The organism is Thermus sp. 2.9 (assembly GCF_000794385.1).
Classification (GTDB): Bacteria; Deinococcota; Deinococci; order Deinococcales; family Thermaceae; genus Thermus; species Thermus thalpophilus.
In genome coordinates this window covers 271461-326207 of the sequence record NZ_JTJB01000003.1, presented here as the reverse complement: position 1 = coordinate 326207, position 54747 = coordinate 271461, and the positions used below count along the sequence as shown (strand labels likewise).

Annotated in this window: 51 protein-coding genes and 4 pseudogenes (2 of these 55 running past the window's edge); 24 read left to right on the top strand and 31 right to left on the bottom strand. The window is 67.3% G+C overall.

The window, feature by feature from the left end:
• The 3 genes in view from QT17_RS14820 to QT17_RS03225 are tightly spaced (each overlapping or abutting the next) and all read left to right on the top strand, a layout consistent with a single transcriptional unit that may run on beyond the window.
• On the top strand, positions 1 to 621 hold the 3' portion of the coding sequence (locus QT17_RS14820) for a DUF58 domain-containing protein (RefSeq protein WP_039456155.1). Its footprint begins 249 nt before the window's first position; only the last 621 of its 870 coding nucleotides appear in the window; the start codon falls outside the window, past its left edge; its stop codon occupies positions 619 to 621.
• Positions 588 to 1508, top strand: a complete 921-nt coding sequence (locus tag QT17_RS14690; RefSeq protein ID WP_039456152.1) for a VWA domain-containing protein — start codon at positions 588 to 590, stop codon at positions 1506 to 1508. The genes QT17_RS14820 and QT17_RS14690 overlap by 34 nt, the downstream gene beginning before the upstream one ends.
• Positions 1505 to 2437 carry a VWA domain-containing protein gene (locus tag QT17_RS03225; protein ID WP_039456276.1) on the top strand — a complete coding sequence of 311 codons (933 nt, stop codon included), beginning with the start codon at positions 1505 to 1507 and terminating at the stop codon, positions 2435 to 2437. The genes QT17_RS14690 and QT17_RS03225 overlap by 4 nt, the downstream gene beginning before the upstream one ends.
• Here the strand turns inward: QT17_RS03225 and QT17_RS03220 are convergent.
• Complete coding sequence (locus tag QT17_RS03220; protein ID WP_039456151.1) at positions 2434 to 2679, bottom strand: hypothetical protein; 246 nt, start codon at positions 2677 to 2679, stop codon at positions 2434 to 2436. The two genes, QT17_RS03225 and QT17_RS03220, sit on opposite strands and share 4 nt — an antisense overlap.
• Before the next feature lie 112 nt (positions 2680 to 2791).
• Between QT17_RS03220 and QT17_RS13210 the strand changes: the two genes are divergently transcribed.
• The 3 genes from QT17_RS13210 to QT17_RS03205 all read left to right on the top strand — a co-directional run bounded on the left by QT17_RS13210 (position 2792) and on the right by QT17_RS03205 (position 5258).
• Complete coding sequence (locus QT17_RS13210; RefSeq protein WP_235283697.1) at positions 2792 to 3079, top strand: hypothetical protein; 288 nt, start codon at positions 2792 to 2794, stop codon at positions 3077 to 3079.
• 63 nt (positions 3080 to 3142) lie between these two features.
• Positions 3143 to 3997, top strand: a complete 855-nt coding sequence (locus QT17_RS03210; protein ID WP_039456146.1) for an ABC transporter permease — start codon at positions 3143 to 3145, stop codon at positions 3995 to 3997.
• Between the two features lies 1 nt (position 3998).
• Positions 3999 to 5258 carry a murein hydrolase activator EnvC gene (locus QT17_RS03205; protein ID WP_039456143.1) on the top strand — a complete coding sequence of 420 codons (1260 nt, stop codon included), beginning with the start codon at positions 3999 to 4001 and terminating at the stop codon, positions 5256 to 5258.
• On the opposite strand, the gene hpf is transcribed toward QT17_RS03205, so the two are convergent.
• Positions 5255 to 5815 carry a ribosome hibernation-promoting factor, HPF/YfiA family gene (gene hpf / locus QT17_RS03200; RefSeq protein ID WP_039456141.1) on the bottom strand — a complete coding sequence of 187 codons (561 nt, stop codon included), beginning with the start codon at positions 5813 to 5815 and terminating at the stop codon, positions 5255 to 5257. The genes QT17_RS03205 and hpf overlap by 4 nt on opposite strands.
• A complete protein-coding gene (gene ftsE / locus QT17_RS03195; protein ID WP_039456138.1) occupies positions 5812 to 6540 on the bottom strand; it encodes a cell division ATP-binding protein FtsE in 729 nt (242 codons plus the stop codon). Before ftsE ends, hpf begins: the two co-directional genes overlap by 4 nt.
• Positions 6541 to 6617: 77 nt before the next feature.
• Here ftsE and QT17_RS03190 point away from each other — a divergent pair, with 77 nt between their 5' ends.
• The gene (locus QT17_RS03190; protein WP_039456273.1) at positions 6618 to 7937 is read left to right on the top strand and encodes a S41 family peptidase; all 1320 of its coding nucleotides are present in this window, start codon (positions 6618 to 6620) and stop codon (positions 7935 to 7937) included.
• 22 nt (positions 7938 to 7959) lie between these two features.
• Here QT17_RS03190 and QT17_RS03185 read toward each other — a convergent pair whose 3' ends face one another.
• From QT17_RS03185 to QT17_RS03165, 5 genes and pseudogenes are all read right to left on the bottom strand, one after another.
• Entirely contained in the window at positions 7960 to 8304 is a 345-nt protein-coding gene (locus QT17_RS03185) for a hypothetical protein (RefSeq protein WP_014510527.1), read from the bottom strand.
• A gap of 114 nt (positions 8305 to 8418) precedes the next feature.
• Positions 8419 to 10277: pseudogene (gene metG, locus QT17_RS03180) on the bottom strand (methionine--tRNA ligase).
• Between the two features lie 103 nt (positions 10278 to 10380).
• Positions 10381 to 11064: a ribose-5-phosphate isomerase RpiA gene (rpiA, locus tag QT17_RS03175; protein WP_039456132.1), complete on the bottom strand. Its 684-nt coding sequence runs from the start codon at positions 11062 to 11064 to the stop codon at positions 10381 to 10383.
• Complete coding sequence (gene bcp / locus QT17_RS03170; protein WP_081995758.1) at positions 11064 to 11537, bottom strand: thioredoxin-dependent thiol peroxidase; 474 nt, start codon at positions 11535 to 11537, stop codon at positions 11064 to 11066. Before bcp ends, rpiA begins: the two co-directional genes overlap by 1 nt.
• Positions 11537 to 12022, bottom strand: coding sequence for an adenosine-specific kinase (locus QT17_RS03165; RefSeq protein WP_039456127.1), 486 nt, complete (start codon positions 12020 to 12022; stop codon positions 11537 to 11539). Before QT17_RS03165 ends, bcp begins: the two co-directional genes overlap by 1 nt.
• Positions 12023 to 12077: 55 nt before the next feature.
• On the opposite strand from QT17_RS03165, the gene mqnC reads away from it, so the two are divergent.
• Positions 12078 to 13220: a cyclic dehypoxanthinyl futalosine synthase gene (mqnC, locus tag QT17_RS03160; RefSeq protein WP_152607320.1), complete on the top strand. Its 1143-nt coding sequence runs from the start codon at positions 12078 to 12080 to the stop codon at positions 13218 to 13220.
• Positions 13221 to 13232: 12 nt separating this feature from the next.
• Here the strand turns inward: mqnC and trpA are convergent, their stop codons facing one another.
• Both trpA and trpB read right to left on the bottom strand, forming a co-directional pair.
• Positions 13233 to 14012, bottom strand: coding sequence for a tryptophan synthase subunit alpha (gene trpA, locus QT17_RS03155; protein ID WP_039456126.1), 780 nt, complete (start codon positions 14010 to 14012; stop codon positions 13233 to 13235).
• Positions 14009 to 15226, bottom strand: a complete 1218-nt coding sequence (gene trpB / locus QT17_RS03150; RefSeq protein ID WP_039456124.1) for a tryptophan synthase subunit beta — start codon at positions 15224 to 15226, stop codon at positions 14009 to 14011. The genes trpA and trpB overlap by 4 nt, the downstream gene beginning before the upstream one ends.
• 178 nt (positions 15227 to 15404) lie before the next feature.
• Between trpB and thyX the strand changes: the two genes are divergently transcribed.
• Positions 15405 to 16208, top strand: coding sequence for an FAD-dependent thymidylate synthase (thyX, locus tag QT17_RS03145; RefSeq protein ID WP_039456123.1), 804 nt, complete (start codon positions 15405 to 15407; stop codon positions 16206 to 16208).
• Here the strand turns inward: thyX and ligA are convergent.
• Entirely contained in the window at positions 16205 to 18229 is a 2025-nt protein-coding gene (ligA, locus tag QT17_RS03140) for an NAD-dependent DNA ligase LigA (protein WP_039456121.1), read from the bottom strand. The two genes, thyX and ligA, sit on opposite strands and share 4 nt — an antisense overlap.
• Positions 18230 to 18289: 60 nt before the next feature.
• Here ligA and QT17_RS03135 point away from each other — a divergent pair, with 60 nt between their 5' ends.
• Entirely contained in the window at positions 18290 to 19414 is a 1125-nt protein-coding gene (locus QT17_RS03135; protein WP_039456119.1) for a BMP family protein, read from the top strand.
• 55 nt (positions 19415 to 19469) lie between these two features.
• A complete protein-coding gene (locus QT17_RS03130; RefSeq protein WP_039456117.1) occupies positions 19470 to 20960 on the top strand; it encodes an ABC transporter ATP-binding protein in 1491 nt (496 codons plus the stop codon).
• Here QT17_RS03130 and QT17_RS03125 read toward each other — a convergent pair.
• The 5 genes from QT17_RS03125 to QT17_RS03105 are packed head-to-tail and all read right to left on the bottom strand — an operon-like array spanning position 20957 to position 25110.
• Positions 20957 to 21880, bottom strand: a complete 924-nt coding sequence (locus tag QT17_RS03125; RefSeq protein WP_039456116.1) for a hypothetical protein — start codon at positions 21878 to 21880, stop codon at positions 20957 to 20959. The two genes, QT17_RS03130 and QT17_RS03125, sit on opposite strands and share 4 nt — an antisense overlap.
• Positions 21880 to 22737, bottom strand: coding sequence for an LptA/OstA family protein (locus QT17_RS03120; protein ID WP_039456114.1), 858 nt, complete (start codon positions 22735 to 22737; stop codon positions 21880 to 21882). Before QT17_RS03120 ends, QT17_RS03125 begins: the two co-directional genes overlap by 1 nt.
• Positions 22734 to 23288 (bottom strand): hypothetical protein, encoded by a 555-nt coding sequence (locus tag QT17_RS03115; RefSeq protein WP_039456267.1) that lies wholly within the window; start codon positions 23286 to 23288, stop codon positions 22734 to 22736. The genes QT17_RS03120 and QT17_RS03115 overlap by 4 nt, the downstream gene beginning before the upstream one ends.
• A gap of 46 nt (positions 23289 to 23334) precedes the next feature.
• Positions 23335 to 24357, bottom strand: coding sequence for a peptidoglycan bridge formation glycyltransferase FemA/FemB family protein (locus QT17_RS03110; protein ID WP_039456112.1), 1023 nt, complete (start codon positions 24355 to 24357; stop codon positions 23335 to 23337).
• A gap of 3 nt (positions 24358 to 24360) precedes the next feature.
• Complete coding sequence (locus tag QT17_RS03105) at positions 24361 to 25110, bottom strand: response regulator (RefSeq protein WP_039456110.1); 750 nt, start codon at positions 25108 to 25110, stop codon at positions 24361 to 24363.
• Positions 25111 to 25160: 50 nt separating this feature from the next.
• On the opposite strand from QT17_RS03105, the gene pheA reads away from it, so the two are divergent.
• Positions 25161 to 25982, top strand: a complete 822-nt coding sequence (gene pheA, locus QT17_RS03100; protein ID WP_039456107.1) for a prephenate dehydratase — start codon at positions 25161 to 25163, stop codon at positions 25980 to 25982.
• On the opposite strand, the gene QT17_RS03095 is transcribed toward pheA, so the two are convergent.
• On the bottom strand, positions 25979 to 26611 hold the full coding sequence (locus QT17_RS03095; RefSeq protein WP_039456104.1) for a CBS and ACT domain-containing protein: 633 nt from the start codon (positions 26609 to 26611) through the stop codon (positions 25979 to 25981). The two genes, pheA and QT17_RS03095, sit on opposite strands and share 4 nt — an antisense overlap.
• An 88-nt stretch (positions 26612 to 26699) precedes the next feature.
• The gene (locus tag QT17_RS03090) at positions 26700 to 27134 is read right to left on the bottom strand and encodes a hypothetical protein (protein ID WP_039456101.1); all 435 of its coding nucleotides are present in this window, start codon (positions 27132 to 27134) and stop codon (positions 26700 to 26702) included.
• A 99-nt stretch (positions 27135 to 27233) separates the two neighbouring features.
• Here QT17_RS03090 and QT17_RS03085 point away from each other — a divergent pair, with 99 nt between their 5' ends.
• On the top strand, positions 27234 to 27725 hold the full coding sequence (locus QT17_RS03085; protein WP_039456098.1) for an OmpH family outer membrane protein: 492 nt from the start codon (positions 27234 to 27236) through the stop codon (positions 27723 to 27725).
• A gap of 26 nt (positions 27726 to 27751) precedes the next feature.
• On the opposite strand, the gene QT17_RS03080 is transcribed toward QT17_RS03085, so the two are convergent.
• From QT17_RS03080 to QT17_RS14810, 7 genes and pseudogenes are all read right to left on the bottom strand, one after another.
• The gene (locus QT17_RS03080; RefSeq protein WP_039456264.1) at positions 27752 to 28150 is read right to left on the bottom strand and encodes a DUF4258 domain-containing protein; all 399 of its coding nucleotides are present in this window, start codon (positions 28148 to 28150) and stop codon (positions 27752 to 27754) included.
• Between the two features lie 53 nt (positions 28151 to 28203).
• Positions 28204 to 28817, bottom strand: a pseudogene (locus QT17_RS03075) (ComF family protein).
• Positions 28798 to 29790 carry an S-methyl-5-thioribose-1-phosphate isomerase gene (gene mtnA, locus QT17_RS03070; RefSeq protein ID WP_039456095.1) on the bottom strand — a complete coding sequence of 331 codons (993 nt, stop codon included), beginning with the start codon at positions 29788 to 29790 and terminating at the stop codon, positions 28798 to 28800. The pseudogene QT17_RS03075 and the gene mtnA overlap by 20 nt, the downstream one beginning before the upstream one ends.
• Before the next feature lie 9 nt (positions 29791 to 29799).
• Positions 29800 to 30858 (bottom strand): PQQ-dependent sugar dehydrogenase, encoded by a 1059-nt coding sequence (locus QT17_RS03065; RefSeq protein WP_039456093.1) that lies wholly within the window; start codon positions 30856 to 30858, stop codon positions 29800 to 29802.
• 41 nt (positions 30859 to 30899) lie between these two features.
• Entirely contained in the window at positions 30900 to 31931 is a 1032-nt protein-coding gene (gene tdh, locus QT17_RS03060) for an L-threonine 3-dehydrogenase (RefSeq protein WP_039456090.1), read from the bottom strand.
• Positions 31932 to 31943: 12 nt separating this feature from the next.
• Positions 31944 to 34256: a translocation/assembly module TamB domain-containing protein gene (locus QT17_RS14815; protein ID WP_304412943.1), complete on the bottom strand. Its 2313-nt coding sequence runs from the start codon at positions 34254 to 34256 to the stop codon at positions 31944 to 31946.
• Between the two features lie 1141 nt (positions 34257 to 35397).
• Positions 35398 to 39957, bottom strand: coding sequence for a hypothetical protein (locus QT17_RS14810; protein WP_235283695.1), 4560 nt, complete (start codon positions 39955 to 39957; stop codon positions 35398 to 35400).
• A 60-nt stretch (positions 39958 to 40017) separates the two neighbouring features.
• Between QT17_RS14810 and QT17_RS03050 the strand changes: the two genes are divergently transcribed.
• Entirely contained in the window at positions 40018 to 40284 is a 267-nt protein-coding gene (locus QT17_RS03050) for an acylphosphatase (protein ID WP_039456087.1), read from the top strand.
• Here QT17_RS03050 and hflX read toward each other — a convergent pair.
• A complete protein-coding gene (hflX, locus tag QT17_RS03045; RefSeq protein ID WP_039456082.1) occupies positions 40272 to 41921 on the bottom strand; it encodes a GTPase HflX in 1650 nt (549 codons plus the stop codon). The two genes, QT17_RS03050 and hflX, sit on opposite strands and share 13 nt — an antisense overlap.
• Before the next feature lie 62 nt (positions 41922 to 41983).
• Here hflX and QT17_RS03040 point away from each other — a divergent pair, with 62 nt between their 5' ends.
• Complete coding sequence (locus tag QT17_RS03040) at positions 41984 to 42817, top strand: IS982 family transposase (RefSeq protein WP_039454941.1); 834 nt, start codon at positions 41984 to 41986, stop codon at positions 42815 to 42817.
• A 43-nt stretch (positions 42818 to 42860) separates the two neighbouring features.
• Positions 42861 to 43259, top strand: a pseudogene (locus QT17_RS03035) (YdcF family protein); the annotation flags it as partial.
• 120 nt (positions 43260 to 43379) lie between these two features.
• Here the strand turns inward: QT17_RS03035 and QT17_RS13205 are convergent.
• From QT17_RS13205 to QT17_RS03025, 3 genes and pseudogenes are all read right to left on the bottom strand, one after another.
• A pseudogene (locus QT17_RS13205) lies at positions 43380 to 43831 on the bottom strand (DivIVA domain-containing protein).
• Positions 43832 to 43837: 6 nt separating this feature from the next.
• The gene (locus QT17_RS03030) at positions 43838 to 44473 is read right to left on the bottom strand and encodes a YggS family pyridoxal phosphate-dependent enzyme (RefSeq protein WP_039456080.1); all 636 of its coding nucleotides are present in this window, start codon (positions 44471 to 44473) and stop codon (positions 43838 to 43840) included.
• On the bottom strand, positions 44473 to 45300 hold the full coding sequence (locus QT17_RS03025; RefSeq protein ID WP_152607318.1) for a purine-nucleoside phosphorylase: 828 nt from the start codon (positions 45298 to 45300) through the stop codon (positions 44473 to 44475). Before QT17_RS03025 ends, QT17_RS03030 begins: the two co-directional genes overlap by 1 nt.
• Positions 45301 to 45345: 45 nt before the next feature.
• On the opposite strand from QT17_RS03025, the gene QT17_RS03020 reads away from it, so the two are divergent.
• Positions 45346 to 47808 (top strand): outer membrane protein assembly factor, encoded by a 2463-nt coding sequence (locus QT17_RS03020; protein WP_039456254.1) that lies wholly within the window; start codon positions 45346 to 45348, stop codon positions 47806 to 47808.
• A 16-nt stretch (positions 47809 to 47824) separates the two neighbouring features.
• Positions 47825 to 48133 (top strand): DUF503 domain-containing protein, encoded by a 309-nt coding sequence (locus QT17_RS03015; RefSeq protein WP_039456077.1) that lies wholly within the window; start codon positions 47825 to 47827, stop codon positions 48131 to 48133.
• Here the strand turns inward: QT17_RS03015 and QT17_RS03010 are convergent.
• Positions 48130 to 49320 (bottom strand): thiolase family protein, encoded by a 1191-nt coding sequence (locus QT17_RS03010; RefSeq protein ID WP_039456075.1) that lies wholly within the window; start codon positions 49318 to 49320, stop codon positions 48130 to 48132. The genes QT17_RS03015 and QT17_RS03010 overlap by 4 nt on opposite strands.
• A 66-nt stretch (positions 49321 to 49386) precedes the next feature.
• On the opposite strand from QT17_RS03010, the gene QT17_RS03005 reads away from it, so the two are divergent.
• The 6 genes from QT17_RS03005 to QT17_RS02980 all read left to right on the top strand — a co-directional run bounded on the left by QT17_RS03005 (position 49387) and on the right by QT17_RS02980 (position 54288).
• Complete coding sequence (locus tag QT17_RS03005) at positions 49387 to 50955, top strand: hypothetical protein (protein WP_235283693.1); 1569 nt, start codon at positions 49387 to 49389, stop codon at positions 50953 to 50955.
• The gene (locus QT17_RS03000) at positions 50952 to 51371 is read left to right on the top strand and encodes a Tfp pilus assembly protein FimT/FimU (RefSeq protein WP_039456072.1); all 420 of its coding nucleotides are present in this window, start codon (positions 50952 to 50954) and stop codon (positions 51369 to 51371) included. The genes QT17_RS03005 and QT17_RS03000 overlap by 4 nt, the downstream gene beginning before the upstream one ends.
• Complete coding sequence (locus tag QT17_RS02995; protein WP_039456069.1) at positions 51368 to 51790, top strand: prepilin-type N-terminal cleavage/methylation domain-containing protein; 423 nt, start codon at positions 51368 to 51370, stop codon at positions 51788 to 51790. The genes QT17_RS03000 and QT17_RS02995 overlap by 4 nt, the downstream gene beginning before the upstream one ends.
• Positions 51787 to 52401, top strand: coding sequence for a type II secretion system protein (locus QT17_RS02990; RefSeq protein ID WP_039456249.1), 615 nt, complete (start codon positions 51787 to 51789; stop codon positions 52399 to 52401). Before QT17_RS02995 ends, QT17_RS02990 begins: the two co-directional genes overlap by 4 nt.
• A 233-nt stretch (positions 52402 to 52634) precedes the next feature.
• Entirely contained in the window at positions 52635 to 52982 is a 348-nt protein-coding gene (locus QT17_RS02985) for a prepilin-type N-terminal cleavage/methylation domain-containing protein (protein ID WP_039456066.1), read from the top strand.
• Between the two features lie 64 nt (positions 52983 to 53046).
• Positions 53047 to 54288 (top strand): hypothetical protein, encoded by a 1242-nt coding sequence (locus QT17_RS02980; RefSeq protein ID WP_039456062.1) that lies wholly within the window; start codon positions 53047 to 53049, stop codon positions 54286 to 54288.
• A 308-nt stretch (positions 54289 to 54596) separates the two neighbouring features.
• Here the strand turns inward: QT17_RS02980 and QT17_RS02975 are convergent, their stop codons facing one another.
• Positions 54597 to 54747: the 3' end of a YbjN domain-containing protein gene (locus tag QT17_RS02975; RefSeq protein WP_039456059.1), read on the bottom strand. It continues 299 nt past the right edge of the window; 151 of the gene's 450 nt are visible here — the last part of the coding sequence; its start codon lies off the right edge, out of view — the gene reads right to left on this strand; it ends in the stop codon at positions 54597 to 54599.

The following is a 54747-nucleotide window of genomic DNA, read 5'->3' as shown; positions in this document are numbered from 1 at the left end:
AGCCCCTCCATGCGCTTTGGCTCCAGGAGGCGGGAGAAGTACACCCTGGCCCTGGAGCTCGCCCTGAGCGTGGCCTACATCGCCCTAAGGCATGGGAACCGGGTGGGGGCGGTCCTCCCCTCTGGCCTCGTGCCCCCCAGGGGCGGGAGGGCCCAGGCCCTCCTCCTGGCCCGGGAGGCAAAGAGGCCCGGGCCTGCCAGGCCCCTGGCCGAGGGGCTGGACCTCCTGGGAAGGGTGGCGCGGCGGAGGAGCCTGGTCTTCGTCTTCAGCGACTTCCTAGACCCCTTCGCCGAGGCCCTGGCCCGCCTCGCCGCCCGGCGCGACCTGGTGGCGGTCCTGGTGGAGGACCCTTGGGAGCGGGCCCTACCCGAAGGCGGGGTCTGGCGCTTCCGCGACCCGGAAACGGGCCTGGAGGTGGAGGTGAACGCCTTTGACCCCAGGGTGCGGGAGGCCTACCGGAGACGGGCCGAGGCCCACCGGCTTGCCCGCATGCGGGAGATCGGGAAGGCGGGGGCGGAGCTCCTCCTGGCCTCCACGGAGATGGACCTCCTTCCCCTTCTCCTGGGCTTTGTGGAAAGGAGGCGAAAATGGCCTTCAAGAGCCCGGAAGCCCTCCTCCTAGGGGCCTTCCTCCTGGGGGTGGCCGCCCTCGTGGCCTACCTCTTAGGGGAGGCGGGAAGGAGGCGGCTCCTCCAGGCCCTGGACCCCGCCTTCGCCCCAAGGCCCAAGTCCCTTCCCCTCCCCTACCTCCTCGCCCCCCTTCTGCTCCTCCTGGCGGCGGGCCGGCCCGAGGCCCCCGTGCCCTGGCGGGAAAACCTCACCCAGGCCGTGGTGGTGCTGGACACCAGCCACTCCATGGCCGCGGACGACGAGGCCCCAAGCCGCCTGGAGAAGGCCAAGGCCTTGGTGCGAGCCTTCCTGAAGGGCCTGGACCCCTCGGTGAAGGTGGGGCTCGTGAGCTTCGGTCCCCAGGCGGTTTTGGTCCTGGCCCCCTCCACCGACCGCAAGGCGCTCTTGGAAGCCCTCGCTGGCCTGAAACCGGGGGGCGTGAGCCCCTTGGGCCAAGGGCTCCAACAGGCAAGGCGCATCCTCCGACCCGAGGGCCCTGAGCGGGACCTCCCGGAGGCAAGGCCCCCCGCCGCCATCCTCCTCCTCTCCGACGGGGCGGCCAACGCCGGGAAAGACCCCTTGGAGGCGGCGGCCGAGCTGGCCCAGGCCCGGCTTCCCGTCTTTGTCCGCCCCCTGGGCGACCCCCGGGGGGCGGTGAGCCGCATCGGGGAGGGGCTTTACTTCGTGCCCACGGACCCCGGCACCCTCCTCCGCCTGGCCCAGGCCACGGGGGGCGGGGTACTCCAGGAGGACTTCCGCCCCCTCTACCAGGCCCTTAAGCCCCACTACGTTTGGAAAGCGAGCCCCAAGGAGCTCACCCAGGCCCTGGTGGTAGGGGGGTTCTTGCTCCTTAGCCTCGGAGCCTATGCGGGCCTGGCCCGGGAAGGGAGGTGGCCGTGAGCCTCTTGGCCCCCGAGGCCCTAAGCCTCCTCCTTCTCCTCGCCTTCCTCCTTTTGGGCCTTTGGAAGGCGCGGCCCAAGGCCGCCCTCCCCCACCCCCTGGCGGCCCTGCTCCGAGAGGCGGCCAAGGAGGCCCGGGGGCCTTTGCCTTGGCTCCCCACGGCCCTGTTCGCCCTAGGGCTTTTCCTCCTGGCCCTGGCGGCAAGCCGCCCCCTCCTGCCCCTGCCGGGGCAGGCTAGCGAAAACGTGGTGGTCCTGGCGGTGGACGTGAGCCGGAGCATGATGGCCACGGACCTGAAGCCGAACCGCCTCGAGGCCGCCAAGGAAGCGGCCCGCACCTTCCTCAACGAAGCTCCCAAGGGGCTTCGCATCGGCCTCGTGGCCTTTAGCGGCTACGCCCAGACCATCCACCCCCCCACCACGGACCGAAAGCGCCTCCTGGAAAGCTTAAACAGCCTGGAGTTTGGCCGCTCCACCGCCATCGGGGAGGGGATCATGGAGGCCCTGGCCCAGATCCGCCAGGCAGGGGGAAAGGGAGAGATCCTCCTCCTCACCGACGGGCGGAACCGCACGGGCGTAGACCCCCTGGAGGCGGCGGGCGAGGCGGCCAAGATGGGGGTGAGGGTCCACGCCGTGGGCGTGGGCGTGCCCGGCTGGACCCCGGGGCCCGAGGACCCGGTCATGGGCTTCGGCTTCTTCCCCGGGGCCTACGAGGTGGACGAGGAGCTCCTTTGGGCCATCGCCGAGTTGACGGGCGGGGAGCACCACCTGATCCGCTCGGAACGGGAGCTTTCCGCCCTCTACCAAAGGCTCGCCCGAGGGGTGCGCCTGGAGGTGGAAAAGGCCGAGGCCACGGGCCTTTTCGCCCTCCTGGGCGGGGTCCTCGCCCTTTTGGCGGTGGGCTTACGGCGCTACCTCTCCCCCACCTAGGAGCCGCCGAAGGGGTTGGGCACGGGCTCCACCGGGAAAAGCTCCTGGGGCTCTCCACCGGGCACGGGAAGCATGCGGAAGAACTGCCCGTTCAGGAAGAGGTAGACCTGGGGCTCGCAAGTCCCCTCTTGCGGCGGGGCGGGAAGGGTAAGCTGCGTCGGCACCGCCTGGGGCCGGGCCAAAAAGGCCACCCCCGCACCCAGAAGCCCCCCCAGGGCCAAACCCCAAAGGAAGGGTTTCATAGCCCAAGCCTAGCAGCCTTAAAGCCAAAGGAAAAGGGGAAAGCTCCTTTTCCCTATAGCCTAGCCCACCTTCCCTCCTCGAGGCCTCCCCCACGCTAGGGACACGCGCACCTTGGGCCTTCTCCTTTTCTTGGGCTTCCTCCGGGTAAAGGCCCTGGCCCCGGGGCCCTGGCGCCCCTCCCGGAAGCCCAGGACAGCTATGGCCGCCCCGTGGACTTCAGGGGAAGCCACGCGGTCCTGGGGCATGATCCCCGACCCCCAAGGCCGGCTGGCCCGGGCCTACAGGGTGCGAAGCCTCCTGGGCTTCCACAGCCGGGCCAACATCCTTCTCAACCCCGAGGGTCCGGTGGAACGGATCTGGCAAAGGGTGGCGACGCGGACACCCTCTTGGCCCACCTGAGGCAGCGCCTGCGCTAAAGCTCGTCTCATCCGCGTGCCCCAAGCCCTGCGTAAGATGTAGGGCGTGTACGCCATCCGCCAGGGCCTAAAGCAGATCCTGCGCCACCCCACGGCCAGCCTCGCCACCTTTTTCACCGCCTTGGTTTCCTTCGCCCTCCTGTACTTCCTGGGCCTCCTCCTTTGGAACCTGGAACGGGTGGTCCAGACCCTGGAAAAGGAGCTGGAGGTGGCGGCCTTCCTGCGGCCAGGGGCCAACGTGGAAGCCGTCTTGGGCGAGATCCAATCCTGGCCCGAGGTGGCAGAGGCCCGGCTCGTCACCAAGGAGGAGGCCTTGGCAGAGCTGGTCCTGGACTATCCCTACCTGGCGGAGGCCAAGGACTTGGTGGAAAACCCCCTGCCCGACACCCTGCGCCTCAGGCTTAAGGACCCCGAGGCGGTGCGCCAGGTGGCGGCGCGCCTGCGGGGCCTTCCCGGGATAGAAGGGGTGGAGTACGGTGGGGAGCTCACGGAGCGCCTGGTGCAGGTGCTTGGGGGAAGCCGGCTGGCCATGGGGATCCTGGTGGGGCTTCTCCTCCTCAACACCTTCTTTAGCGTCATGGGCTCCATCCGTCTTTCCATGGAAAGCCGCAAGGAGGCCCTTTCCATCATGCTCCTGGTGGGGGCCACCCGGCGCTTCATCCAGGGGCCCTTCGTGGTGGAGGGGCTTTTCCTCACCCTGGGGGCGGGGGCCTTGGCCGTGGCCTTGGGAGGGCTGCTCTACCGGGCCTTGGCCCAGGCGGTACAGGGGCTTCTCCCCTTTTTGCCAGTGCTGGGGCCGGAAGACCTCCTGCGCACGGGGCTTCTGGTCCTGGCCCTGGCGGGGGTCTTGGGGGCCGGGGGGGCCTTCATGGCCAGCCGGGCTTACCTGAAGGAGGTCTAGGGTGCGGCTTTGGCTCCTTCTCCTCCTAAGCCTCTCCCTCCTGGGCTTGGCCCAGGACCTCAAGGCCCAGGAGGAGGCGGTGCGCCGCCTCGAGGCCCAGGCGGCCCGGGCCAGGAGCCTGGATCAGGAAACCGCGCGGCGCATCCAGGCCTTAAACCGGGAGCTCGCCCGCCTTTCCGCCCGGGTGCAGGGCCTTTTGGGGGAAAAGGCCCGGTTGGAAAAGGAGATCGCCCGCCTGGAAGGCGAGCGCGCCCAGCTCCGGCAAGAGATCGGAAAGCTCAAGGAGGCGGTGCGGGAAACCGAAGGGCGCATCGCCAAGCTGGAGCGGGACCTGGAAAGCCTCAAGGCCCGGCTCCAAGCCCTCATGCAAAGCCTCTACCGGGAACGGGCCGGGCGCTACCTGCCCCTCCTCAGGGCCCAGTCCTTCACCGATTTGGCGGTGCGGGCGCGCTGGGTGGGCTACCTCTCCGCCCAGGACACCGCCTTGGTGCGCGCCTTCCAGGGCACCCTGAAGGCCCTACGGGAAGAGCGGGAGCGGCTTCGCCTCCTCCTCGCCGACCTTTCCCAGAAGGAGGCTTCCTTGGCGGAAACCCAGGCGGCTCTGGAGCGGGAAAGGCAGGGGCTTTTGATCACCTTGGCCGCTTTGCAACGGGAGGAAGAGGGCAAGCGGGCCCTCCTGCGGGACACCCTCCAGGAACGGCAGCAGCTCCAGGCGGAGCTCGCCGCCCTCCAGGCCCGGGTCCTGGCGGAAAGGCAGCGCCTTTTGGAGCTCAGGCGGCAGGAGGAGGAGCGCAGGCGCCAGGAAGAGGCGCGAAGGGCGGAGGCCGCCCGCCGCCAGGCCGCCTTGCGCCCCCAGGTGGTGGTGCCGCCCCCACCCCTCCCCGCCCAGGTGGGGCGCCTGGCCTTTCCCGTGCCCGGGGGGCGGGTCCTGGTACCCTACGGCCAGGAGGGCCCTTTCCAGGTGATCCAAGGCCCCGCCCCCGGAAGCCCGGTGCAGGCCGCCGCCGAGGGGTACGTGGCGGGCATCCTGTACCTGCCCAACCTGGGCTACACGGTGATGCTGGTGCACACGGAAACCCTCTCCACCGTCTACACCAACCTGCAAGAACCCCTGGTGCAGGAGGGAGAGAAGGTGAGCCGGGGCCAGCTTCTCGGGTACACGGGCGGCGGGCTCCTCATCCGCCCCGAGGAGCTGGAGTTCCGCGTGGCGGTGCGGGTGGGGGAGGAGACCCGCTTCGTGGACCCCGCCGCCTACTACTAGGCGGGCGCAATGAGCCCGTAGTTGCCGTCCTTGCGGCGGTAGATGACGTTGATCTCCTCGGTGTCGGCGTTGCGGAAGACGAAGAAGTCGTGCCCCAAGGCCTCCATCTGGAAGGCGGCCTCCTCCGGGCTCATGGGCTTCATCTCAAAGCGCTTCACCCGCACGATCTTAGGGCCTTCCTCCTCCTCGGGCTTGCGCAGGGCCTCCAGGTCCCGCACCTCGGGGGGCGGGGGGCCTTGGTAGGAGTGGCGCTTGCCGATGAAGCGCCGCTCCTTAAAGCGCTTGAGCTGGGTTTCCAGGCGGTCCACCATCCGGTCAATGGCGGCGTAGAGGTCGGTGTCCTCCTCCTCCACCCGCACCAGCCCCCCGGGGAGGTCCACCTGCACCTCGGCCTTGGCCTTCCGCTCCACGTGGGGGCTCCCCGCCAGGGAGAGGACCACCTTGGCCATGAGCTCCCCGTTTTGGTAGCGGTCCAAGCGGGCAAGCTTCTTCTCCACGTAGTCCCGGATGGCCTCGGTGATCTCCAGGTTGCGGCCGATGAGCTTGTAGACGTTCATGCACCCTCCTTTCCGCCCCGGTCAGGGCTTTCCCTTACCCTTATGCTACCACCTTCCCCAGGACGCTCGTCCCGCACCACCTGCCCCGCCTTGAGGACCACCACCCGGGCGGGGTAGGCCTCCAGGAGCTCGCGGCTATGGGTGGCCACCAGCACCGTGGCCCCGCGGCTGTGGGCGGCCTTGAGGATCTCCAGGACCTGGAGGGCATTGTCCAGGTCCAGGTTGCCCGTGGGCTCGTCCGCCAGGATCACGGGAGGGTCCAGGAGGAGGGCCCGGGCGATGGCCACCCGCTGGGCCTCCCCCACGGAAAGCTCCTCGGGGAAAGCCCGCCTTTTGTGGGCGAGGCCCACCCGGCGAAGGGCGGTGGCCATGCGCTCCGGCCACTCCTTCCGGGGCACGCCTTGCACCTCCAGCACGAAGGCTAGGTTCTCCTCCACGGTGAGGTCCCTTAGGAGGCGGTGGTCCTGGAAGACCATGCCGATGCGGCGGCGGTGGAGGGCCACCTGGTCGCCCCGGAGGTTTTTTAGGTTCTGCCCGGCGAAGTAGACCGCCCCCTGGGTGGGAAGAAGCCGCCTTAGGATGAGGGAAAGGAGCGTGGACTTCCCCGCCCCCGAGTGCCCCACCACGTAGACGAACTCCCCCTTCTTCACCTCGAGGCTCACGTTGTAAAGCGCCTTGGTCCCCGTGCGGGGGTACTCCAGGCCCACCCGGTGGAAGGCGATCATGCCCCCACTATACGCAAGGCGGGCCACGGTTGCTTCTCATGGAAGGGCGCTATAGTGGAGGCTAGGTGAGGGAGAAGATGAAACGACGCGCGTGGTTCATCGCCGGGATCGGGGTGCTCCTTGCCCTGGTCTACGCCCAGCTTCCCAGGCCCCAGGCGGAAAGCCTCCTGCAAAACCCCAGCGGCCAGGCCCTCCTGGAGGTCTACCAAAGGATCCAGCAGGACTACCTGGAAACCCTGCCCAAGGAGAAGCTCAACGCCCTCCTGGAGGGGGCCATCGGCGGCATGGTGGCCGCCCTCAAGGACCCCTTCACCAGCTACTCCCCGCCCCAGCGGGCAAGCCTCCGCCAGGAGGACCTCAGGGGCGAGTTCTTCGGCATCGGGGCCACCCTAAGCCCCGCCAACCCCGACGGCACCGGGGCCAAGATTGAAGGGGTCATGAAGGGGCTTCCCGCCCAGCGGGCGGGGATGCGGGCGGGGGATGTGATCCTCGAGGTGGACGGGGAGGACGTGACCGGCCTGCCCTTGCAGGAGGTGGTGGCCCGCATCCGGGGCCGGGAGGGAACCAAGGTCACCATCAAGGTGCGCCGGGAAGGGGTACCGGCCCCCCTGGTCTTTGAGCTGGTGCGGGAGAAGGTGGAGATCATCTCCGTTTCCACCGCCCGCATTGGGGACGTGGGCTACATCGCCCTGGAAACCTTCGCCAACTTCAAGGTGGAGGACCAGCTCAAGAAGGCCATAGAAGACCTCAAGGCCCAAGGGGCCAAAAAGCTCATCTTTGACCTCCGGGATAACGGGGGCGGCCTCCTGGACCAGGGGTGCGCCGTGGCCAGCGCCTTCTTGAAGGAAGGCCCCATCGTCTACACCCGCACCAAGAACCTCACCCGGGTCTGGTGCGAGGCCTCGGGAAGGCCCCTCTGGGACGGCCCCATGGTGGTCCTGGTGAACGGCAACTCCGCCTCGGCCAGCGAGATCGTGGCCGGGGCCCTCCAGGACTACGGCCGGGCCAAGATCATCGGGGAGAAGACCTTTGGCAAGGGCGTGGGCCAGACCCCCTACACCCTGGCCAACGGCGGCGAGCTCACCCTGGTCACCTTTGAGTGGCTCACGCCCAAGCGCCGGGCCATCAACAAGGAGGGCCTGAAGCCCGACATAGAGGTCAAGGACACCCGCTTCCCCACCCCCTTCTCCTTCCAGGGGGCAGGGGCCCCGCCGGGGGCGGAGGTGAGCCTGACCCTAAACGGCAAGACCGTGAAGGTGAAGGCGGACGCCGAGGGGAAGTTCACCTACGCCGAGCCCCAGCGGCAGAGGCCCCTCCCCGAGGACCGGGGCCAGGCGGTGCTGGACCTGGAGAACGACGCCATCCTCAAGCGGGCCCTGGAGGAGCTGAACCGCTAGGCGCCACACGATCCTGGGGGGCCTAAACCCGAGGGCCCCCCAGGTTCTCTTCCAGGAAACGGAGAAGGGCGATGCAGTAGGTGGTGAAAAAGTTCTTCTCGGCAAGGTCTTTTCTTTTCAGGCGGCATTCCCGGTAGTCCCTCCACTTCCGCCAGACGTTCTCCAACGCCCCCCAAGGAACCTCTACCCGCTTCTCCCCGCTCTGAAGCGCCAACCCCTTCGCCTTGTCCACCTCAAGCACGACAAACTCCCGCCTCTTCAGGCGACCGGGGTTTTTCTCCATAGCCTTGGACCAGTTCGGCACCCGCACGCCAGGGCGAAGGAGGGCTATGAGTTCCCGCTTGACCTCCGCAAAGGTTTCCCCCATGCAACCATTATGGGGACTTCGGCAGAGGCCGCAACAGCCCTCTTAGGCCCAGGGAGCCCCTTGAGAACCCTTTGCCGGGGCCTCCATGCCGGCTTGCCCCGGCGTGGGGCGGTATTACTTCACCACCGCCCCGGGCGGCACCTCCCCCTCCACCGTCACCAGGGCCAAGGCTTCCCCCTCCTGGGCAGCGAGGATCATCCCCTGGCTCTCAATGCCCCGGAGCTTGGCGGGCTTGAGGTTCGCCACCAGCACCACCTTCTTGCCCACAAGCTCCTTCGGGCCGGTACCACTGGGCGATGCCGGACACCACCGTGCGCTCCTCCTTCCCCAGGGGAAAGCCGGAGGACCAGGAGCTTGTCGGCATTGGGGTGCTTCTCCGCCGCCACCACCTCCGCCACCCGGAGTTCCACCTTGGCGAAGTCTTCTATACCGATCTGTTCCATCTTCTCCTCGCTTTCCTTGGACGCCTTGGCCTCCTTGGGAAAGAGGACCGGGGCTTCCTCGGGGAGGGGAAGGGGCTCCGCCAAGCCCCACGTTTCCGCCTCCTCCAGGCGCGCCGCCTCCTTCAGGCCCAAGGCCCGCCTGAGCTCCGCCATCTTCTCGGGCATGGCGGGGGTGAGGAGGATGGAGGCGATGCGGAGGCCCTCCACCACCCGGTAGAGCACCGCCTGCGCCGCCTCCTTGTCCTCCTTGTAAAGCTCCCAGGGCCTCTTCTCGTTGATGTAGCGGTTCAGGGCCTTCACGTAGGCCATGACCTCCTCGAGGGCCAGGTGGAACTTGAGCTCCCGCACCAGGCCCCGAAGCCTCCCGGCGAGCTCCGTGCCTTGGGCAAGCTCCTCCCCCGCCACGGGCTTTGGGATGCGCCCCTCGGCGAAGCGGAAGAGCATGGCCCGGGTGCGTTGCACCAGGTTGCCCAGGTCGTCCGCCAGGTCCGCCTGGTACCGGGTCCTGAGGGCCGCCTCGCTCACCGGGGTGTCCTGGCCGTAGGGGATTTCCCGCAGGAGGTAGTAGCGCACCGCGTCCCGCCCGTACCGCTCCGCCAGGGAGAAGGGGTCCACCACGTTCCCCAGGGTCTTGCTCATCTTCCGCCCGTCGGGCCCCAGCAAAAACCCTCCCACGTTCAGGTGGCGGTACATGGGGATGCCCGCCGCCTTGAGCATGGTGGGCCAGAAGACGGCGTGGGGCTTCAGGATGTCCTTGCCGATGAGATGCCAGGCGTGGGGCCAAAAGGTCTTGAAGCGCTCCCCCTCGGGGTAGCCCAGGGCGGACACGTAGTTCAAGAGGGCGTCAAACCACACGTAGGTCACGTGGTCCTCGTCCCAAGGCAAAGGGATACCCCAGGGGACCCGGGCCTTGGGCCGGGAGATGGAAAGGTCCCCGATGGGCTCGGCCAGCATGGCCAGGACCTCGTTCCGGTAGCCCTCGGGGCGGATGAGGTCGGGGTGGTCCTCTAGGTAGCCAAGGAGCCACTCCCGGTACTTCTCCATACGGAAGAAGTAGTTCCCCTCCTTCCGCCGCTCCACGGGGCGGCCGTGGATGGGGCAAAGCCCCTCGGAAAGCTCCTTTTCCGTGTAAAAGCGCTCGCAGGAAACGCAGTAAAGCCCCTCGTACTCCCCGTAGTAGATGTCCCCGGCCTCGTAGACCTTCTGCAGGACGTACTGCACCACCTTCTTGTGGCGCTCCTCCGTGGTGCGGATGAAGTCGTCGTAGGCGATGCCGAGAAGCGCCCAGGCCCTTCGGAAGCGCTCGGAAACCCGGTCCACGAAGGCCTTGGGGTCCTCCCCCGCCCGCTCCGCCGCCCGGAAGACCGTCTCCCCGTGCTCGTCGGTGCCGGTGAGGAAAAAGGTCTGGTAGCCGTCCAGGCGGTGCCAGCGGGCCAGGAAGTCCGCCACCACCGTGGTATAGGCGTGGCCCAGATGGGGCTCGGCGTTCACGTAGTAGATGGGGGTGGTGATGTAAAAGACCTTTTCCATGCCTCCTCCTCCTCAAAAAAAACCGGGGCATGCGCCCCGGGCAGGAGGGGAAACCTCCCACCCTAGGGCCAGGGCATGCCCTTCATCGTAAGGGAGTTTACCCCTAGGGCAAAAGCTCTTCAATCCCCAAGGGCCCCGCCACCAGGGCCCGGGTGGCGAGGCCCAGGAAAAGCCCCGTCTCCACCACCCCGGGGATTTCCAGAAGGGCCCGGTGCAGGCCAAAAGGGTCCCCGATGGGGCCAAAGCGGACGTCAGCGATGAGGTGGCCGCCATCGGTGAAGTAGACCTCCTCCCCGTCCATGCGGAGCTCGGGCTCCCCCCCCAAAGCGGCGATGGCCCGGAGCGTGGCCCGAAAGCCGAAGGGGACAATCTCCACCGGCACTGGCCCCCGGCCCAGCACCGGCACCTTCTTGCTGTGGTCGGCGATGACGATGAACTCCTTGGCCGTGCGCTCCACGATCTTCTCCCGGAGGAGCGCCCCGCCCATGCCCTTGATGAGGAAAAGCCCCGGGGCGATCTCGTCCGCCCCGTCAATGGCCAGGTCCACCCCCTCCGGGGGGAGGTCTATGAGGGGGATCCCCTCCTTGCGGGCGAGCTCCTCCGTGGCCCTCGAGGTGGGCACCCCCACCACCCCCCTAAGCTCCCCTTCCCGCAGGCGGCGGGCGAGCTCCAACACGGCGTAGCGGGCGGTGGAGCCGGTGCCCAGGCCCACCACCATGCCGTCTTGCACGTAGGCCACGGCGGCGTGGGCGGCCTCCTTCTTGTAGCTCTCCAAGGGGCGCTCCATCACGCCCCCCTTAGGGCCTGAAGGGCCTCCGCCACCTCGAGGGCGTGCCCCTCGGGGGAAACCTTGCGCCACACCTTGGCGATCCTCCCCTCGGGGTCAATGAGGAAGGTCTGGCGCAAGACCCCTTCCACCTCCTTGCCGTAGAGGTTCCTCTTCCCCCAGGCCCCATAGAGGGCGATGGCCTTCCGCTCCGGGTCGGCGAGGAGGGGGAAGTTGAGGCCGTACTTCTCGGCGAAGCGCTTGTGGCTTTCCACACTGTCGGCGGAAACGCCCAGGACCACCGCGCCAAAAGCCTTCAGGCTTCCCATGTGGTCGCGGAAGCCGCAGGCCTCCTTGGTGCAGCCCGGGGTGTCGTCCTTGGGGTAGAAGTAGAGGACCACCCACTGGCCGCGGTAGTCGGAAAGGCGGTGGATGCGGCCCTCCTGGTCGGGGAGGGCGAAATCGGGCGCCAGGGTGCCTTCCATGCCGGGCATTATAGCTTGTAGCCAAAGCGGCGGAGGAGGTCCTTGCGCCAGGCCACCTCCGCCTCGTCCTCCACCCCCAGGAGCTTGAACCCGTCCATGACCCCCAGAATGGCCCGCTGCTCCCCTTCCTCCGCCACCACCACCTTGAGGGGGTTGGCGGTGGCGGCGAAGATCCGCACCACCTCGGGGCAGGCCTTCACCGCATGGAGGACGTTGATGGGGTAAAACCCCTCGCCCAGGACGATGAGAAAGGTGTGCCCCGCCGCCAGGTTGAGGAGGTTCTTCACCGCAAGCTCCACCAGTCCCTCGTCCGTGCCCGAGCGGCGGATGAGCCGCTTGCCGCTCGCCTCGGAGAAGGCGAGGCCGAACTTGATGCCGGGCACGGCGGTCACCAGAGCCTCGTGCAGGTCCTCCACCGTCTTGATGAAGTGGGCCTGGCCCAGGATGACGTTGAGGTTCTCCGGCTTCTCAATGGGAATGAGCTTTAGCTCCATGGGGCCATTTTACCGGTGGCGTTGACCCCACTAAAGCAGGGAAGGAAGGTGTAGCATGGGGGGCATGGACGTCCTGGAGAAGGCCGTGGCCGGGGAAAGACTTTCCGAAAAGGAGGTCCTCACCCTCTTTGACCTCCCCCTCCCCGAGCTCGCCGCCGCCGCCCACGAGGTCAGGCTCAAGAAGACGGACCCCCAGGTGGTCACCTTCCTCATAGACCGCAACATCAACTACACCAACGTCTGCACCGTGGCCTGCGCCTTCTGCGCCTTCTACCGCACCAAGCGGCAGAAGGACGCCTACACCCTGAGCTACGAGGAAATCGCGCGGAAGGTGGAAGAGCTCTACCAAGTGGGGGGGAAGCGCATCCTCATGCAAGGGGGGGTGAACCCCGAGCTTCCCCTGGACTGGTACCTGGACCTCCTCCGCTACCTCAAGGAGCGTTTCCCCGACCTGCGCATAGACGCCTTTAGCCCCGAGGAGATCCTGGGCCTGGAGCGCCTCACGGGCCTTAGGGCCGAGGAAATCCTGGAAAGGCTTAAAGCGGCGGGCCTGGACGGGATGCCGGGGGCGGGGGCGGAGATCCTGGTGGACGAGGTGCGGCAAAAGGCGGCCCCCGCCCGCATCAAGACGGCGGACTGGTACCGCATCGTGGACGCCGCCCAGGCCTTGGGGCTTTACACCCTGGCCAGCATGGTCATCGGCTTCGGGGAAGGCCCCAAGGAGCGCACCGCCCACCTCCTGGGCCTCCGCGCCCAGCAGGATAGGGCCCTGGAGCGCTACGAAAACGGCTTCGCCGCCTTCGCCCTTTGGACCCTCCAGGTGGAGCACACCCGCCTCAAGGGCAAGGCCCCGGGGGCCACGGCCCACGAGTACCTGAAGACCCTAAGCATCGCCCGGCTCGCCCTGGACAACTTCACCCACTTCCAGGCCTCCTGGCCCACCCTGGGGTTCAAGGTGGCCCAGGCCGCCCTCTACTACGGGGCGGACGATTTCGGGAGCACCATGCTGGAGGAAAACGTGGTCTCGGCCGCCGGGGGGCACGGCCGCACCCACGCCACGGTGCGCCAGATCGTGCGCCACATCGTGGACGCCGGCTTTAGGCCGGCGGAGCGGGACCCCCTTTACCGCATCCTCCGCTACCCGGACGCGGAAGCCCTCCTTCAGGAGCCCGAGCCCCTGGAGTTGCCCCTCGCCTAGCCGGGGCAAGCCTCAGACCGGCTCTTTCGGATAAAGCCCTTCCCGGATCTCGGCCAAAAGCGGGCTCAGGGGCTCCTCCCTTTCCAGGGCCCGGATCAGGGCGCTTCCCACCACCACCCCGTCCGCCACCGCCGCCTGGGCCGCGGTGGCCCTGCCGGAAACCCCGAAGCCCACGGCCACGGGCAAGGGGGTCTTGGCCCTGATGCGGCCCACCAGGTCCCGCACCTCCTCGGGCAGGCGCTCCCGCTCCCCCGTGACCCCGGTGACGGACACGGCGTAGACGAAGCCCGTGGCGTAGCGGACCACGGTTTCTATGCGGCGGTCCGTGGAGGTGGGGGCGAGGAGGAAGACCGTTTCCAGGCCGATCTCCTGGGCCAGGCGCACCAGGGCCGGGTCCTCGTCGGGGGGGAGGTCGGGGAGGATGAGCCCCGTGGCCCCCGCCCCCTTGAAGAGGCTAAAGAAGCGCTCTGGCCCCCAGGCCAAAACGGGGTTCAGGTAGGTCATGAGGAAAAGGGGCTTGTCCGTGAGGGCCCGCACCTCCTTCACCAGCTCCAAGACCCCTTGCACGCTCATCCCCTTCCTTAAGGCCACCTCGCTGGCCCGCTGGATCACGGGGCCGTCCCCCAGGGGATCGGAGTAGGGCAGGCCGATCTCCAGGAGGTCGGCGAAGGGAAGGACCTCCTTCACCGCCTCCAAAAAGCCCTCCCGGCTGGGGAAACCGGCGGTGAGGTAGGGGATGAGGGCGGCCCGCCCTTCCTCCTTGGCCTTGGCGAAGGCCTCCTTCGTGGTCATAGCTCCCCCCCAAGGAGGCGCATGGCCTCGGTCACGTCCTTGTCCCCGCGGCCCGAGAGGTTGATGACCACGATCTGGTCCTTCCCCATCTCCGGCACCACCTTGGCGGCGTGGGCGATGGCGTGGGCGGACTCCAGGGCGGGGATGATGCCCTCGAGGCGGGCGAGGAGCTTAAAGCCCTCCAAGGCCTCCTCGTCGGTGACGCTGGCGTACTCGGCGATGCCCGCATCGGCGTAGTAGCTGTGCTCCGGCCCCACCCCCGGGTAGTCCAAGCCGGCGGAGACGGAGTGGGCCGGGGTGATCTGCCCGTCGTGGTCGTAGAGGAGGTACATGTAGCTCCCGTGCAACACCCCCCGCTTCCCCGCCCCGATGCTGGCGGCGTGCCGCCCGGTGGAAAGCCCCTCCCCCGCCGCCTCCACCCCGATGAGCCTAGGCCTTTCCCCTTCGGGCAGGTAGGCGAAGGGGGCGAAAAGCCCGATGGCGTTGGACCCCCCGCCCACGGCGGCGATGAGGGCGTCGGGGTAGCGGCCAAAGAGCTCCAGGCTCTGCCGCTTCACCTCCTCGCCGATGACGCTCTGGAAGTCCCGGACCATCATGGGGTAAGGGTGGGGGCCCACCACCGAGCCCAGGATGTAGAAGGTGGTGCGCACGTGGGTGATCCAGTCGCGGATGGCCTCGTTGGTGGCGTCCTTGAGCGTGCGGCTCCCCGCGGCCACCGGGCGCACCTCGGCCCCCAAGAGCTTCATGCGGAAGACGTTCAGGGCCTGGCGCCTCACGTCCTCCTCCCCCATGTACACCACGCACTCCATGCCGAAGAGGGCGGCCACCGTGGCCACGGAAACCCCGTGCTGCCCCGCCCCCGTTTCCGCGATGACCCGCTTTTTGCCCATGCGCCGGGCGAGGAGGGCCTGGCCCAGGGTGTTGTTGATCTTGTGGGCCCCGGTGTGGAGGAGGTCCTCCCGCTTCAGGTAGACCTGGGCCCCGCCCCAGTAGGCCGAAAGCCTTTTGGCGTGGAAAAGGGGCGTGGGCCGGCCGGCGAAGGTCCTCAGGTAGTGCTCCAGCTCTTCCAGGAAGGCGGGGTCCTTCTTGGCCTCGAGGTAGGCGGCCTCCACCTCCTCCAAGGCGGGGATAAGGGTTTCGGGAACGTACCGCCCCCCGTAGGGGCCAAACCGCCCCCGTCCGTTGGGCAAGGGAAAATCCGGCAAGCGCAGCATCTTCACTCCCAAAAGGCGCCAAGCGCCCAAAGCCTATCTATCCTATCGCCCCAAGCCAAACGGGAAAAGGCCGGGCCCTCGGTAGCGCCCGTGCCTCCGCTTGAAGGCGAAGGGGGTTCGCGCTCGCATAGGCTAAGGGTAGACCGGGGAAGCCCAAGTGGCAAGTAGACTCTAGGGCATGGAGCCCACGCGCGCCATTTCGGTCTTGGACAAGGGCTTCGTGCGCCTGGTGGACGTCATGGGGGACGATGGGGCCATCGTCCAGGCGGCCCGGGTTTCCTACGGGGCGGGAACCAAGACGGTGCGGGAGGACGCCGCCCTCATTGACTACCTCATGCGCCACCGCCACACCAGCCCCTTTGAGATGGTGGAGTTCAAGTTCCACGTGAAGGCCCCCCTCTTCGTGGTGCGCCAGTGGTTCCGCCACCGCACCGCCAGCGTGAACGAGGTCTCGGGCCGCTACTCCGTCTTAAAGGACGAGTTCTACGAGCCCGCCGCCTTCCGCCGCCAGGCCAGGCGGAACAAGCAGGGCTCGGAAGGGGAGCTAGAGGACGAGGAAGCCCGCGCCCTCCTCCAGGAGGCGGAAGAAAAGGCCTACCAGGCCTACGAGAGGCTTTTGGAAAAGGGGGTGGCCCGGGAGATGGCGCGCATGGTCCTCCCCCTCAACCTCTACACCGAGTTCTACTGGAAGCAGGACCTGCACAACCTCTTCCACTTCCTCAAGCTTCGCTTGGCCCCCGAGGCCCAGTGGGAGATCCGGCAGTACGCCCAGGCCATCGCCGAGCTGGTGAAGGCCCACGTGCCCTTGGCCTGGAGGAGTTACGAGGAGCACGTCCTCCATGGGGCGAGCCTCTCCCGCACCGAGCTCGCCGCCCTTAGGGGGCTTATCACCCCGGAGCTTTACGAAAAGGCCCTGGCGAGCCTGGGGCTTTCCGGCTCGCGGCTAAAAGAGGCCCTGGAAAAGCTCTTCGGCCCCGGCTAGGCCAAAAGGGCCTCGGGCGCCTTCCCGGTCCTTTCGGCGATGAGGCGCCAAAGCTCCTCCTCCGTGAGGGTGGGCACGCCCAAGGAGCGGGCCTTTTCCAGCTTGCTCCCCGGGTTGTCCCCCACCACCACGAAGCTCGTCTTGCGGCTCACCGAGTCCGTGACCTTGGCCCCAAGGCGCCGGAGGATGGCCTTCACCTCCTCCCGCGGGCGGGAAAGCTCCCCGGTGATGACGAAGGTGAGGCCCTTTAGGGCCTCCCCGCCCCGCTCCTTGGCCTCCATCTCCACCCCCGCCTCCTTCAGGCGGCGCACCAGACGGCGGAAGGCGGGGTCTTGGAGGGTTTCCCAAATCCCCCGGGCGGTGAGCTCCCCCACCTCCTCCACCTCTAAGAGCTCTTCCAAGGTGGCCTCGAGGAGGCGGTCCATGGTGCCGAAGCGGGCGGCCAGGTTGCGGGCCAACACCTCCCCCACCCCGGGAAGGCCTAGGGCGTAAAGGAGGCGCTCCAGGCCCCGGTGCTTGCTTTCCTCAATCTGGCGGAGAAGGTTTTCTGCGCTTTTCTCCCCCATCCGCTCCAGGCCCACGAGGTCCTCCTTCCGCAAGCGGTAGAGGTCGGCCACGTCCTTCACCAGCCCGTTTTCCAAAAGCTTTTCAATGAGCTTCTCCCCCAGGCCCTGGATGTCCATGGCCTTGCGGGAGGCGTAGTGGCGGATGGCCTCAAAGCGCTTGGCGGGGCACAAGGGGTTGGGGCAGCGGTGGACCTTCCCCTCCTTCACCAGATGGTGGCCGCACTCCGGGCAGTTCTCCGGCCAGACGATGGGCCGCTCCGCCCCGGTGCGCCGCTCCTTTAGCACCCTCAAGACTTCGGGGATGACCCCCCCCGCCTTGTGGACCAAGACCCAGTCCCCGATGCGGATGTCCAGCTCTTCAATGTAGCTTTCGTTGTGCAGGGTGACCCGGGACACCTCGCTCCCCTCTATCAACACGGGCTCCAGGATCCCCACCGGGGTCACCCGCCCCGTGCGCCCCACCTGGAAGACCACGTCCAAAAGCCGGGTCTCCTTCTCCTCCGCCGGGAACTTGTAGGCGATGGCGAAGCGGGGGGCGCGGGCGGTGTAGCCCAGCTCGCGCCACAGGGCGAGCTCGTCCAGCTTCACCACCACCCCATCCGCCTCAAAAGGAAGCTTGCGCCTTTCCTGGAGCCAGGCCTGGTAGACCCGTTCCACCCCTTCCGCCCCCGTGGCGCGGGCAAAGCCGTGCTCCACGGGAAAACCCTTCTCCTTGAGCCACAGGAGGAGCTCGTACTGGGTCTTGAGCCCGCTTTCTTCCAAGCCAAGCCCCAGGGCGTAGAAGGTGGCGCGAAGGCCCCGCTTGGCGGTGATCCTGGGGTCTTTCTGCCGGAGGGAGCCGGCGGCGGCGTTCCTCGGGTTCTTGAAAACCTTCTCCCCCGCCTCCTCCAGCTCCTCGTTGAGGCGCAGGAAGGCCTCAATGGGCATGTAGACCTCCCCCCGGACCTCGAGGCGCTCCGGCACCCCCTTTAGCCGCCTCGGGATGGTGGGAATGGTGAGGAGGTTTTGCGTCACCTCCTCCCCCACCTCCCCGTCCCCCCGGGTGGCCCCAAAGACCAAAATTCCTTCCTCGTAGTAGAGGTTGACGGAAAGCCCGTCCACCTTGTGCTCCACCGTGTAGACGAACGGCCCCTCCCGCCCCAAGGCCCGCTCCACCCGCTCCTCAAAGGCCTTTAGCTCCTGGTGGGTGAAGGCGTTATCCAGGGAGTACATCCGCGTGGGGTGGCGAACCGGGCGAAAGGTGGCCTCCAGGGGCTTCGCCCCCACCTGCTCCGTGGGGGAGTCCGGGCTTTTGAGCTCGGGGAAGCGCTCCTCCAGCTCCTTAAGCTCCCTTAAGAGCCGGTCGTACTCGGCGTCGGAGATCTCGGGGTCGGCCAGGACGTAGTAGCGGTAGTTGTGGTAGCGGATGAGGTCCCTCAGCTCGTTGATCCGCCTCCTCGCTTCCTCCAGGGTCATGCCTTGAGTTTACCGCCGGCCGGTATAATAGCCCCTGGCGAATAGCCGTGGGAGGTAAGCATGAAACGTGTACTGGCGCTTATTGGGGTTCTGGCCCTGGGCCTAAGCCTGGCCCAGGTGCGGGTGGGCATCGCCTTTGACGCCGGCGGCAAGTTTGACCGCTCCTTCAACCAGTCCGCCTGGGAAGGGGCGCAAAAGGCGGCCAAGGACTTCGGGGTGAAGCTCTTTGACTTTGAGCCCGCCGACCCCTCCCAGGTGGGGCAGGGCATCCGCACCTTCGCCGAGGAGGGCTTTGACCTGGTGATCGGCGTGGGCTTCGCCAACGAGCCCGCCATCACCGCCACGGCCAAGGAGTTCCCCAACGTCAGGTTCGCCGTGATTGACGCCGTGCCGGGCGAGGGGAAGCTGGCCAACGCTGTGGGCCTGGTGTTCCGGGAGCACGAGGGTAGCTTCCTGGTGGGCTACATCGCCGGCAAGATGAGCCGCACCGGGGTGGTGGGCTTCATCGGCGGCATGGACATCCCCCTCATCCACAAGTTTGAGGCGGGCTTCCGCGCCGGGGCGGAGTACGCCTTCAAGGAGGACAAGATCCAGGGCAAGGTCCTGGTGGGCTACGTGGGCAACACCCCCGCCGCCTGGAACGACCCCGCCAAGGCCAAGGAGATCGCCGCTGCCCAGGTGCGCCAGGGCGCCGACATCATCTACGCCGCCGCCGGTGGCTCGGGCCTGGGGCTCATTGACTACGTGAAGCAGACCAAGTGCCTGAAGGAGGGCGGCAACATCCGCTTCGTGCGCAAGGCGGACCCCTACGCCAAGGTGCCCAAGTACGCCGACTACACCCGCGCTTGCGGCACCGACGGCACCAAGGCCACGCCCCTCTTCTTCATCGGCGTGGACGCCAACCAGAACTACCTGGGCGACACGGACAACAACCCCGCCACCCTCAACCACGGCCTCACCTCCATGATGAAGCGGGTGGACGTGGCCACCTACGAGGTGATCAAGAGCGTGGTGCAGAAGGCCTTCAAGGGCGGGGTGCGGGAGTTCGGCCTGAGCAACAACGGGGTGGGCTACGCCCTGGACCAGTACAACAAGGCCTTGATCCCGGCTGCCGTGGTGAGCAAGCTGGAGGTCCTCAAGCAGCAGATCATCAAGGGCCAGATCAAGGTGCCTGAGTCCCGCTAAGGGGCTTCGCCGGAGGGGCCGGAGGCGTTCCGGCCCCTCTTGTATACTTGCGGGCGTGGAGAAGGCCCTGGTCCTGAAGGACATCACCAAGCGCTTCCCCCTGGTCCTCGCCAACGACCACATCTCCTTGGACCTGAACTGGGGCGAGGTCTTGGCCCTGGTGGGGGAAAACGGTGCCGGGAAATCCACCCTCATGAAGATCGTCTACGGCCTACAGCCCCCGGACAAGGGGGAGATGTGGGTGGACGGCAAGCCCTACCGGCCCAAAAGCCCCCTGGACGCCATCGCCGCCGGCATCGGCATGGTGCACCAGCACTTCATGTTGGTGGAGCCCTTCACGGTGCTGGAGAACCTGGTCTTGGGCTTGGAGCCGGGAAGCCCCTTGTACCTGGACCTCGAGGCCGCCCGGAAGCGGGCCCAAGGCCTCATGGAGGAGCTCGGCTTCCAGGTTCCCCTGGACGAGCGCATTGAAAACCTCCCCGTGGGGCTCCAGCAGCGGGTGGAGATCCTGAAGGCCCTCTACCGCAAGGCCAGGATCCTCATTCTGGACGAGCCCACCGCCGTCCTCACCCCCCAGGAGGCGGAGGAGCTTTTCCGCTTCCTAAGGGCCTACGTGGCCCAGGGCAACGCCGCCATCTTCATCAGCCACAAGCTCAAGGAGGTGCTTGCCGTCTCCGACCGGGTCACGGTGATCCGGGATGGGAAGGTGGTGGGCACGGTGCGCACCCAAGAGACCTCCTTGGAGGAGCTCGCCCGGATGATGGTGGGCCGGGAGGTGGTCCTAAGGGTGCAAAAGGGCCCGGCCAGGCCCGGGGAGGTGGTTTTGAAACTGGAGGACTTCGCCGCCCCGCCCCGGCTTAAGGGCGTGAGCTTTGCGGTGCGCGCCGGGGAGATCGTGGGCATCGCCGGGGTAGAGGGGAACGGGCAAACGGAGCTGGTGGAGGCCCTCACCGGCCTGCGCCGCCACCAGGGGGTGGCCCGGTACCTGGGCAAACCCCTCCCCCCCTTGGCCCGGGCGGTGCGGGAGCTCGGGGTGAGCCACGTTCCCGAGGACCGGCACGCCCGGGGCCTCGTCCTGGACTTTTCCGTGCGGGAAAACGCCATCCTGGGCGACCAGCACAGGCCCCCCTTCCGCGGCTTCCTGGGCTTCTTGGACGGCGAGGCGGTGGAGCGCCACGCCCGGGCCCTGGTGGAGGCCTTTGACGTGCGGCCCCGGTCCACGGAGCTTTCCGCAAGGCGCTTCTCCGGGGGTAACCAGCAGAAGATCGTGGTGGGAAGGGAGCTCTTAAGGAAGCCCCGCCTCCTCATCGCCTCCCAGCCCACCCGGGGGGTGGACGTGGGGGCCATTGAGTTCATCCACCAGCGCCTCATTGAGGCCCGGGACCAGGGGATGGCCGTCCTTTTGGTCTCCGCCGACCTCAGCGAGGTCTTGAGCCTTTCCGACCGCATCCTCGTCATGTACGAGGGAAGGATCGTGGGGGAACTCAGCCCGGAGGAGGCCACGGAGGAGCGGCTCGGCCTCCTGATGGCGGGGATTTCCGCTTAGGGCTCCCTAAACTCCCCCGCCACCCGCCCGAGGAGAACCACCTCGCCCCTTTCCAGGGCGTAGCGCACCCGTTCTCCCCGCACGAAGCCCTTCTCGTCCCGGCTTTCCACGTTGCCGAAGAGGTAGGCGAAGCCCTCCTTCTCCCGCACCAGGGCCCTTTCCGCCTTGGTGGTGCGCTCGCCTTGGGTGAACTCCACCCCCAAAAGCCAAAGCGCCTCCTCGTCCAGAAGGTAGCGGAGGCTGTTCGCCTTGCCCAAAAGGGGTTTTTCCCCTTCCCGCCTCACCTCCAAGGGGCCTTCCAAAAGGGCTTCCCCGGTATCGTTCTGGTAGCGAAGCCGCCTCCCCTTCACCCGGGTCGCCCCCTCCTCCACCGCCACCTCCCCCGGGGCCTGGCGCACCTCGAGGCGGCCCTCCTCCTCCAGGTACCGGGCGCTTCCCCCGGAGAGGAAAAGGGTCTCCTCGCTCCCCCGCTCCACCACCGCCAAGGGCCCTGTGGCCCGCACCTCGCTTCCCAAGCGCACCTCCACCCCCTTGGGGTCAAAGAGGACCAGGCGCAGGTACCGTTCCCCCTTCCCCGCCCCCGCCCGGCGCAGGCGCAGGAGGTGGGGAAGGCCCTCCCGGGTGAAGTCAGGGTTGTAGGCAGCCTCCACCATGTCCCCGGGCTTCAGGCCCTCGTCCACCGCGCTCCCCGCGTCCAGGAAAAAGGCCTTTTCTCCCACCACCGCCTTGTCCTGGCCCAGCTCCTTGAGCTCGCCCAGGTAAAGGTCGCCGTAGTCGGCGTAGAAGAGGCTATCCTCCTCCCCGCTCACCCAGGCCACCACCTTCTTGTCCTTGCGGACCAGCTCCACCTCGGGGCGGAAGGCCTCCTGGGCCAAGGCGCAAAGGAGCAGGAGGCCCAAGCCCAGGAGGAAAGGGCGCATCACTTCTCCCCGAGCTTCTTAAACTCCTCCACGGGCAGGCGGAAGGCGCGGCCGTAGACCCGCACCTGGTGGCGGTTCACGTTGTGGAGGAGGGTGCTCCCCGAAAGCCTAAAGCCTTCCTTCTTGTTCTCGCTCACCGCCGGCTTCCCCAAGACGATGGCCTCCCCGGTGGTGTCGTCGTAGTAAAGGCTTTCCCCGGTGGTCACCAGATCCCCGTCCACGAGGCGCACCCCCCCGGTGGCGATGAGGCGCTTGGAGCCGGTGAGGCTCCGCACCTCCTTAGCCCGGATCACCAGGTCCCCGTCCTTGCGCTTGCGGGTGAGGACCACCTCCTTGGCGTCGCTGAAGACGGCGAGGCCCCGTTCCTCCTCGTAGTAGACGAAGCCCGCCCGCCCCTCCTGGTTGCCGCTTTTGAGGAGGGCGTTTTCGCTGGTGGAGGTGTCGGTGTCCACCTGGAAGGTCATGCGGCTCGCCTCCACCTCCACGGGATCCTCCCCGGGCTTGGGCTCTTGGCGCATGCGGGCCGGGCCCAAGAGCTCCCCTTCCCCCGTGGTTTCCCGGTAGACCAGGACGGGGCCCCGGGCCTCCACCCGGCCCCGGCGCACCACCACGCCCCCCTCAAAGCGGGCCTCCCGTTCCCCTTCCGCCTCCTGCATGGTCTTGCCCTTGGGGGCGGTGAGGGTGGCCTTGGGGGCTTGGATGGAGAGGTCCTTGACCCGGCCCCTCACCTCCCCCTCAAAGGTCCAGGGGCCGTAGCGCAGGTCCCCGGAAAGCCTGCCCCCTTCCACTTGGATCACCCGCACGCCGGAAGCCGCCAAGGCCAGTCCCAACACCGAAAAAAGCACGAGTCTTCTCACGAGCTACCTCCTTCCACGGTGCACGGGCCAAAACTTCCCCCAGCGGGAAAGGAAAAGCGGGGGTTTTGCGCCTCGAGGCGCTCCAGGGCGAAATCCGAGCGGAAGGCCTCCGCCTCGCCCCTGAGGTTCGGCGCTTCTATCCGCACCCATGGGGCGAAGAAGCCCTCCTTCTGCCGGATGAGGACCTCCCCCTTCCCGGGGGCGGAAAGGGCGAGCCGGTAGCACCCCTTAAGGATCTCCACCTCGGCGTAAGGGGCCCGCAGGTTGTCCCCGGGCTCCACCACCACCTCAGGAGCCCTAAGCCACAGGTCCAGGCGCCCCTTCACGTACCGCTCCCCGGTAAGCCCCCCCCGGATGCGGAACACCCCCCCCTCTTCCACCATCTCCTCCGCGGCGAAGCGCCACTCCACCCCCTCCTCCTCGGGGAAGAGCCAAAACTCCACCCCCAGAAGGCGCACCCCCGGGGCTGGGGCCGGAGATCGGGAAGGCCCCGGACGGAGCCAAGGGAGGAGGAAAAGCAAGAGGGCGAGGGGGAGGAGAAACCGCACCACGCCCCTCACCTTACGGGAAAGCGCTTGAGAAAGATGACAAGGCCCTTTACCCCAGCACATCCCGCGGGTTTCCCCGCACCCTGAGGTTCACCCAGGTCTTGCGCAGGCGGAGGAGGGCCTTCAGGGGGCGGTAGAGGGGGGAAAGGGGCAGGGTGTAGGCGGGAAACTGCACCCGTCTGCCGCCAAACCCCTCCTTGAAGCGCCAGATCCCCTCGGCGTGGCTCCCTTCGGGGGTGCGGGGAACGCCCCAAAGGTCGTAGATCCGGTAGCCCCGGGCCATGCCGTGGCGGATGGCCATGAGGTGCATCCCCATGGGAGCCTTGGCCTCGGGGTGGTGGCGGCTGCTACCCCCGTAGAGGTAGTCCACCTTCCCGGCGAAGGCCACGAAAAGCCCCGCCGCCAAAGCCTCCCCGTCCTTGGCGGCTAAGGTGATGAAGGCCTCGCCCAAGGGCTGGTTCATCTCCTTTAGGACGGCCCGGTAGTATTCCTCCGAGTGTTGCAGGAGCTTGGCCCGGCGGTTCGTCTCCTCAAAAAGGCGGAAGAACTCGGGGAAGGCCTCCTCTCCCGCCACGAGGAGCTCCGTGCGCTTCTGCGCCAGGCGGGCGTTGCGGCGGTGCATCTCCTTCATGCCCTTCAGGAGCGCCTCCTCCCCTTGGGTGAGGTCCAGCCACAGGGAGTGGCCGGGCTGGATGGGCTCCTCCGGCAAGAGGCCGGGGAAGTGGGGGGGCGCTTCCTCCGCCGCAAGACCCGCCTCCGGCTCCACCACCAGGTGGGTGCCCTTTACCCCCTGGGCCAAGGCCTGGGCCACCTGGGGGAGGTCCTCCAGGCGGAAAAGGGCTGGGCCCCTTGGGGCGTAGACCAGGCTAAGCCCCCCGGGGAGGCGTTTCAGGAGGACCTGGGCGGCCCCCAAAAGCCTATCCCCCTGGTACACGGCAAAGCGCTTGGGCTCCCAGCCGGAAAGCCGCTTCACCTCCCCCCAGCCAAAGGACTGAAGGGCGCTGGTGATGGGGAAGCCGGAAACCAACCGGTTCCAGGCCTCAGGTTCGTGAACCTCCAAAAGCTCGGCCATCCCCTAAGCGTAAAGGGTCTCCGCAAGCTCTTCCAGGAGGCCGTCCCCTTCCAGGGGAAGCCGCCTGGCCTCCAGGTACTCCTGGAGAAGGGGAGCGAAGCGGGCGTCCTCCGCCCGAGCCGCCCGCTCCTTGAGGGGAAGGAGGGGCCAGCCGTAGGCCAAATGGCCCAGGATATCGTACAGGTCGTACTCCCCCGGCACCAGGCGGCGCAGGAGGGCCTCGGTCCAGCCCTTGGCCACCAGGTTGGCGAGGAGGGCGCGGCGGCTTTGCGTTCTTCGCCAGAGGAGGCGGAAGCGCTCCTCCTCCGGCAGGGCCTGCCGGAGCCTTCCCCCCACCTCCGCCAAGGTGCTCACCCGCTCACCCCCCGGGAGGAGGTAGCCCTCCCGAGCCAAGAGGCTTTCCACCGCCTGCTTGAGCCGGCGCCCGCTGATGGGTTTTTCCAGGAAAAGGTCGGCCCCCAAAGCCCGGCTTGGACCCTCCAGCTCCTGCCCCCCGCCGGTGAACATGATGACGGGCACCCGGCTCAGGCGGCGCACCGCCCGAATGCGGCCTAAGAGGGTGAGGCCATCCATGTCCGGCATCATGATGTCCAGGAGGATCAGGTCGGGGGTTTCCTTGCGCAGGTACTCCAAGGCCGCCTTGGCGGAGTCCGCCAAGACCACCTCGTGGCCGGAGCCGGAAAGGACCACCTCGAGGAGGTGGCGGATGCGGGGGTCATCGTCCACCACGAGAAGCCGCGCCACGAAGGCCATGCTACGCCAGCCCTTTTTCCCCTGTCCAGGGTGCTTGTACCATGGAGGGCATGAGGATCGCCTTCCAGGGCACCGAAGGGGCGTACAGCGAAGAGGCCCTCCTCAAGGCCTTCCCCGGCGCCACCCCCGTGGGCTTCCCCACCTTTCACCAGGTGTTTGAGGCGGTGGAAACGGGGGAGGCGGAGCTTGGGGTGGTGCCCGTGGAGAACACCACCGCCGGCAGCATCAACCAGACCTACGACCTCCTCCTGGAAAGCGACCTGCACGTGGTGGGGGAGATCGTCCACCGGGTGGAGCACTGCCTTCTGGCACCCCGGGGCGTGGAGCTTAAGGAGCTCAAGGCGGTGAAGAGCCACCCCCAGGCCCTGGCCCAGTGCGACGGCTTCTTAGCCCGGCTTCGCCTCACCCCCATCCCCGTGTACGACACCGCCGGGGCCGCCCGGGCCTTGGCGGAAAACCCCGAGCCCGGGGTGGGGGCCATCGCCTCGAGGCGGGCGGCGGAGCTCTATGGCCTTGCCGTCCTGGCGGAAAACATTGAGGACTACCCCCACAACTACACCCGCTTCTTCGTCATCGGCCGCGAGGAGGCAAGGAAGGGGGAAGGCCCCCACAAGACCAGCATCGTCTTCGCCGTGCGCCACCGCCCCGGGGGGCTTTTGGAGGCCCTGCAGGTCTTCGCCGAGGCCGGGGTGAACCTCACCAAGCTGGAGTCTAGGCCGCGGCGGGACAAGCCGTTTAGCTACCTCTTTTACCTGGACTTAGAGGGCCACCTGGAGGAGCCGGGACCCGCCCAAGCCCTTCTGGGCCTTTTGCGGCGGGCGGCCTTTTTAAAGGTCCTGGGCTCCTACCCCGCCTACCGGAACGGCACCTAGCCCGGGCGGACGTCCACCACCCTTTCCCCGGCGGCCTCCAGGCGCTTGGGCACCCCTTCCACATCCTCCCCCACCACCCGCATCACCAGGCGCTGGTAGCCCTCGAGGTGGGCGGCGGTGGCGATGGAGACGATGTTGGCCGGAGGGACCGCCTGGGCCATCTGGGCCAGGGCCCCGGGGACGTCGGGGATGTCCACGGTGATGCGAAGACCCCCAAGCTTAAGGCCCAACACCTCAATGAAGGCCCGAAGCACGTCGGTCACGGTGATGATGCCCACAAGCCGATCCCCTTCCATCACCGGCAGGCCTCCGATCTTCCGCTCCTCCATGAGGAGGGCCGCCTTTTCCAAAGGCTCGTCCGCCCCCACGGTGACCACGGGCTTGGCCATCACCTCCTCCACGGTGAGCTTGGAGAGGAGGTAGTTCATCTCCCACACCGAGAGGGTGGTGGCCTTGGAGGGCATGGCATCCTTGAGGTCCTTGTCCGTCACCAAGCCCACGAGCTTCCCGTCCTTCACCACGGGCAGGCGCCGGAAGCCTTTGTGCTTCAACAGGTTGATGGCCTCCAACACCGGGGTGTCGGGGGGCACGGTAAGGGGGTCCTTGGTCATCCAATCGCGGACCAGCATCTTTAACCTCCTCTCACCCCTAGCTTATCCCATGGTGAAGGGTAAAAATGTCCCCGCCCAAAGGGCGGGGAAAACCATACTTCCTTTTTTACCGCAGGGTTGCCCCAAGGACCACGCGGCTAGAGCCCCCACCTCCGAAGGGATAAAAGTACTCCCCATCCAGGAAAACCCCCGTCCTGGGGTCCAACAACACCTCCACCCCTAAGGAGAGGTGAAGGCCGAGGTCGCTCGTTTGGGCGAACCGCCCGGCAAGCCCCCCGCCGAAGTAGGGCCTAATCCCCCTGAGGTCCCGGTCCAGCTGGCCCAAATCCGGCTTGAAGAGGAGTTCACCCCCCACTAGGAAGCTCGGGCCGCTGGGGAAGAGGTCGGCGAAACCCCGGAAGGCCAGGCTTTGCTCCAAGGGTGCCTCCAAGCCCAAACCAAGCCCAGCGGGGGGCAAAGAAAGCCGGAAGGAAACCGCCCGCTGGGCGAAGGCCAGGGAACCTAAGGCCAAAAGCGCCAACAACCAAAGCGTCTTGCGCATACGCTTCACCTCCAAAGAGCATCCTACCCCCCCTCGCATCAAGGGGAAAGGAAGCTTTCTCTCACCCTGGCCTAACCCGGAGCAGCTAGGCTTAGGCCCATGAAACGGCTTCCCCTTACGGCCCTTTTCCTGGCCCTCGGCGCCCTCCTCACCCCCATGCTGGCCCAGAACAAAAACGTGGCCACCCGCATCGGCTTTGTGGACGCCGACGCTCTCATCCAGGCCCACCCCGACTACAAAAAGGTCCAGGACGTGCAGGCCCAGGCCAAGAAGGAGCTCTCCCCCCTGGAGGAGAAGCTCAAGCCCCTGGACCAAAAGGTGCGGGCCGGCCAAGCCAGCGCCAAGGAGCGCCAGGACTACGACGCCCTCCTTAAGACCTACCAAGACACCCTGAAGAAGTGGCAGGACCGGCAGAACCAGGCGCTCAAGCCCATCCTGGATGACGTGGACGCGGCCATCGCCAAGGTGGCCAAGGCCCAGGGCTTCGCCGTGGTCATGAGCCGGCAGGTGGCGGCCCAGTCCGGCCTGGTGGTCTACGCCGACGAGGACACCGACCTCACCCAGGCGGTGATCCGGGAACTCAAGCGCTAAAGCCCAGGCCTCCTGCCCCGCTTGGCCTACTCCCAGGCGGGGTAGGCCTCTTTGGGCAGGCTCCAACGCACCTCCTCCAAGGCCCCGTCAAAGCGGAGGATGGCGGCGAGGCGCTTCCTGGAATACACCCGGTAAGGCTCTTTAGGGATGAAGGCGGTGACGATGTCCACGTGCCGCGGCTTGGCGTACTCCAGGACCACGTGCAAGGGCAGGCGCAGGCGAGGCGGGAAGACCATATAGCCCAAAACCAGCATCCGCTGGTCCTCAGGGTAGATGCAAAGCTCCCTGCCCCATTCCAGGGCCCTGAGGATGTCCAGCTCGGTGAAGCCTTCCTGGAGCATGTGCTTGGCCACGTGGGGGCCCAAGCGGTAGCGACCTTCCCTAAGGTGGGGGAGGAGGTCCGGAAGGCGGCGAAGCTTCTTCACGTCCACCCCCTTTCCCCCCAGTCTAGGACGAAACGCCCAAGGAAGTGTGGCCTTCACCGGTAAGGCCCTAAGGCCGCGGGGTCCCGCACCGCCAGGAAAGCCCCATAGACCCTCTCCGCCCCCGCCTGGAGTAGGGCCTCCTTGGCCCGGAGGAAGGTGGCCCCGCTCGTGAGGACATCGTCCACTAAAAGCCAAGCCCCCACCACCCGGGCCTTGGGGAGGAAGAGCCTCGAGGGGAGCTTGGTCCTCTCCCGCCCCCGGGTGGGCTGGCCTGGGGTGTAGCGCACCCGCACCAAAACCCGCCGGTAGGGAAGGTGGAGGAGGCGGGCAAGCTCCTTGGCCAAAAGCTCAGGCGGGCTATACCCCCTTTGGAGAAGCCGGGGAAGAAGGGTGGGCACCGCCGTCACCCCTGAAAGGGCCCAACCCTGGGCCAGGACCCCTTCCGCCAAGGGGCGGGCGAGAAGGGGGGCTAGGCCAGCGCAGCGCCCGTACTTCAGGGCCCGAGCCAGGCCCCCCACCCGGCCATAAAGCCCCAGGTAGACCACCTCCCCCGTCCCCTGGGCCTTAAGGGCCCGGCGGCAGGCGGCGCAGAGGAGGGGCCCATCCAGGGGCCCCCGCACCCGGGGCAGGCGTGGCCCAAAAGCGCCTCAAGAAAGCCCCAAAGCATCCCTTAGCGCCTCGTCAAAGGGCGGGTAGAGCACCCCCTTTTCCGTGATGATCCCCGTGAGGTAACGGTGGGGGGTGAGGTCAAAGGCGGGGTGATAGGCGGGAAAGCCTTCAGGAGCCAGGCGCACCCCTTGGAGGGTGAGGACCTCCTCCGGGGAGCGCTCCTCTATGGGGATGCCTTCCCCACTTGCCAGGCCAGGGTCCACGGAGGAAAGGGGCAAGGCGGCGTAGAAGGGAACCCCGTGGTGGTGGGCCAAAACCGCCAGGGTGTAGGTGCCGATCTTGTTGGCGAAGTCGCCGTTTAGGGCCATGCGGTCCACCCCCACGATGACGGCGTCCACCAATCCCCGTTGCATGAGGAAGCCCGCCATGTTGTCGGCGATGAGCGTGGCGGGAACGCCCGCCTTTTTTAGCTCAAAGGCGGTGAGCCGGGCCCCTTGCAGGTAGGGCCGGGTCTCATCCACCCAGACATGGCGCACCCGCTCCTGGCGGTGGGCCTCGAGGATGGCCCCAAGCGCCGTCCCATACCCCCCGGTGGCGAGGGGCCCGGTGTTGCAGTGGGTGAGGACCCGGCCCCGAAGCACCCTGGCCCCGTGGAGGCTGATCGCCTTTTCCGTCTCCTCCACCTCCCGCCAAAGGGCTTTCGCCTCCTTAAGGCTTGCCTCCAGGTCCCCCCAGTGGGGGCGCATGCGGTCCAGGGCGTAAAAGAGGTTCACCGCCGTGGGGCGGCTTTGGCGGAGGAGCCTCTCCGCCTCCTTTGGGCTTTCCCCCCGGAGGTGGGCGAGGACCATGCCGAAGGCCGCCGAGACCCCGATGGCCGGGGCCCCCCGCACCACCATGGCCCGGATGGCCTCCGCCATCTCCCCCGCGGTGCGCACGGGCACCCAGACTTCCTCCAAGGGAAGCCGCCTTTGGTCCAGAAGCCAAAAGACCCCCTCACCCTCGTCAAAGCGGAAGGGCAGCAAGCGCTCCACGCCCTAAGCCTAAAGGAGGCGGAGGACCTTGTCGTCCCCCGGGCGCACCCGGCCCCGGCCGTCCCGGTTGGAGGTGGTGACGTAAAGGGCCCCGTCGGGCCCCACCTGCACCTCCCGCAGGCGCCCGAAGCCCGTGAGGGCTTCCTCCACCCGCACAACCCGCCACCTTCCCTTGCCCCCCGCAAGGACCAAGCGCAAAAGCGCCTCTCCCCGAAGCCCCGCCAAATAGAGCGCCCCCCGCCAGAAGGCCAGGTTTCCCGGGGGAAAGCCCTGGGGGAAAACGGAAAGGGGGTCCTGGTAGCGGGCATCCCCCAACCGGCCCACCCCCCGGGGCCAGCCGTAATTGCCCCCCGGGAGGATGACGTTCACCTCGTCGTGGCCAAAGCCCTGCTCCCCGCTCGGCCCGTGCTCGCTGGAGAAAAGCTCCCCCGTCTCCGGGTGCCAGGCGAGGCCCTGGGGGTTGCGGTGCCCCAGGCTATAGACCTCGGGCCGGGCCCCCCGCCTTCCCAAAAACGGGTTCCCGGGGGCGGGCTCGCCCTCGGGGGTGATCCGCAGGATCTTCCCCCCCAAGGAGGAAAGGTCCTGGGCCATCTCCCGCTCGTACACCTCCCCCGTGGTGACGTAAAGCATCCCATCGGGGCCAAAGGCGATCCGCCCCCCGGAGTGGAGGCCGTGGGGGCGGGCGGGAATGCCGTCCAGGATCACCCGGTCCAAAACCCCCCGCTCCCCCTCATGCCGAAGGCGCACCACCTGGTTGCGAAGCCCCCCTTCCTCCACGGTGCGGTAGGCATAGACGTAGGGCTCTTGGGGAAAGCGGGGGTGGAGGGCGAGGCCCAAAAGCCCCGACTCCCCTCGGTGGTAGACGGGAAGCTCGGCATAGGGGACCACCCTCCCGCCCCGCACCAGCCGGATGCGCCCCGGCCGCTCGGAAACCAAAAACCCCCCGCCGGGCAAAAAGGCCAGGGCCCAGGGGACCTCCAAGCCCTCCGCCACCCCCTCCGCCCTTAGGCCCTGGCCCCGGGCTAGGGCCAGGGCGGAAAGGGCGGCGAGAAAGCGCCTTCTTGTCATTCCCCTTCCCCCTTTCGGGGAAGAGGCTACCCCATAAGGGCCTACGCCTTGGGGTCCAGGATCACCTTCACCGCCTGGCCCGAGGCCAAAAGGTGAAAAGCTTCCCGGTAGCGGCTCAGGGGCAGGCGGTGGGTGATGAGGGGGGTGAGGTCCACCCGGCCCGAATAGACCAAGGCGGTGCCCTGCATCCAGGTCTGCCAAAGCCGCCTTCCGGCGATGCCGTAGGCGGTGATCCCCCGCATGACCAGCTCCCCCGCCAGGTCAAAGCGGATGGGATCGGAGGGGATGCCGAGGATCCTCGCCTCGCCCCCCGGGATGAGGGCCTTTAGGCCCTGGTGGATGGCGCTCTCGTTGCCGGAAAACTCCAAGAGGACCTCCACCCCGCTTCCCGTGACCTCCCGCACCACCTGGAGGAGGTCTTCCTCGAGGGGGTTCACGAGCCGGTCGGCGTAAGGTTTGGCGAAGGCCAGGCGGTAGGGGTTGGGGTCGGAGACCAAAATGGGCCCCGCCCCGCTCGCCCGGGCCACCATGGCCGCCATGAGGCCGATGGGCCCCGCCCCGGTGATGAGGACGCTCTTCCCCGAGACCCCGCTTCCGGCATACACCGTGTGCACAGCGTTGCCGAAGGGCTCCAGGATGGCCGCCACCTCAAAGGGGAGGTCCTTGGGGTTGACCCAGGCGTTTTCCGCCGGCACCACCACGTACTCGGCGAACCCCCCGTCCCGGTCCACCCCCAGGATCTCCGTGTTCAGGCAGACGTGGTAGTTGCCCGTGCGGCAGGCGGGGCAGGCGTGGCAGACGATGTGGCTTTCCAGGCTCACGTGATCCCCCACCTGAGGGCGCTTCACCCCGGGACCCACCGCCTCCACCACGCCGCTGAACTCGTGCCCGGTGATGAGGGGAGGCCGGACCCTGCCCCGGGACCAGGCGTCCCACCTCCAGATGTGGAGGTCGGTGCCGCAGATGCTGGCGGCCTCCACCCGCACCAGGATCTCCCCAGGCCCCGGCTCGGGGCGGGAGCGTTCCACTAGGGTTAGGCCCTCTTCGGGGGCCAGCTTGGCCAAAGCGCGCATACCGGGGCCATGCTACCACCGGTAAAGGGCGCCCACGCTAAAACGCACGCTCTCGCCACTTTCCATGCCCAAGGAAAGACCCAAAGTGGGTGTAAGCTCGTACCCAAGCTGAAAAGCCACGGTTTGATAAGCCCCTTCCCCCACCGGAAACCGGGAGCTTAAGGAAAGGGTCAGTCTATCCTGGCGGTATTGGGCGAACACGCTTTGCGCTCCCCGCAGGTCCACCTCGTACCCCAAGAACAAATTGGGCATCACATATTTGCCCACCGAAAAACGGGTGTCCTCCAACTGCCCACCCTGGAAAAAGGGTGCACGGATCTGGAATTGATCCAGTCCCAAAACCCGTCCAAGCTCCTGCTCCAGTTGACCCACAAGCAGGCTCTCCAACGCCGCACTCAAAATCGTCTGGGGTAAAGCATCCAAAACCTGACTTAGATCAGAGGTGCCCAGGATCAAAAGGGAATAAGCCTCCAGTTCGGTTAGTTCGGGTTCTGTGGTCAACTTGGGATCCAAGCGGAGCTTTATCTGACCATTTTCGCGGAAAAAACCCCCTTCTGCCTGAAGGTGCAGGATGTAGCCCCGTGCTTCACCAGTGGCCTGAAGGGTGAACTCGGGCAAAATGCCCCGGCTAGGACTAAACCGTATGGCGCTTTCTTCAGGTACAATGTTAAAAAGCACGTCCCACAAGCGGAAAGTGCCCCGAAGGGGACGAGCCTCCCCTGAAAGGTAGGGATCCTGGTAAGACCCACCCAAGTACACCTCTCCGCCCAACTCACCCTGAACCAGACTCTCCTGAACAAGAACTCCTCTTTCCGCATACAGACGAACATTCTCAAATACCAAGGGAAGAGGTTGCGAGGGGCCAGCCTCCTTAGGTCGCGCCGCCTCGGCTTCCCGAGCCGAAGAAAAAGCTAGGCGAGCGCGCAACACCTCGGCGTTGGCAGTCAGGTGGTAATTTTCCCCCTCTTGGTATAAGAAGAAGCCTTTCACGTCTAAACGCCCTTCCTGCAAGTAAAGGCTAGGATAGCTCAGGGTTACTCGGCCATAACCTGCAAGGCGCAACGGCAAAAGGGTCCCTTGCGCTTCCAGCTCCCCCAGGCGAACCTCCACTAGCCCCGAGGGGTAGCGGAAGACCACCTCCGCCGGGGTGGCCTCCTTGAGCCCGGGGAGGGAAACCTCCCCCTTGGCGCTCACCCGGAAGTCCTCCAAGCGGCCCTCGAGGCCAAGCCTGGCCCGCCCCGGGAAAGGCGCCGTGAGGGTGAGCTCCCCTTCCGCCTTCGCCCCCCCGTCCAAGGAGAGGAGGCCCTCGGGCAAGTACCCCGCCACCGGGCCGAGCCGGAAGCGGAAGTCCTTAAAGCCCACCTGAAAGCCCTCTCCCGTGAGGCGCAGGCTCAGGCTCCCCGAACCCTCGGGCCGGTAGGGCTTCAGGGCGGGCACCACCTGGAGCACGGGGGTGAAGACCGTGTCCTTCAGGTACAGGTAAAGGTCGCTGCCTTCGGGGCTCCAGTACCCCCCGCCCTCCCAGACACCCCGACCCGCCAGGCGGAGGTGGTCCACCTCCACCCGCCCCCGGCTCAAGCGGAAGGCCGCCTGCCCCTTAAGCTCATCCCCCCCGCCCCGGAAGACCAGGCTTTCCCCCACCAAAACCCCTTCCCCCCGCCAGGGGTTGGCCAGGGGCACCCTTAGGCGCACCGCCCCCGTCCAGTAGGCCTCCCCCTCCAAGGGCCCCGCCACCGCCGCCAAGAGGAGGTGGAGGGGGAAGCCCCGGGGGCTTGCCACGAGGTCCAGCCTTCCCCCCTCCAAGGCCACCTGGAAGGGGGTTTCCCCCAGGCGCCCCTCCCCGGCGAAACCCGCCCCTCCAAGGCGCCCCTTTAGGCCTAACGGAAGGCGCGTCCCCGCCACCTCCACCGCCCCCGAAACCGCCCCTTCCGCCCCGCCTCCCTTCAAGGCCAGGCTTCCAGAAACCCGTCCCCTGAGGTAGGGGGCGTAGCGGCCCAGGAAGTTCTCGAGGGCCGCCTCCTTCAGGGTGAGGTCCAAGGCCAGGGGGAGGAGGGTCCCCTTGGCCTCCACCCGGCCCACGCCCCCCGTCAACGCCCCTTCCACCCTGTACCCCTCTCCCAAAACCCGGCCCTGGAAGCGGCTTTCCAAGGGGGTAAGGGGAAGGTCCACCCTGAGTTCCCCCTTGGGCGGGTAGGCCAGGCTTCCCTCCAGGTAGGGCCCCGTGGCGGTGAGCTCGGCGGAAAGGAGGCGGCCCTCTAGGCGCACCGCCTGCTCCCCCGCCCGGTAGTCCAGGCGGTAGGCCCCGTCCAGTCCCACCTCCCCCATGAGGCGCCCCGCCCCCGCCGCCCACCATGGCCATGCGGGGTGTTCCCCTTCCACCCCCACCTTGGCCCCTTCCCCCTGGAGGCGAAGGGCCACGCCCCCCACCTCCAGGGCCAGGCTCCCCGAAACCTTGCCCTCGGCGTAGCGCAAGGCGCCCGTGCCCTGAGGGCTCGTGAGGGTTAGGGCGAGGCTTTCCAAGTCCAACTCCCCCTCCAGGGGAAGCCCCGCCCCCGGCACCCGGTAGGCCAAGAGGACCTTCCTACCTTCCCCCCGGGCGGCCAAGCCGCCTGGGACGAGGCCCCGGAGAAGGGTAGCCTCTCCCTGGGCTTCCCGCGCCAAAAGGTCCAGATGGAGGCCCCCCAGGGCCAGCTCAGGCCAGACCAGGGCCACCTCCTCCCCCAGGACCTCCCCCCGAAGCCGGGGAAGCCCTTCCCCCTCCAGGGCAAGCCGCCCCTCGCGGAAGGCCACCTCCCCCCGCCAGGCCCCATCCCAGGCCACCTCCCCCTCGAGGTCCCCCTTGAGGGAAAGGCGCAAGGCCCCTTCCCCGTACACCCCCTCCGCCTCCGCTTCCCGGCCCAAGGCGGCGAGGCGAAGCTTTAGGGCCACCCGCCGCCAGGGGCCTCCCATCTCCCCTGAGAGGCGCACGGGGCCGTAGGCGAAGTCCGAAAGGGCTAGGGCAACCCCCTCGGGCCCCACCTCCCCCTTCACCCCTTCCCCCTGGAGGGCCACCCGGAAGCCCGAAAGGCCCTCCAGGGCGAGGTCCACCTCCCCATAGGCGTACCGCCCCGATAGCCACTTCCCGGGGTAGGTGCCCTCGGCCTCGAGGACGCCAAGCCCCCGGGGCAAGGGGCCCTGGTAGCGGTAGGCCAGGCGGAAGGGCACAAGGTCCAGCCTCGCCGTGAGGGGAAGCCCCTCCCCCACGAGGTCAAACCCCCCCTCCCTCCCCAAAAGCCGCGCCCGGCCGTAGGGGCTTTCCACCACCCCCTCCCCAGCCCACACCCCCAGGTAGCCCTCCTCCGCCCGGTAGCGGTAAGCCCCCCGGAAGGAAAAGTCCCGGTAGCCCAGCGCCAAGGCCAGATCGCCCTCGAGGCCCGCGCACGCCCCCAAGGGCCGGGGCAGGCAGAAGGTGCCCTCCCCCTGCCCCCTAACCGCCCCCTCTCCCCGAAGGACAAGCCGCCCCGCCCCCAGGTCCACCTCCGCTAAAAGGGCCCCATCGGAAAGGGGATAGCGGGCCCGAAGAAGCCCCGAGAGCCCTTTCCCGTACCGCACCTCCCCCACCACCTTGGGCCCCTGGAAGCGGAGGGCAAGCCCCTCCGCCCCGTACGCCCCTCCAAACCGCTCCCCATAGGCCTCCCCTTGGAACTCCGCCCGCAAGGGGGAAAGCCAGACCCGCCCCCCCGCCTCCCCCTCCGGCCGGAGGAGCCGGAAGGCCAAGGGCCCTTGCCAAGGACCCTCCCCCTCCGCCTGGAGCCGGGTGGGGAGGCCAAAGGGGGTTAGGTCCAGGTCGGCCTTCAGGGAAAGCCTCCCCCCTTCCAGGCGGAGCCTTAGGCCTGGGGCCTCGGCATAGACCCCAAGCCCCAACAGGGAAATCCCCTCCTGGGCGAAGCGGAAGGGCAGCGCCGCCCCCTCCCCGCCAAAACCCCTCCCCCGCAAGCCGGGGCGCAAGGAGGGTGCCCCCAAGCCGGGCCTGGGCGGCAAGCCGCGCCTTCCCCACCCCCAGGGCGTAGCGGGCATCCCCGGAAAGCCCAAGCCCCGAAACCTCCCCCTCCGCCTGCAGGCTTCCGGGAAGCTCCTCCCCCTGGAGGCGGAAGCGCAAGGCGCCTTGCCCTTGGGCGAGGAGGGCAAGGCCCCTCCCGGAGGCCCGGAGCCACCCCACGTACCCTTCCTTCCCGTAGCGCAGATCCGCCTCCAGGGAAAAGCCCGCCACCTTGCCCCTTCCCCGGGCGAAGAGGCTCAGCCCCTCCCCGTAGGCCACCCCCAGGGCCAAGGGGGCCTGCCAGCGGGCCTCCACCTTCCCCCCTTCCCCCATAAGCCGCACGGGACCTTCCTGGGTCAGGTACTGGAGGCCCCTTAGCGAGCCCTCCCCCCAGTACCTCGCCCCCTCCCAGAAAAGGGCCACTTCCCCTTCGGCGTACGGGGAGGCGTGGCGCACCCTTCCTTCCCCCTTAAGCCCCAGGAGGTCCAAGGTGGCCTTTAGGTCCGTCTCCCCCAGGGCCTCCCCCCGGTAAACCCCCCGCACCTCTAGGGCGCTGTAGGGGCCCTTAAGGCTCACCTCCAGGCCCCGGTGGCGGAAGGAAGCCTCCACCCCCCTTCGGTCCAGCCTCCCCCCGCCCTCCAGGTCCCCGAGGCCCCGAAGCGCCCCCGCCCGGGCCTCCCAGGCGAGGCCCACCCCCCGCCGGGGAAGCCACAGGCCAAGCTCCCCGTCCCGGTAGGCCAGGGCCAAGGGTTCTTCCCCATAGGCCAAGCGCGCCTCCGCCCTCCCCCTTCCCTCCAGGTCCACCTCCCCCTCCACCCGCCCCGCCAGGGCCACGCCCAGGGCCTGCGCCAAGGGGGCCACCTCCTTTAGGGCGAGCCGCAACCGCTCCCCCTCCCAGGCCACCTCCCCCCCGGTGTAGCGCAGGGCGAGGGCAAGGCCCTCCCCGTACCGCCCCTCCCAGGTGAAGGGAAGCCCGGCGAAGCGCCCTTCCCCCTGCAGGCGCAGGCGAAGCCCTTCCCCTTGGAAGCTTCCCCGCACCTCTCCCTCCCGCCCCAGAACGCGGAAGGGCAGGGCCAGGCTTCCCCGGTAGGCGAGGCCCTCCCCCACCAGGCGCACGGGGCCCTCGAGGACGTAGCGCAAAGCCCCTTCCCGCCACACCCGGCCCCGGAAGGGCAAGGGGTCCAGGTAGGGAAGCCTTGCCTCCCCCAAGACCTCCAGGGCCAAGGCCTCCCAAGGGCCCTCCCCCCTGGCCTCCCCCAGGACCTCCACCCCGCCCTGGCGGTGGTGGACCTTTAGGGCCAGGCGGTAGCCCGAGGGGGAAACCTCCCCTTCGCCCTCCAGATAGGGCCCAAGGAGGCGCACCTTCGCCTGAAGGAGCGCTTCCCCCTGCAAAAGGGCCTCCCCGTAGGGGCTTTCCAGGCGGAGCCTCCCCCCTTGGGTACCCCAGGTGCCCGTGGCCCGCACGGGAAGGCCCCAAGGGGAGAGGTCCAACCCCTCCGCCTGCATGAGGAGGCGAAGCCCCCCCTCGTACCCGCCCAGGAGCCTAAGCCCCGGGGCCCTCCCAGAGAGGCGAAAGCCCGCCCCCCGCCCCGAGAGGCTCAGGCTAAGCCCCCCCTTGGGGAAGAAGGCCTCCCCCCGGTAGGCCAGGGCCAGGAGGTCCACCTGCCCCCCTAGCCTCCCCTCCCCCAAAAAGGGCGCCTCCCCTTGGCCCCAAAGGCGCACCGCCCGCCAGGGGCCTTTCCCCTCCAGGGTCCCGTAGGGGGTGGCGAGGCGCACCGCGCCCCCTTCCAGGTCCCCCTCGGCCCAAAGCCGGCCCTCCACCTCCCGGTAGCGGAAGGGAAGGTCCAGGCGGAAGGGGTAGCGCCCCCCAAGCCCAACCTCCCCCACCCCCGCCACCCGGAGGGCCCCCCGGTCCAGGGTAAAGGCGAGGGGCGGAAGGCGAAGCCCCTCGGGCAGGGGGGGCGCAAGCCTTCCCCTTAGCCGGGGCTCAGGGTAGACCTCCCCTTCCCCCTCCACATAGCCCCCAAGGCGGAGGAAAAGCCGCTTCCCCGCCCCCACAAGCCTCCCCTCCACCCCGTAGGGGGTCTTCACCTCGGCGAAGCCGGCAAAGCCCCCGTCGTAGGCCAGGTCCGCCCGCAGGTCCAAGGGGCCTAGGGCCGCCTCCCCCTTAAGGCGCAGGGCCTTTCGGTAGGCCAGGGTGAGGTCCCCAGCCTTCAGCCTCAGGCCCGGCCCCGGGTCGTACGCCCCGGCGAAGGGAAGCTCCCCCAAGGGCGTCTTCAGCCTGCCGGAAAGCTCCGCCCCCAGCCGGCGCAAGGAGGCCTCCGCCTCGAGGTAGCGCCCCTCAGCCCGAAGCCTTCCCCCCAAGGCCCCTTCCCGGTAGAAGGCCTCGCCATAGAGGCGCACCTCGTCCAGGGCCCGCACGGGCAGGCCAAGGAGGCGGAGGGCCAAGACCCCCTTTTGGTACGTCCCCTCCCCGTAGGGGCTTTGGAAGCGGAAGCCGGAGGCCTCCTGCACCACCGCCACGGGGAAGGCGGCGTAGGGGGAGGCGTAGCGGAGCGCGGCGGAAAGCCTCCCCCCCCGCAGGCGGCCTTCCCCCTCGAGGCTCCCCACCGCCAAGGGGGTGGGGGAAAGGAGCAGAGCGAGGTCGCCCCAGGTCCCGGAAAGGGCCAAGGGCCCAAGCCGCCCATAGACCCGCCCCCCCTCCCCCCGCACCTCCCCGGAGAGGTCCAGGGGGGCGAAAAGGGGAAGCGCCACGCTGGGGCTTCGCACCTCCGCCCGGTAGCGGCCCCCCTCCAACAGGAAGGCCACCTCCGCCTTCCCCTCCAGAGGCTTGGGCCAGGCCGCAACCCCGCTTCCCGCTAACCGCTTCCCCTCCCCCTTCAGGACGAGCCGGCTCCCCAAGGTATCGGTGAAGGCCGCCCGGTAGCCGCCTCCCTCCAGGGCGAAGCCCAGGCGGTAGGCCCGGTCAAAAAGCCGCCCCTCCGCCTCCGCCGCCAGGGAGAAGACCCGGTCAAACCCAAGCCGCCCCCGGTGGCGGAAGGGCTCCCCCAAAAACCGCCCCTCCCCCTGGAACGCGCCCGTGAGCTTAAGCGCCGCCCAGCCTTCCCCCGCCAGGGTGAGGACCCCATCCCCCTCCACGGGCAGGGAAAGGCCGAAGTGCCGGGCCAAGGCGGCAAGCCTGGGTCTGCCCACCACCCGGAAGCGGTAGCGCTCCCCCTTGAGGTCCACCTCCGCCTCCGCCTGGAGGGGCCCCTCGAGGCCCACACCCTCTAGGCGCGCCGTCACTCGCTCACCCTGTAGGCGGATGGGGCCTTCCACCTGGGTGAGGGAGAAGCCCACGAGCTCCACCACCCCTCCCACCACCTGCGCTTCCCCCTCCATCCCCCCGGGGCCGAGCCGAAAGGCCCCCGAAAGCCTTCCCCCCTTAAGCCCCGGGTAGAAGAAGGAAAGCCCGGAAACCTCCCCCCCATAGCGCACCTCCCAGGCGGAAAGGTCCGCCGCCAAGGCCCGCGCCTCCCCCTGGAAGCTCCCCCCGGGAAGCCTCGCCAGGAAGCGGTAAGGGTTTTCCCCCGTGAGGGTGAGGCGCAAGGGGGGGAGGAAAAGCCTTTTCCCCCGGGGAAGCTCCACCTCGGCATCCCGAAGGACCAGGCTCCGGAAGACCACCTTAAGCGCGGGCGGGGGGCCTGGCTTCCCCGGGACCAAGGCCTCCCAGGTGGGCTTGAGCCGGGCCCCCTTTAGCGTGAGGCTTAGGGGAAGCTCCCGGCGCAAAAGCCCGAGGAGCTCGTAGCGGATGGCCACCTCCTCCGCCTCCAAAAAGAGCCCCTCCCCCTGAAGCCGCACCCCCCGCAGGGTGAGGCCCAAAAGAAGGTGCCCCCGCACCTCCCCCACCTGCCCCGAAAACCCCGCCAGGGCCAGGCCCCGGAGCACCGCCCCCTTCAGAAGGGGCGGCCAGGCGAGGAGGGCAAGGAGGGCCAAAAGAAAGAGGAGGAGGAAAAGCCCCCGCCGCATCTACCTAAGCATAGGGAAAGGATATGAAAGCCGCGTGGCAGGGCGGGTTAAAATGCCCTCATGCCGCGCCTGGTGGCCTTGGTGAAGGGAAGGGTGCAAGGGGTGGGGTATAGGGCCTTCGCCCAGAAGAAGGCCCTGGAACTGGGGCTTTCCGGCTACGCCGAAAACCTCCCGGACGGCCGGGTGGAGGTGGTGGCGGAAGGCCCCGAGGAGGACCTTAAAGCCTTCTTGCACCACCTCAAGCAAGGCCCCCGCCTCGCCCGGGTGGACGAGGTGGAGGTGCAGTGGGCCGAGGAAACCGGGCTAAAGGGGTTTTACGTGTACTGAGCCCAGGCCTGGGGCTTGGCCCCGGCGCGGAGGAGGGCCTCGGCCAAGGCCCCCTTGAGCTCGGGAAGCCCCGCGCCCTTTAAGGCGGAAACCGGAACCCCGCCCAGCCGCTCCCGCAGGTAGTAGACGTCGTAAGGGGCGGCCCGGTCCGCCTTGGAAAGGGCCAGGACCCGGGGGGCCTCCACGCCGAGCTCCTGAAGGAGGGCCTCCACCACCCGGTGCCGCTCCAAGGCCCCCTCCTCGGAAGCGTCCAGGACGTGGACCAAGAGGTCCGCCTCCCGCACCTCCTCGAGGGTGGCCCGGAAGGCGGTGAGGAGCTCCTCCGGCATCTTCCGGATGAAGCCCACGGTGTCGGTGAAAAGCACCTCCCCCACCCCCGGCAAGAAGCCCCGGCGGGTGAGGGGCCTCAGGGTGGCGAAGAGCTTGTCCTCCCCCGGCTCCCCGCCCCGGGCCAGGGCCTGGAGGAGGGTGGTTTTGCCGGCGTTGGTGTACCCCACCACGGCGATGAGGGGCACCCCCCGGCGCTTCCTTTGCCTCCGCGCCTCCTCCCGCCTTTTGGCGTACTCCTCCAGCTTGCGGCTTAGGTGGGCGATGCGCTCCTGAAGCCGCCTCCGGTCCACCTCCAGCTTGGTCTCGCCGGGGCCCCGGGTGCCGATGCCACCCCCAAGGCGGCTCAGTTCCTTCCCCTTCCCCACCAGGCGGGGGAGGAGGTACTTGAGCTGGGCCAGCTCCACCTGGGCCTGGGCCTCCGGGGTCTTGGCGTGCAGGGCGAAGATGTCCAGGATGAGCTGGGTGCGGTCCAGGACCTTAAGCCCCGTGGCCCGCTCTATCTCCCGGGCCTGGGCGGGGGAAAGCTCCAGGCCGAAGATAAGGGTGGAGGCGTTTTCGTGGTAGGCGAGGCTTTTTAGCTCCTCCAGCTTACCGAGGCCCACCAGGTACCGGGGGTCCAGGCTCTTGCGGAAGACGAGGAGGCGCTTCACCGGCACCCCCCCGGCGGTGCGGGTGAGCTCGGCGAGCTCCTTGAGGGCGGCCTCCGCCTCCGGGCCTTCCCCCAGGTCCACCCCCACCAGGATGGCCCTTTCCCCGCTCCCGTCCTGGAGTTCCCGCACCCGGGCCTGCCGGGCCAGCTCCTCCTCCAGGGCCTCCACCTCCTTGCGGTGGTCCAGGTCCAGGTACTGGAAGTAGGGCCTGGGGGGCAGGATGCGCCAGTCCTCCTCCAGGGCCTTGGGCGGCGAGAGGAAGGCCAGGTGGAGCGTGGTGGGCCTCCCCTCCGCCACCTCGAGGGCGGCCAGGCTGTCCAGGCGGTTCAGGAAGAGCACGGAAAGGTCGGGCCGGGAAAGCCCCCCGGGGGAAAGGTGGGTGTGGAGGAGGCGGAAGCCGGAAAGCCTGCGCTCCGCCCTCGCCCCCTCGGGGATGGGAAGCTCCTTGGCGTCCCCCACCCCCACCCGCACCACCCGGCCCTCCCGGTCCAAGAGCAGGCTCAAGGGCCTTCCCACCTCCGCGGAGAGCTGGGCCAGGGCCTGGGCCAGCTCGGGGGTGATGACCCGCTCCGGGGGCACCCGGCGGCGGTAGAGGTTGGAAAGCTTCTTTAGCTCGCTCTTCTTGAGCCCTTCCGTCCTGCCGAAGATCTTCTCCAATGCCCCTCTAGTATAACCCAAGTTGCTACCTATCCCCTGGATCTGAAAAAATAGTGGCCGCTATGCTTTCCCGTCTCATAGCGGCCTTTTGCATTATAGACGACGCCCTGCAAGCCATGGGCTACAAGGATGACCCCCAAGCCAAAACGCCCGCCTCCGCCATCCTCACCCTCGCCCTCCTTGCCGCCCTAGAGTTCGGCGGCAAGCACAACAAGGCCCTGGCCCTCGCCAAAGACCTCGGCCTCTTCACCCACGTCCCCTCCCCAAGCCGCTTCAACCGCAGGCTCCACGCCCTCTACCCCCTCCTTCTCCCCCTCCTCCACCTCCTGGCCCAGGTCTGGAAGCACCTCCACCAGGCCCAGGCGTATGCCTTGGACACCTTCCCCCTCCCCGCCTGCGAGAACATCCGCGCCCCCCGCTCCCGCCTCTTCCCGGACAAGGCCTACCGCGGCTTCATCCCCAGCAAGCGGGTCTACTTCCACGGCCTCAAGCTCCACCTCCTGGTGGACGACGGGAAGTTCGTCCACGAGGTGAACCTGACCCCGGGGAGCTTCCACGACCTCGCTTCGCTTCTCCTCCTTCCCCTGGACCTTCCCGAGGGGGCGGAGCTCTACCTGGACCGGGGGTACGAGAGCCATCTGTACGAGGACCTCCTCCGGGAGGCCCAGGAGGTTGTTCCCATGGTCATCCGCAGGAGGAACAGCCGGCGGTATCTCCCTTGGATGCAGTACCTGGCCATCGTGGGGCGGAGGGTGGTGGAGACGGTGGGGAGCATGCTCCATCACCTCTTCCCCAGGCGCATCCACGCCGTGACCCAGGAGGGTTTCGTCATCAAAGTTCTCACCTTCGTCCTGGCCCATAACATCAGTCTCCTGACCCAGAAGATGGCTGGGTAGCAACTTGGGTTAGTATAGCAAAACCCGGCCCTTCGGGCGTAGAGTGGGGCCCGTGCGCTGGCTCTGGCTCGCCCTCTTCCTCCTCCCCGCCTTCGCCCAAGGGGGCTACGCCTGGATCGTGGTCCTGGGGGCGGCCCAGTACGGGGGCAGGCCCTCCCCCGCCCTGGAGCGCCGCCTTCAGGCCGCCCTCGCCCTCTACCAGAAGGGCCTCGCTCCCCGGATCGCCGTGGCCGGGGGAAAGGCCCCGGGGGACGCCTGGAGCGAGGGGGAGGTGGGATGCCGCTACCTGGCCCGGCGAGGGGTGCCGCGGGAGGCCCTCCTCTGCGAAACGCTAAGCCAAAACACCTACGAGAACCTCCTTTTCTTAAAGCCCCACCTCCAGGGCCCCATCCTCCTCGTCACCGACGCCCCCCACCTCCCCCGGGCCCTCTTCCTGGCCCGGCTCCTGGGGCTGGAGGCGGGGGGCTACCCCGTCCCCGGGCCCTACCCCTTGAGCTACTGGGTGCGGGAAGCCCTTTACCGCCTTTGGCTCTACCTGGGCCTAAGCCCCTCCCCGGCGGGCTCAAGCCCCCTCCTCCAAGCGCTTCAAGGACTCCAGGTAGCCCTCCAAAGCCCCCTGAACTGGGCCAGGAAAAGGGCCTTCTCCTGCCTAGCCCGCTCAATCTCCCCGCGGATGCGCTTAAGCTCCTCCGCCGCTTCCCGCACAACCTGCTCCTTGGCCGCCTGGGCCTCCTTGCGGATGAGCTCCGCCTCCTTCTCCGCCTGGGCCTTGAGCTCGCGGGCGATCTTCTCAGCCGCCACCACCGCCCGCCTCAGCTCCCCTTCCGCCTCCTTGAGCCGGAGGGACTCCTCCTCCAGGGAGCGCACCTTTTCCCTCAGGGCCTCGTTCTCCTGGATGAGGGCCTCCATGACCTCCGCCACCCGGGCCAAGTAGCCCCGCACCGCCTCCTTCCGGTAGCCGCGAAGCCCCGTGGGGAACTCTTGGTAGCGCACGTCCAAAGGGGTTAGGTCCATGTGCCCTCAGTCTACAAAAAGGGCCCGCCCGATCCGCACCAGGGTGGCCCCCTCCTCCACCGCCCACTCGTAATCGTCGGACATGCCCATGGAGCGTTCACGAAGGCCGTAGCGGTCGGCGAGCTCCGAAAGCCTCTTGAAGATGGGGCGGACCACCCCTTCAGGGCCCACGGGGGGCACGGTCATGAGGCCCAGGACCTCGAGGTGCCCCATCTCCCGCACCCGGGCGAGGAGTTCCGGAAGCTCCTCCTCCAAAACCCCGTGCTTCTGCGGCTCCCGGCCCAGGTTCACCTCCACCAGCACCCGAAGCCTTAGCCCCGCCTTGGCCCCCACCCCCTCCAGGGCCTCGGCCAGGCGCAGGGAGTCCAGGGAGTGGATGAGGGCGAAGCGGGGGGCGAACTTGGCCTTGTTGCGCTGCAGGTGGCCCACCAGGTGCCACTCCGCCCTTAGGGCCTCCATCTTCTTCAAGGCCTCCTGCACCCGGCTCTCCCCCAAGGGGAAGTCCCCGTAGCGGAGGACCTTCTCCCGGATCTCCTCCGGGGTGCGCCCCTTGGTCACCGCCACCAGGCGCACCTCTCCTGGGTTCCGCCCCGCCCTTTGGCAGGCGGCGGCGATGCGCTCCAGGACCTCGGGAAGCCCCATTAGAGCGCCGCCAAAATGCCCCGCACGTAGCGGCGGAAGATGGGCCCCGTCTCCGCCGCCACCCTTAAGACCTCCTCCTCCGTGGCGTGGTGCTCCCGCTCGGGCACCGCCATGTCCGTGATGGTGGAAAGGCCCAACACCCTAGCCCCCAGGTGCCTCAGGGCGATCACCTCGGGCACCGTGGACATGCCGATGGCGTCCGCCCCGAGCTCCCGGAGCATCCTAAGCTCCGCCCGGCTGGCGAAGCTCGGCCCCATGAACCAGGCGTAGACCCCCTCAAAGAGGTGGAGGTCCTGCTTGCGGGCCACCTTGCGGGCCAGGGCGATGAGCTCAGGGTCGTAGGCCTCAAACATCACGGGGAAGCGGGGGCCCAGGCGCTCGTCGTTCGGGCCCCTTAGGGGGTTGGCCCCGGCGAAGTTGATGTAGTCCAGGTGGAGCATGATGCCCCCGGCGCGGAAGCGGGGGTTTAGCCCCCCAGCGGCGGAGGTGAGGAGGAAGGTCTTGGCCCCGAGGAAGTAGCCCACCCGCACGGGGAAGACCACCTCGCTGGCGCTATAGCCCTCGTAGTAGTGGACCCGGCCTTGGTAGACCAGGACCTTTTTGCCCTCGAGGTGCCCAAGCACGAGCCGCCCGGCGTGCCCGGGGGCGGTGGAAAGGGGGAAGTGGGGGATCTCGCCGTAGGGGACCTCCGCCACCTTCTCCACCTCCTCCGCCAAGGGCCCAAGCCCCGAGCCCAGCACCACCCCCACCTCGGGGGTAAAGTCCGTCTTGGACTGGATGTAGCGAACCGCCTCCTGGATCTGCTCGTAGACCCCCATGCCCGCCATTCTACTCTCACCGGTCCTTCACCGCCTTCCGGTATGCTCTTCGCCATGAAGCGGCTTTTCGCCTTAGCCCTCTTGGGGCTTCTCGCCCTGGCCGCCCCCCTTAAGGACGTGGTGGTGGAAGGGGGCGACCCCGTCCTCCAGGCCCTGGCCCGGGCCGCTTTGCCCTTCGGCGCGGGGGACGAGCCGGGAGACCTGGAGGAGGCCAAGAAGGCCATCCTGGCCACGGGCTACTTCCAAAGGGTGGAGGTGCGCCTGGAAGGGGACGTGCTGAAGGTCCTCCTCACCCCCTACCCCCCCATCCAAGAGGTCAAGGTGGAGGGGAAGGCCTTTCCCCAAGAAAGCCTCCTCCGCTTCCTGGAGCAGAACTTCGCCATCGGCAAGGAGGCCACCTTTAACCCCCTGAGGGCCCAGGAGGCGGCCAAGGCCCTGGCGGAGGCCTACCGGCAAAACGGCTTCCCCTTCACCCCTAAGGTCCAGGTGGAAACCAAGGAGCAAGGGGGCGGCATCCTTCTCACCTTCCGGGTGGAGGAAAGCCCCGAGGTGAAGGAGGCGCGCCTGGAAGGGGTTTCCCTCCTGCCCGAAGCCGAGCTCCTCAAGCTCTTGGAACCCCTCAAGGGGCCCTTTGACTTCGCCAAGTACCAGGAGGCCCTAAAGAGCATCGCCCAGCGCTACGAGCGGTCGGGCTACCGCTTTAGCGGGCCCGACCCTCAGGCGAGCCGCCTAGAAGACGGGGTCCTCACCGTGCGGGTGCGGGAGCTCAAGGTGGCCCGGGTGGAAGGGGAAGGGCTGGACCTCACGGGCTTCCCCCTAAAGCCCGGGGACTACCTGAACTACAACGCCCTTCTGGAAGGGGTACAGGCCCTTTCCAAGAAGCTTTCCCGGGTGGTGAACTTCAACCTGGTGCCCGAGGGGGATGAGGTGGTGGTGCAGCTCGCCCCGGGCCCCGAGGGCGGGGTGATAGAGAAGGTGGAGCTCAAGGGGAACACCGCCTTCCCCACGGAAACCCTCCTCGCCCTCCTCCGCCTCAAGCCGGGGGAGGTCTACACCCCCGCCTTGGCCCAGGAGGACGCCCGGCGCATCGCCAGCTTCTACCAGGAAAAGGGCTACGAGGTGGCGGACGTGCGCTACCGCTTCCAGGAGGGCACCTTCCAGCTGGAGGTCCTGGAGCTCAAGATCGGGGGCTACCGCCTGGAGTGGCAGGGGGACCACCGCACCCGGGAGGAGGTGATCCTCAGGGAGCTCCCCGAGCCGGGAAGCCTCTTCTCCGTCCAGGCCTTGCGCCAGGCGATGAGCCGGCTCATGGCCACGGGGCTTTTGGCCGAGCCTCCTGGGGTGCGCCTTTTGCCTGGGGAAAAAGAAGACGAGGTCATCGTAGCCTTCTCCCTAAAGGAGGCCCGCACCGGCCTCTTCCAACCCGCCATCGGCTGGAGCTCCTTAGAGGGGTGGTCGGGCAGCTTGACCTTCAAAGAAATCAACTTGTTTGGCCTCGGTCATCAAGCTTCGGCAGACCTGGCTTGGATCCAAAACGACGCACGGGACAACCTTTCCTTCTCCCTAGGGTACACTATCCCCTGGCTTTACCTGGACTGGGGCGACCTTAAAGAGGTGCGCACTTCTCTCTCCCTTAGCGCCTACTCTGTCCCTATAGGGAATAACGTTCTCTATGACGGAACTCTAGACACAGGCTGGCAGTACACGGAAAGGAAAACCGGTTTTGGCTTAAACCTCTCCCGCCCCCTATCCAAGGAGCTGCCCAATCTACGGATCTCAATGGGCCTATCCGCCCAAAGACTGCGGTACAGCTTGGAGATCTACGATAGCCAGGCCCCTTGCAACCCCTCCGCCGGCCCCTCGGACCCCAGCTACTGCGACGGCACCGGGTACAAAGACGTAAACCTCGCCCAAAGCCTCCTACCCACCCCCGCCTGGAACCTCCGCCTGGACACCGGGCTCGCCTATATCCAGGTGGACAATCCTCGCTTCCGCACCCAAGGGTACGAGCTAAGCCTATCCTCCGGCCTCGGCCTCTCCTTCCCGGACACCGGGGGCCGTCAGGCCTACGTCCCCCTGGTAGGGACGGGGAAAACCTATTTCCCCCTCGCCGAGGATCGGCGTCACGCTTTGGCCTTCCGACTTTCCGCTGGAACCCTCCTAGGCGCTCCCCCAAAAAGCGAGCGCTTTTACCTTTCTGGAAGCGGTGGCGAAGCCTTCCTGCTTCGGGGGTACGACGAGCGCAAGTACAGCGGCCTTTCCTTCGTCACAGGCTCGGTGGAATACCGCTACGATTTCAACCTCTCTCCCCAAGGGGGCACCAGCCTCTACGGCATCGTCTTCGCCGACAGCGGCTTCACCGACAACACCCAAGGCCTGAAGTGGGGCGCGGGCATTGGTCTTCAGCTGGATTTGGACCTCTTCGGCGTCCTTCTCCCCTCCTTGCGCCTGGACTACGCCTTCAGCCCGGAAAAGCCCACGGGCATCCTCCACTTCCGCATCGGGCCCATGTTCTAAGCTGGTCTTAAGGCCCATGAAGGCTTACCTGGGTCTTTACACGGCGAGGCTGGAAACCCCCGCCCGGAGCCTCAAGGAGAAGCGGGCCCTCATCAAGCCGGCCCTGGAGCGGCTCAAGGCCCGCTTCCCCGTCTCCGCCGCCCGGCTCTATGGCCTGGACGCCTGGGGGTACGAGGTGGTGGGGTTCAGCCTCTTGGGGAACGACCCCGCCTGGGTGGAGCAAACCCTGCGGGAGGCCGCCCGCTTCCTGGCGCAAAACGGGGCCTTCCAGGTGGCCCTCGAGGAGTTCCGCCTCGAGGCCTTTGAGCTGGACGGCCTCCTCTAGACGAGCTCCAGGGCGAAGGCCACCGACCCCCCGGTGCCGTGGCAGATGGCGGCGAGGCCCCTTTCCTCCCCCTTTACCCTGAGGGCGTTCAGGAGGGTGACCAGGATCCTGGCCCCGCTCGCCCCGATGGGGTGGCCCAAGGCCACCGCCCCCCCGAAGACGTTAAGCCGTTCGTAGGGCACCTTGAGGAGGCGGCTGAAGAGGACGTTGTTCAGGGCGAAGGCCTCGTTGTTCTCAAAGAGGCCAAAGTCCTCCACCCGCATCCCCAACCGGTCCAGAAGCCGCTTGGCCGCGGGGATAGGGGCCTCGGGGAAGCGCCAGGGCTCCCCGGCGGCCCACGCCCCCCCCAGGACCTTGGCGATGGGCTTAAGGCCGTGGGCCTTCACCGCCTCCTCCGAGGCGAGGAGGACCGCCGCCGCCCCGTCGGAGATCTGGCTGCTGTTGCCGGCGGTGAGGACCCCGTCCTTGCGGAAGGCGGGCTTTAGGGCCGCCAAGGACTCCAGGGTGGTCTCGGGCCGGATGCCCTCGTCCTTGTCCACCACCACCGTCCCCTTCTTCCCCGGAAGCTCCATGGGGGCGATTTCCCAGGCGAAAAAGCCCTTCTCCGTGGCCTCGGCGGCCCGCTTGTGGGAGAGGTAGGCGGCCTCGTCCATCTCCGCCCGGCCCACCCCGTAGTCCTGGGCCAGGCGCTCCGCCTGCTCCCCCATGGCCTCCCCGGTGAAGGGATCGGAAAGCCCGTCCCTAAGGAGGATGTCCTGGAGGCTTTCCGGCGCGCCCAGGAGGAACTTGTACCCCCACCTGGCCCGGTGGGAGAGGTAAAACCCCGCCTGGCTCATGGACTCCATCCCCCCCGCCAGGACCAGGTGGGCTTCCCCGGTGCGGATAAACTGCACCGCGTTCAGCGCCGCCATCATCCCCGAGGCGCAGACCATGTCCACCTGGTAGCCGTCCACCTCCTTGGGGATGCCCGCCTTGAGGGCCGCCTGGCGGGGTAGGAGTTGCCCGTGCCCCGCCCTTAAGACGTTCCCGAAGACGTAAAGGTCCAGGTCCTTCCCCTCCACCCCGGCCCGCTCCAAGGCCGCCTTCATGGCGTGGGCCCCGAGCTCCGCCGGGCTTAGGTCCTTGAGCGCCCCCCCGAACTTGCCGATGGGGGTGCGGGCGGCGGAAACGAGGTAAACCGGCTTCATGGGCCCATCATACCTCCCCCCTTTGGGGGATGCGAAAACCCCACCCCAAGCCCCACCCTAAAAGGCATGATGAGGGTTAGAGGCATCGCCACACCCGTTACCCTGGTGGTGCTCATGGTGGTGTTCGTGAGCCTCCTGGCGGCCACGAGCTACATGGCCTTGGGCGCCCTCAAGGGAAGCGCCACGGAGCGCGGGGCATACCAGGCCTTCCTGGTGGCGGAAAGCGCCCTGGACGCCTTTCCCCTCCTGGCCAAGTCCGCCGGGTGCGGCGGCGCCGCCCCCGCCTCGTACAGCCTCCCCACCGGGGGAAGCGCCGCCAGCGCCACCTACGTCTACACCAGCGGCGTCACGGAGGTAAACGGCCAGAAGAGGCTTCCCGCCTCGGGGGGGACCCTCGAGGTCCAGGCGGTGGCGGAGTGGGGCGGGGCCAAGGCCCGGGTGGCCAAGCGCTTCCAGGTGGGGTGCGGCATCGCCGGGGCCGTGCCCGCGGCCTTGACCTCGAGGCCCAGGGTGGAAGTTAGTGGCAATGCCCAGGTCATCGGCCAGGACTTCACGAACGCCACCGGCCTCCTCGAGGTGACGGCGGTGAGCCTCACGGGCACCACCTCCCTTGTCCTGCAAAGCGTGTTGACCCAGCAGGGCACCTTCACCCTTCCGGTGCAGGACGCAAGCCTCATCCCCGTGGGGGGCTACGTGCAGATCAGCACGGGCGGCACCCCCAAGACCTACCGCGTGGAAGGCAAGAGCGGGAACACCCTCACCCTAAAGCCCCTCTTCACCCCTAGCCTGACCGATGTTATCCCCGCATCCGCCCCAGTCCAGCTCGTGCAGTACGGGGTAAAGTCCTACACAAGCCCCAACACGCTCTACCTCGCCGACGCCCGGGGACTTGTGGTGGGTCAGGCGGTTCGGGTAGGGAGTGCCCAAGCTACGGTCACCAGCGTGGACCCGGCCACCGGGCAGGTCACCGTGAAGGACTGGTCCGGCACACCCCCCACCAGCATCCCTGAGGGCACCCCCCTGGTGGCCCAAGTGGTGGGCGCGGCCAGCAACCTTAGCATTGATACCAGCGGTCAAGGACAAGTACTGTATGGTTCCTTGCCCAATAGCCCTCTGGTTCCCAGCGATCCCAACGAGCTCTTTCTGCGCGTCTTCGGCATGACGAAGGCGGATTTTTTAAGCCTCTACCCCCCCACGAGCGCCAGCAACTTTAGCGGCACCCTCAGCAACTGGGAACTCAAGGTGGTCCAGGGGCCCCTGAACCTCACGGGCAGCTCCCGGCTCTGCGGCCAAGGGATCCTGGTGGTCATCGGCAACCTCACGGTAAACGGCTCCTGCGATAGCGGCTTCCAAGGGCTCATCTACGTGGCCGGCGACTACGACCAGCAAGGCAACGCCGTCCTCACCGGAAGCGTGGTGGTGGAGGGCGTGGCGAACCTTCAGGCCTGCAACGGTAACGAGTGCTGGACCCAGATCGCTGGCACCGACCAAGGCAACGGGAAAGGCAGCGGGAAAGGCAGCGGGCAAGACGGCGGGAAAATCACCTACGATCCCCTGGTCATGCAGAGGCTCCGCATGGCCACGCAGGGAGCGGTGGTCATCCGGGCACTTGCGGGAAGCTGGAGGCGCCTGTGAGGCGTGGGTTTAGCCTGCTGGAACTCCTGGTGGTCATCGCCATCCTGGGGGTCCTCTTGGCCCTGGTCCCGCCCAGTTACCTGCGCTGGCGGGCCCAAGCCCAGGTGGAGGAAGCAGCCCGCTCCCTGGCCTGGACCCTGCAGCAAGCCCGGGCCGAGGCCAAGCGCACCAACACCGCCCAAACGGTGAGCATCACCGCCAACGGCTGGACGTACAGGGGAAGCACCGTTACCTTGCAGAACATCCAGATCAGCTCCAACTACACGGGCTTTCCCCCGCTTAGCGTCACCTTCAATCCCCCCTACGGCACCACGGACGCGCCCTTGAAGAAGCTCACCCTCACCCACCAGCGCTTTAGCGACCTACAGCGCTCCGTTCACGTGGTGGGCGTCATCGGAAAGGTGATCGTGCGATGAAAAAAGGCTTCTCCCTTCTGGAAATCCTGGTGGCCCTGGCCATCTTCGGCCTCCTAAGCGGCCTGGTGCTTTCCTCCCTGCTCGGGCTATTCCGCATCAACCGGAGCGGCAACCTCGAGGCCCGGGCGGTGGTGGTGGCCAAGGACTTCCTGGAGCGGGCCGTGAAGGAGGGCACCTACGCCAACAACACCTTGACCCTGCCCAAACCGAGCCAAACGGGCGGCTTCACCTGGCAGGTGGCGGCGGCGGGAAGGCCAAACGTTAACCAAAGCCTCTCCTTCCAAACCTGCGCCGCCACCACCAGCGCCTACACCTGTAACGTTTCCTGCTCGGGAAGCGCCTGCGCGCTGGTGGCCGTGCGGCTTACCCTAACGGCGGGGGGCAAAAGCTACGTTTTCTACCGGGAGTGGGCGCCATGAGAAAGGGTTTCACCCTCTTGGAAATCCTGGTGGCCTTGGCCGTTTTGGGGATCTTCACCGCCCTTCTTCTCGCCTTCACCCAAGGCACCCTTGCCAGCAACCGCACCGCCCGCCTCCAGGCCCAGCTTCTGGAGGAGCTAAAAGACGCCGCCGGGTACGTGGCGGATAACCTCCAAGGGGCCCAAACCCTCCTAGCTTCCGCCACCCTAAACGGCAATACCTGCGCCCCGCCCGGTTGCCTGGCGGCCCTGGTGCCCGAGGCCTCTGGGGGAAGTTGCACCCTCCGCGCCTACAAGCTGGAGGCCCGAAGCGCCATCCCCGACGACTACAAAGCCAAAGACCCCTGGGCCGACGCCAACACCCGGATGCTCCGGGAGTACCGCCTAAGCGGGCTCTCCTGCGCCGCCACCGCCTACAGCAACGCCCAGCCCTACGTGGTCCTGGACCTGGTGGACAACGACCCCACCCTCCCCTTCTTCCAGCTTTCTCCAAGCCCCCTCTCCGTCACCCTGAATATCCGCCTGAAGGCCAAGGACGGAAGCCGCGTCATCTACGTCCCCTCCTCCACCCAGACCTACACCCTCCGGGTCTACCCCCGGAACGCCCCCTAGGTTTTCACACCGCTTTCACACCCTTGGGTCATCTTAAGGGTGTCCCCCCAAAAGGGGGGGGTTGACAAGGCGAAAGGGCCCCGCCAAGAATAGGGCCTGAAAGGGGGTGAGACAAGGGTTAAGAGGAAGGAAAAAAGGTTAGAAGGGTACATGGGTTGAAAGGGCTTTTCGGCAACAGGCACTCATGGCCGCGCGATACATGAAAGCGCGGAAACCCTGAAGGAGAAAGAAGTATGCGGAACGCAAAAGGCTTTACCCTGATTGAGCTTCTGATCGTCATCGCCATCATCGCCATCCTGGCTGCGGTGCTGATCCCCAACGTCCTGAACGCTCGTAGGCGGGCTATTGAAACCTCCGCGCAGGCTTACGCCCGCTCCGTGGCCACCTGGATTGCCGCTGCGGACACGGCTGGTGCCAACCTGTCCGGCCTAACCAGCTGCACTGACCAGAATTTGCAGAACGAAGGTGCACCCGCCTCCTTGCCGAACGGGGTGCAGAGCTGCCAAATCAACTACTCCAACGGCCGCTACACGGTCACGGTCACCACCGTCACGGGTAAGACCTTCACCGCAGTTTATTAACTAGACCTCTAGCAGTTAGGGGGTCCGGGCCTGCACGGACCCCTTTTCTTTAATCAGGAGCAAGATGGAACGAAGAGGTCAGCAAACACTCCTTTGGTTCTTTTTCTGGCTCATTGCCCTGTACCCCTGGGTCATTCTGCCCCCACAAGCAGGGTTGCCCGGAAAGGAAGGTTTATGGATAACACCCAAGCTCCTTCTTTTAATCGGCTTGGTATCCCTTACGACTCCCCTTTGGTTAAGCCTGTCTTCCCACAAGATCCCAAAAACACTGGTTTTATTCCAAATTATTTGGATCCTGGCCGCATGCCTTCTTGCCCTCCCCCACTACGACGAAGCCACAGACATCTGGCTAGGCCCCGAGAACCGCACGGACGGGCTCATATACCAGGTAAGCGTACTACTCCTTGCCCTTGCCCTATTCCGGTTGGAAACTCACCTACTTCAAAACATACTCCTTCCCCTCCTTATCCTGTCCGGAACCTACCAAGCCATCTTATGGCTCTGGCAAAGGAGCGGCCTTGATCCGATAAACTCAATCATTCCCTACGCTATGGAGGGTCCCCCAGGAACCATAGGCAACCCGGGTATGGCCGCTGGCTTGGCCCTGCCGCTCATACCCTTGGCCCTGGTGCTCTGGATGAAGGACAAGCGTCACTCCTGGCTTGCCGCCGCCTTTATCCTAGCCCTGGGCTTAGGCTCCCTTTCAAATAGGAGTAGCCTCCTAGCACTCGCCGTGGGGTTAGGGTTCCTGGTCCTAATAGCAAAGGATAGACGCCTAACCCTCATATCGGCGACGCTTCTCGCAACGAGCTTTGCCAGCCATGCCTACTGGCCCCGCATAGCAGCCCCAGCGAAGGATCTTACAAACACCAATACCCTAGCCACCCGCATTCAGTTGTGGAACTTAGGCCTTTCGGTCCTGTTCAAAGACCCTAAAACATTCGTTTTCGGTTTAGGACCCCGTGGTTTGCAACAAGCGACCGCTACTGAGCTTATACCCCTTAGCAAACAGCTTACCCTTTTCCACTTGGAGTACGGATGGCCACCGCAAGATAGGCTCAAAACTGCGAAGCCGCTTTGGGCACCGGCAGATCCCGTGACGTCCAGGACATACCTCCTGGAGTACGACACCCGCGGCCTGCCCGCGTACGAGAAAAAATACGGCGAAACCCTCGTTGCACTCCAGAAGCTTGCGAATGTGGACCGAGCCCACAATGCATGGTTAGACAAAGCACTGGCTTTTGGCGTGCCTTTAGCTATGGTGTGGCTGCTTTTTTTCTTACCCCTATACCCAAGCTGCTACTAGGTGCCCCTGACCCCCTAAAGATGGGACTGGCCGTAAGCCTCGCAACTCTCTTTGTCTATTACCTGACGTGGTTCGCAGTCCCGCAAACAGAGCCCTGGCACTATACTTTGGCCGTCCTTGCATGGAAGATAGCCGAAAAATAGGGTCTTGCAAACGAGTTCAGGGAAAACACCAACCTATGGCAGGAGATCGCCTGCCTGCGGCAGGAGATGAAGACCAAAATCAACACCGCCCTCCATCGCCTGATGCTCTACTTCACCACCTTGGCCGCCGCTTTGGCACTCCCCACCCTCTTCGCCCGCTAGGCCTTAGGGGCTAAAGCCGATATAGTCCATGAAGTCAGGAAGGATCTCCTCGGCGAAGAGGCGCAAAAAGGCCGTAACCGCCCCCAGGCTCACCCCGCCCGTGAGGTCCAGGTCCGACTCCACCCAAAGGTCCCCCTCTTCGTCCACGTAGGCG

Excerpts from the sequence above, each read along its gene's own strand:
- QT17_RS14690 (WP_039456152.1), top strand. The coding sequence starts at position 588 with ATGGCCTTCAAGAGCCCGGAAGCCCTCCTCCTAGGGGCCTTCCTCCTG.
- QT17_RS03220 (WP_039456151.1), bottom strand. The coding sequence starts at position 2,679 with ATGAAACCCTTCCTTTGGGGTTTGGCCCTGGGGGGGCTTCTGGGTGCG.
- hpf (WP_039456141.1), bottom strand. The coding sequence starts at position 5,815 with ATGAACGTCTACAAGCTCATCGGCCGCAACCTGGAGATCACCGAGGCC.
- ftsE (WP_039456138.1), bottom strand. The coding sequence starts at position 6,540 with ATGATCGCCTTCCACCGGGTGGGCCTGGAGTACCCCCGCACGGGGACC.
- QT17_RS03190 (WP_039456273.1), top strand. The coding sequence starts at position 6,618 with ATGAAACGACGCGCGTGGTTCATCGCCGGGATCGGGGTGCTCCTTGCC.
- QT17_RS03185 (WP_014510527.1), bottom strand. The coding sequence starts at position 8,304 with ATGGGGGAAACCTTTGCGGAGGTCAAGCGGGAACTCATAGCCCTCCTT.
- rpiA (WP_039456132.1), bottom strand. The coding sequence starts at position 11,064 with ATGGAGCGCCCCTTGGAGAGCTACAAGAAGGAGGCCGCCCACGCCGCC.
- bcp (WP_081995758.1), bottom strand. The coding sequence starts at position 11,537 with ATGCCCGGCATGGAAGGCACCCTGGCGCCCGATTTCGCCCTCCCCGAC.
- QT17_RS03165 (WP_039456127.1), bottom strand. The coding sequence starts at position 12,022 with ATGGAGCTAAAGCTCATTCCCATTGAGAAGCCGGAGAACCTCAACGTC.
- mqnC (WP_152607320.1), top strand. The coding sequence starts at position 12,078 with ATGGGGGGCATGGACGTCCTGGAGAAGGCCGTGGCCGGGGAAAGACTT.
- trpA (WP_039456126.1), bottom strand. The coding sequence starts at position 14,012 with ATGACCACGAAGGAGGCCTTCGCCAAGGCCAAGGAGGAAGGGCGGGCC.
- trpB (WP_039456124.1), bottom strand. The coding sequence starts at position 15,226 with ATGCTGCGCTTGCCGGATTTTCCCTTGCCCAACGGACGGGGGCGGTTT.
- thyX (WP_039456123.1), top strand. The coding sequence starts at position 15,405 with ATGGAGCCCACGCGCGCCATTTCGGTCTTGGACAAGGGCTTCGTGCGC.
- ligA (WP_039456121.1), bottom strand. The coding sequence starts at position 18,229 with ATGACCCTGGAGGAAGCGAGGAGGCGGATCAACGAGCTGAGGGACCTC.
- QT17_RS03135 (WP_039456119.1), top strand. The coding sequence starts at position 18,290 with ATGAAACGTGTACTGGCGCTTATTGGGGTTCTGGCCCTGGGCCTAAGC.
- QT17_RS03125 (WP_039456116.1), bottom strand. The coding sequence starts at position 21,880 with ATGCGCCCTTTCCTCCTGGGCTTGGGCCTCCTGCTCCTTTGCGCCTTG.
- QT17_RS03110 (WP_039456112.1), bottom strand. The coding sequence starts at position 24,357 with ATGGCCGAGCTTTTGGAGGTTCACGAACCTGAGGCCTGGAACCGGTTG.
- QT17_RS03105 (WP_039456110.1), bottom strand. The coding sequence starts at position 25,110 with ATGGCCTTCGTGGCGCGGCTTCTCGTGGTGGACGATGACCCCCGCATC.
- pheA (WP_039456107.1), top strand. The coding sequence starts at position 25,161 with ATGAGGATCGCCTTCCAGGGCACCGAAGGGGCGTACAGCGAAGAGGCC.
- QT17_RS03095 (WP_039456104.1), bottom strand. The coding sequence starts at position 26,611 with ATGCTGGTCCGCGATTGGATGACCAAGGACCCCCTTACCGTGCCCCCC.
- QT17_RS03090 (WP_039456101.1), bottom strand. The coding sequence starts at position 27,134 with ATGCGCAAGACGCTTTGGTTGTTGGCGCTTTTGGCCTTAGGTTCCCTG.
- QT17_RS03085 (WP_039456098.1), top strand. The coding sequence starts at position 27,234 with ATGAAACGGCTTCCCCTTACGGCCCTTTTCCTGGCCCTCGGCGCCCTC.
- QT17_RS03065 (WP_039456093.1), bottom strand. The coding sequence starts at position 30,858 with ATGACAAGAAGGCGCTTTCTCGCCGCCCTTTCCGCCCTGGCCCTAGCC.
- tdh (WP_039456090.1), bottom strand. The coding sequence starts at position 31,931 with ATGCGCGCTTTGGCCAAGCTGGCCCCCGAAGAGGGCCTAACCCTAGTG.
- QT17_RS14815 (WP_304412943.1), bottom strand. The coding sequence starts at position 34,256 with ATGGGGGAGGTGGGACTGGACGGGGCCTACCGCCTGGACTACCGGGCG.
- QT17_RS14810 (WP_235283695.1), bottom strand. The coding sequence starts at position 39,957 with ATGCGGCGGGGGCTTTTCCTCCTCCTCTTTCTTTTGGCCCTCCTTGCC.
- QT17_RS03050 (WP_039456087.1), top strand. The coding sequence starts at position 40,018 with ATGCCGCGCCTGGTGGCCTTGGTGAAGGGAAGGGTGCAAGGGGTGGGG.
- QT17_RS03040 (WP_039454941.1), top strand. The coding sequence starts at position 41,984 with ATGCTTTCCCGTCTCATAGCGGCCTTTTGCATTATAGACGACGCCCTG.
- QT17_RS03030 (WP_039456080.1), bottom strand. The coding sequence starts at position 44,473 with ATGGGGCTTCCCGAGGTCCTGGAGCGCATCGCCGCCGCCTGCCAAAGG.
- QT17_RS03025 (WP_152607318.1), bottom strand. The coding sequence starts at position 45,300 with ATGGCGGGCATGGGGGTCTACGAGCAGATCCAGGAGGCGGTTCGCTAC.
- QT17_RS03020 (WP_039456254.1), top strand. The coding sequence starts at position 45,346 with ATGAAGCGGCTTTTCGCCTTAGCCCTCTTGGGGCTTCTCGCCCTGGCC.
- QT17_RS03015 (WP_039456077.1), top strand. The coding sequence starts at position 47,825 with ATGAAGGCTTACCTGGGTCTTTACACGGCGAGGCTGGAAACCCCCGCC.
- QT17_RS03010 (WP_039456075.1), bottom strand. The coding sequence starts at position 49,320 with ATGAAGCCGGTTTACCTCGTTTCCGCCGCCCGCACCCCCATCGGCAAG.
- QT17_RS03005 (WP_235283693.1), top strand. The coding sequence starts at position 49,387 with ATGATGAGGGTTAGAGGCATCGCCACACCCGTTACCCTGGTGGTGCTC.
- QT17_RS02995 (WP_039456069.1), top strand. The coding sequence starts at position 51,368 with ATGAAAAAAGGCTTCTCCCTTCTGGAAATCCTGGTGGCCCTGGCCATC.
- QT17_RS02990 (WP_039456249.1), top strand. The coding sequence starts at position 51,787 with ATGAGAAAGGGTTTCACCCTCTTGGAAATCCTGGTGGCCTTGGCCGTT.
- QT17_RS02985 (WP_039456066.1), top strand. The coding sequence starts at position 52,635 with ATGCGGAACGCAAAAGGCTTTACCCTGATTGAGCTTCTGATCGTCATC.
- QT17_RS02980 (WP_039456062.1), top strand. The coding sequence starts at position 53,047 with ATGGAACGAAGAGGTCAGCAAACACTCCTTTGGTTCTTTTTCTGGCTC.